59 protein-coding genes (2 of these 59 cut by a window edge) are annotated in these 55712 nt (G+C 68.5%); 33 read left to right on the top strand and 26 right to left on the bottom strand.

The window, feature by feature from the left end; all coding sequences use genetic code 11:
- Nucleotides 1-161, top strand: the 3' portion of a protein-coding gene (locus ACZ6YV_RS34620) for a fatty acyl-CoA synthetase (protein ID WP_465513612.1). 1348 nt of this gene lie to the left of the window's left edge; only the last 161 of its 1509 coding nucleotides appear in the window; its start codon lies off the left edge, out of view; its stop codon occupies nucleotides 159-161.
- Between the two features lie 159 nt (nucleotides 162-320).
- Here ACZ6YV_RS34620 and ACZ6YV_RS34615 read toward each other — a convergent pair whose 3' ends face one another.
- Entirely contained in the window at nucleotides 321-1028 is a 708-nt protein-coding gene (locus ACZ6YV_RS34615; protein WP_465513611.1) for a helix-turn-helix domain-containing protein, read from the bottom strand.
- Nucleotides 1029-1151: 123 nt separating this feature from the next.
- On the opposite strand from ACZ6YV_RS34615, the gene ACZ6YV_RS34610 reads away from it, so the two are divergent.
- The 3 genes from ACZ6YV_RS34610 to ACZ6YV_RS34600 are packed head-to-tail and all read left to right on the top strand — an operon-like array spanning nucleotide 1152 to nucleotide 3384.
- Nucleotides 1152-1730, top strand: a complete 579-nt coding sequence (locus tag ACZ6YV_RS34610; RefSeq protein WP_465513610.1) for a TetR/AcrR family transcriptional regulator — start codon at nucleotides 1152-1154, stop codon at nucleotides 1728-1730.
- A complete protein-coding gene (locus ACZ6YV_RS34605; protein ID WP_465513609.1) occupies nucleotides 1730-2560 on the top strand; it encodes an MBL fold metallo-hydrolase in 831 nt (276 codons plus the stop codon). Before ACZ6YV_RS34610 ends, ACZ6YV_RS34605 begins: the two co-directional genes overlap by 1 nt.
- Complete coding sequence (locus ACZ6YV_RS34600; protein WP_465513608.1) at nucleotides 2557-3384, top strand: MBL fold metallo-hydrolase; 828 nt, start codon at nucleotides 2557-2559, stop codon at nucleotides 3382-3384. Before ACZ6YV_RS34605 ends, ACZ6YV_RS34600 begins: the two co-directional genes overlap by 4 nt.
- Before the next feature lie 5 nt (nucleotides 3385-3389).
- On the opposite strand, the gene ACZ6YV_RS34595 is transcribed toward ACZ6YV_RS34600, so the two are convergent.
- The 5 genes from ACZ6YV_RS34595 to ACZ6YV_RS34575 all read right to left on the bottom strand — a co-directional run bounded on the left by ACZ6YV_RS34595 (nucleotide 3390) and on the right by ACZ6YV_RS34575 (nucleotide 8654).
- The gene (locus ACZ6YV_RS34595) at nucleotides 3390-4775 is read right to left on the bottom strand and encodes an APC family permease (RefSeq protein WP_465513607.1); all 1386 of its coding nucleotides are present in this window, start codon (nucleotides 4773-4775) and stop codon (nucleotides 3390-3392) included.
- A 95-nt stretch (nucleotides 4776-4870) separates the two neighbouring features.
- Complete coding sequence (locus tag ACZ6YV_RS34590) at nucleotides 4871-5455, bottom strand: DUF3558 domain-containing protein (RefSeq protein ID WP_465513606.1); 585 nt, start codon at nucleotides 5453-5455, stop codon at nucleotides 4871-4873.
- Between the two features lie 24 nt (nucleotides 5456-5479).
- Nucleotides 5480-6763, bottom strand: coding sequence for an MFS transporter (locus ACZ6YV_RS34585; protein ID WP_465513605.1), 1284 nt, complete (start codon nucleotides 6761-6763; stop codon nucleotides 5480-5482).
- 238 nt (nucleotides 6764-7001) lie between these two features.
- On the bottom strand, nucleotides 7002-7688 hold the full coding sequence (pdxH, locus tag ACZ6YV_RS34580) for a pyridoxamine 5'-phosphate oxidase (protein ID WP_378241039.1): 687 nt from the start codon (nucleotides 7686-7688) through the stop codon (nucleotides 7002-7004).
- 594 nt (nucleotides 7689-8282) lie between these two features.
- Nucleotides 8283-8654, bottom strand: coding sequence for a hypothetical protein (locus tag ACZ6YV_RS34575; protein WP_465513604.1), 372 nt, complete (start codon nucleotides 8652-8654; stop codon nucleotides 8283-8285).
- A gap of 390 nt (nucleotides 8655-9044) precedes the next feature.
- Between ACZ6YV_RS34575 and ACZ6YV_RS34570 the strand changes: the two genes are divergently transcribed.
- The 7 genes from ACZ6YV_RS34570 to ACZ6YV_RS34540 are packed head-to-tail and all read left to right on the top strand — an operon-like array spanning nucleotide 9045 to nucleotide 15913.
- Entirely contained in the window at nucleotides 9045-10049 is a 1005-nt protein-coding gene (locus tag ACZ6YV_RS34570) for an ABC transporter substrate-binding protein (protein WP_465513603.1), read from the top strand.
- Nucleotides 10046-11005: an ABC transporter permease gene (locus ACZ6YV_RS34565; RefSeq protein WP_378241036.1), complete on the top strand. Its 960-nt coding sequence runs from the start codon at nucleotides 10046-10048 to the stop codon at nucleotides 11003-11005. Before ACZ6YV_RS34570 ends, ACZ6YV_RS34565 begins: the two co-directional genes overlap by 4 nt.
- Entirely contained in the window at nucleotides 11002-11790 is a 789-nt protein-coding gene (locus ACZ6YV_RS34560) for an ABC transporter ATP-binding protein (protein WP_465513602.1), read from the top strand. Before ACZ6YV_RS34565 ends, ACZ6YV_RS34560 begins: the two co-directional genes overlap by 4 nt.
- Nucleotides 11791-11792: 2 nt before the next feature.
- Complete coding sequence (locus ACZ6YV_RS34555; RefSeq protein ID WP_465513601.1) at nucleotides 11793-14519, top strand: sensor histidine kinase; 2727 nt, start codon at nucleotides 11793-11795, stop codon at nucleotides 14517-14519.
- A complete protein-coding gene (locus tag ACZ6YV_RS34550; protein WP_005156032.1) occupies nucleotides 14516-14941 on the top strand; it encodes a roadblock/LC7 domain-containing protein in 426 nt (141 codons plus the stop codon). Before ACZ6YV_RS34555 ends, ACZ6YV_RS34550 begins: the two co-directional genes overlap by 4 nt.
- A 20-nt stretch (nucleotides 14942-14961) precedes the next feature.
- The gene (locus ACZ6YV_RS34545; protein ID WP_005156033.1) at nucleotides 14962-15342 is read left to right on the top strand and encodes a DUF742 domain-containing protein; all 381 of its coding nucleotides are present in this window, start codon (nucleotides 14962-14964) and stop codon (nucleotides 15340-15342) included.
- Nucleotides 15320-15913, top strand: coding sequence for a GTP-binding protein (locus ACZ6YV_RS34540; RefSeq protein ID WP_465513600.1), 594 nt, complete (start codon nucleotides 15320-15322; stop codon nucleotides 15911-15913). Before ACZ6YV_RS34545 ends, ACZ6YV_RS34540 begins: the two co-directional genes overlap by 23 nt.
- A gap of 305 nt (nucleotides 15914-16218) precedes the next feature.
- On the opposite strand, the gene ACZ6YV_RS34535 is transcribed toward ACZ6YV_RS34540, so the two are convergent.
- Nucleotides 16219-16839 (bottom strand): TetR/AcrR family transcriptional regulator, encoded by a 621-nt coding sequence (locus tag ACZ6YV_RS34535; RefSeq protein WP_465513599.1) that lies wholly within the window; start codon nucleotides 16837-16839, stop codon nucleotides 16219-16221.
- A gap of 91 nt (nucleotides 16840-16930) precedes the next feature.
- Here ACZ6YV_RS34535 and ACZ6YV_RS34530 point away from each other — a divergent pair, with 91 nt between their 5' ends.
- A complete protein-coding gene (locus tag ACZ6YV_RS34530; protein WP_465513598.1) occupies nucleotides 16931-18022 on the top strand; it encodes a lipase family protein in 1092 nt (363 codons plus the stop codon).
- A gap of 54 nt (nucleotides 18023-18076) precedes the next feature.
- On the opposite strand, the gene ACZ6YV_RS34525 is transcribed toward ACZ6YV_RS34530, so the two are convergent.
- The 6 genes from ACZ6YV_RS34525 to ACZ6YV_RS34500 are packed head-to-tail and all read right to left on the bottom strand — an operon-like array spanning nucleotide 18077 to nucleotide 22493.
- Nucleotides 18077-18781, bottom strand: coding sequence for an urease accessory protein UreD (locus tag ACZ6YV_RS34525; protein WP_465513597.1), 705 nt, complete (start codon nucleotides 18779-18781; stop codon nucleotides 18077-18079).
- Nucleotides 18778-19500: an urease accessory protein UreG gene (gene ureG, locus ACZ6YV_RS34520; RefSeq protein WP_465513596.1), complete on the bottom strand. Its 723-nt coding sequence runs from the start codon at nucleotides 19498-19500 to the stop codon at nucleotides 18778-18780. The genes ACZ6YV_RS34525 and ureG overlap by 4 nt, the downstream gene beginning before the upstream one ends.
- Entirely contained in the window at nucleotides 19490-20164 is a 675-nt protein-coding gene (locus tag ACZ6YV_RS34515) for an urease accessory protein UreF (protein ID WP_465513595.1), read from the bottom strand. The genes ureG and ACZ6YV_RS34515 overlap by 11 nt, the downstream gene beginning before the upstream one ends.
- Nucleotides 20164-21885 (bottom strand): urease subunit alpha, encoded by a 1722-nt coding sequence (locus ACZ6YV_RS34510; RefSeq protein ID WP_465513594.1) that lies wholly within the window; start codon nucleotides 21883-21885, stop codon nucleotides 20164-20166. Before ACZ6YV_RS34510 ends, ACZ6YV_RS34515 begins: the two co-directional genes overlap by 1 nt.
- A complete protein-coding gene (locus ACZ6YV_RS34505) occupies nucleotides 21885-22178 on the bottom strand; it encodes an urease subunit beta (RefSeq protein ID WP_364210366.1) in 294 nt (97 codons plus the stop codon). Before ACZ6YV_RS34505 ends, ACZ6YV_RS34510 begins: the two co-directional genes overlap by 1 nt.
- Before the next feature lie 12 nt (nucleotides 22179-22190).
- A complete protein-coding gene (locus ACZ6YV_RS34500) occupies nucleotides 22191-22493 on the bottom strand; it encodes an urease subunit gamma (RefSeq protein WP_378241026.1) in 303 nt (100 codons plus the stop codon).
- A gap of 291 nt (nucleotides 22494-22784) precedes the next feature.
- On the opposite strand from ACZ6YV_RS34500, the gene ACZ6YV_RS34495 reads away from it, so the two are divergent.
- Nucleotides 22785-23936: a citrate synthase 2 gene (locus ACZ6YV_RS34495; RefSeq protein ID WP_465513593.1), complete on the top strand. Its 1152-nt coding sequence runs from the start codon at nucleotides 22785-22787 to the stop codon at nucleotides 23934-23936.
- Nucleotides 23937-23991: 55 nt separating this feature from the next.
- Here the strand turns inward: ACZ6YV_RS34495 and ACZ6YV_RS34490 are convergent, their stop codons facing one another.
- The 3 genes from ACZ6YV_RS34490 to ACZ6YV_RS34480 are packed head-to-tail and all read right to left on the bottom strand — an operon-like array spanning nucleotide 23992 to nucleotide 27821.
- Nucleotides 23992-24582 carry a TetR/AcrR family transcriptional regulator gene (locus ACZ6YV_RS34490; protein ID WP_465513592.1) on the bottom strand — a complete coding sequence of 197 codons (591 nt, stop codon included), beginning with the start codon at nucleotides 24580-24582 and terminating at the stop codon, nucleotides 23992-23994.
- A gap of 23 nt (nucleotides 24583-24605) precedes the next feature.
- A complete protein-coding gene (locus ACZ6YV_RS34485) occupies nucleotides 24606-26297 on the bottom strand; it encodes an SDR family oxidoreductase (protein WP_465513655.1) in 1692 nt (563 codons plus the stop codon).
- A gap of 36 nt (nucleotides 26298-26333) precedes the next feature.
- Nucleotides 26334-27821 (bottom strand): MFS transporter, encoded by a 1488-nt coding sequence (locus tag ACZ6YV_RS34480; protein ID WP_465513591.1) that lies wholly within the window; start codon nucleotides 27819-27821, stop codon nucleotides 26334-26336.
- Nucleotides 27822-28150: 329 nt separating this feature from the next.
- On the opposite strand from ACZ6YV_RS34480, the gene ACZ6YV_RS34475 reads away from it, so the two are divergent.
- From ACZ6YV_RS34475 to ACZ6YV_RS34440, 8 genes are all read left to right on the top strand, one after another.
- Nucleotides 28151-28738, top strand: coding sequence for a TetR/AcrR family transcriptional regulator (locus ACZ6YV_RS34475; protein ID WP_465513590.1), 588 nt, complete (start codon nucleotides 28151-28153; stop codon nucleotides 28736-28738).
- A gap of 122 nt (nucleotides 28739-28860) precedes the next feature.
- The gene (locus tag ACZ6YV_RS34470; protein ID WP_465513589.1) at nucleotides 28861-29421 is read left to right on the top strand and encodes a type IV toxin-antitoxin system AbiEi family antitoxin domain-containing protein; all 561 of its coding nucleotides are present in this window, start codon (nucleotides 28861-28863) and stop codon (nucleotides 29419-29421) included.
- A complete protein-coding gene (locus tag ACZ6YV_RS34465) occupies nucleotides 29418-29912 on the top strand; it encodes a nucleotidyl transferase AbiEii/AbiGii toxin family protein (RefSeq protein ID WP_465513588.1) in 495 nt (164 codons plus the stop codon). The genes ACZ6YV_RS34470 and ACZ6YV_RS34465 overlap by 4 nt, the downstream gene beginning before the upstream one ends.
- Before the next feature lie 234 nt (nucleotides 29913-30146).
- Nucleotides 30147-30986, top strand: a complete 840-nt coding sequence (locus ACZ6YV_RS34460; RefSeq protein ID WP_465513587.1) for an ABC transporter ATP-binding protein — start codon at nucleotides 30147-30149, stop codon at nucleotides 30984-30986.
- A complete protein-coding gene (locus ACZ6YV_RS34455) occupies nucleotides 30983-31807 on the top strand; it encodes an ABC transporter permease (protein WP_465513586.1) in 825 nt (274 codons plus the stop codon). Before ACZ6YV_RS34460 ends, ACZ6YV_RS34455 begins: the two co-directional genes overlap by 4 nt.
- Complete coding sequence (locus ACZ6YV_RS34450) at nucleotides 31804-32964, top strand: sensor histidine kinase (RefSeq protein WP_465513585.1); 1161 nt, start codon at nucleotides 31804-31806, stop codon at nucleotides 32962-32964. Before ACZ6YV_RS34455 ends, ACZ6YV_RS34450 begins: the two co-directional genes overlap by 4 nt.
- A complete protein-coding gene (locus tag ACZ6YV_RS34445) occupies nucleotides 32964-33584 on the top strand; it encodes a response regulator (RefSeq protein ID WP_191259714.1) in 621 nt (206 codons plus the stop codon). Before ACZ6YV_RS34450 ends, ACZ6YV_RS34445 begins: the two co-directional genes overlap by 1 nt.
- Before the next feature lie 14 nt (nucleotides 33585-33598).
- Nucleotides 33599-34945 carry a serine hydrolase domain-containing protein gene (locus ACZ6YV_RS34440; RefSeq protein ID WP_465513584.1) on the top strand — a complete coding sequence of 449 codons (1347 nt, stop codon included), beginning with the start codon at nucleotides 33599-33601 and terminating at the stop codon, nucleotides 34943-34945.
- Here the strand turns inward: ACZ6YV_RS34440 and ACZ6YV_RS34435 are convergent.
- Entirely contained in the window at nucleotides 34942-35451 is a 510-nt protein-coding gene (locus ACZ6YV_RS34435) for a hypothetical protein (RefSeq protein WP_465513583.1), read from the bottom strand. The genes ACZ6YV_RS34440 and ACZ6YV_RS34435 overlap by 4 nt on opposite strands.
- Nucleotides 35451-35768 (bottom strand): hypothetical protein, encoded by a 318-nt coding sequence (locus ACZ6YV_RS34430; RefSeq protein WP_465513582.1) that lies wholly within the window; start codon nucleotides 35766-35768, stop codon nucleotides 35451-35453. The genes ACZ6YV_RS34435 and ACZ6YV_RS34430 overlap by 1 nt, the downstream gene beginning before the upstream one ends.
- A 115-nt stretch (nucleotides 35769-35883) precedes the next feature.
- On the opposite strand from ACZ6YV_RS34430, the gene serC reads away from it, so the two are divergent.
- On the top strand, nucleotides 35884-37020 hold the full coding sequence (serC, locus tag ACZ6YV_RS34425) for a phosphoserine transaminase (RefSeq protein WP_465513581.1): 1137 nt from the start codon (nucleotides 35884-35886) through the stop codon (nucleotides 37018-37020).
- A gap of 1 nt (nucleotide 37021) precedes the next feature.
- Here serC and ACZ6YV_RS34420 read toward each other — a convergent pair whose 3' ends face one another.
- The 5 genes from ACZ6YV_RS34420 to ACZ6YV_RS34400 all read right to left on the bottom strand — a co-directional run bounded on the left by ACZ6YV_RS34420 (nucleotide 37022) and on the right by ACZ6YV_RS34400 (nucleotide 41859).
- Nucleotides 37022-38221, bottom strand: coding sequence for a glycosyltransferase 87 family protein (locus tag ACZ6YV_RS34420; RefSeq protein WP_465513580.1), 1200 nt, complete (start codon nucleotides 38219-38221; stop codon nucleotides 37022-37024).
- Between the two features lie 92 nt (nucleotides 38222-38313).
- Nucleotides 38314-39528, bottom strand: coding sequence for an ABC transporter permease (locus ACZ6YV_RS34415; protein ID WP_465513579.1), 1215 nt, complete (start codon nucleotides 39526-39528; stop codon nucleotides 38314-38316).
- Nucleotides 39525-40211, bottom strand: coding sequence for an ABC transporter ATP-binding protein (locus ACZ6YV_RS34410; protein ID WP_465513578.1), 687 nt, complete (start codon nucleotides 40209-40211; stop codon nucleotides 39525-39527). The genes ACZ6YV_RS34415 and ACZ6YV_RS34410 overlap by 4 nt, the downstream gene beginning before the upstream one ends.
- Nucleotides 40208-41308: a peptidoglycan-binding protein gene (locus ACZ6YV_RS34405; protein WP_465513577.1), complete on the bottom strand. Its 1101-nt coding sequence runs from the start codon at nucleotides 41306-41308 to the stop codon at nucleotides 40208-40210. Before ACZ6YV_RS34405 ends, ACZ6YV_RS34410 begins: the two co-directional genes overlap by 4 nt.
- Nucleotides 41305-41859, bottom strand: coding sequence for a hypothetical protein (locus ACZ6YV_RS34400; RefSeq protein WP_465513576.1), 555 nt, complete (start codon nucleotides 41857-41859; stop codon nucleotides 41305-41307). Before ACZ6YV_RS34400 ends, ACZ6YV_RS34405 begins: the two co-directional genes overlap by 4 nt.
- 230 nt (nucleotides 41860-42089) lie before the next feature.
- Here ACZ6YV_RS34400 and ACZ6YV_RS34395 point away from each other — a divergent pair, with 230 nt between their 5' ends.
- The 4 genes from ACZ6YV_RS34395 to sepH all read left to right on the top strand — a co-directional run bounded on the left by ACZ6YV_RS34395 (nucleotide 42090) and on the right by sepH (nucleotide 46940).
- Entirely contained in the window at nucleotides 42090-43895 is a 1806-nt protein-coding gene (locus ACZ6YV_RS34395; RefSeq protein WP_465513575.1) for an alpha-L-fucosidase, read from the top strand.
- 190 nt (nucleotides 43896-44085) lie between these two features.
- Entirely contained in the window at nucleotides 44086-44745 is a 660-nt protein-coding gene (locus ACZ6YV_RS34390) for a response regulator transcription factor (protein ID WP_465513574.1), read from the top strand.
- Nucleotides 44742-45905 carry an ATP-binding protein gene (locus ACZ6YV_RS34385; protein ID WP_465513573.1) on the top strand — a complete coding sequence of 388 codons (1164 nt, stop codon included), beginning with the start codon at nucleotides 44742-44744 and terminating at the stop codon, nucleotides 45903-45905. Before ACZ6YV_RS34390 ends, ACZ6YV_RS34385 begins: the two co-directional genes overlap by 4 nt.
- A gap of 189 nt (nucleotides 45906-46094) precedes the next feature.
- Complete coding sequence (gene sepH, locus ACZ6YV_RS34380) at nucleotides 46095-46940, top strand: septation protein SepH (RefSeq protein ID WP_378244452.1); 846 nt, start codon at nucleotides 46095-46097, stop codon at nucleotides 46938-46940.
- 36 nt (nucleotides 46941-46976) lie between these two features.
- On the opposite strand, the gene ACZ6YV_RS34375 is transcribed toward sepH, so the two are convergent.
- Nucleotides 46977-47342 carry an MmcQ/YjbR family DNA-binding protein gene (locus tag ACZ6YV_RS34375; RefSeq protein WP_465513572.1) on the bottom strand — a complete coding sequence of 122 codons (366 nt, stop codon included), beginning with the start codon at nucleotides 47340-47342 and terminating at the stop codon, nucleotides 46977-46979.
- A gap of 33 nt (nucleotides 47343-47375) precedes the next feature.
- Here ACZ6YV_RS34375 and ACZ6YV_RS34370 point away from each other — a divergent pair, with 33 nt between their 5' ends.
- Nucleotides 47376-48194, top strand: a complete 819-nt coding sequence (locus ACZ6YV_RS34370) for a hypothetical protein (protein WP_465513571.1) — start codon at nucleotides 47376-47378, stop codon at nucleotides 48192-48194.
- Here ACZ6YV_RS34370 and ACZ6YV_RS34365 read toward each other — a convergent pair whose 3' ends face one another.
- On the bottom strand, nucleotides 48195-48812 hold the full coding sequence (locus ACZ6YV_RS34365) for a DUF2537 domain-containing protein (RefSeq protein WP_465513570.1): 618 nt from the start codon (nucleotides 48810-48812) through the stop codon (nucleotides 48195-48197).
- 27 nt (nucleotides 48813-48839) lie between these two features.
- Nucleotides 48840-49655: a TrmH family RNA methyltransferase gene (locus ACZ6YV_RS34360; RefSeq protein WP_465513569.1), complete on the bottom strand. Its 816-nt coding sequence runs from the start codon at nucleotides 49653-49655 to the stop codon at nucleotides 48840-48842.
- Nucleotides 49656-49871: 216 nt separating this feature from the next.
- Here ACZ6YV_RS34360 and ACZ6YV_RS34355 point away from each other — a divergent pair, with 216 nt between their 5' ends.
- The 6 genes from ACZ6YV_RS34355 to ACZ6YV_RS34330 all read left to right on the top strand — a co-directional run.
- Nucleotides 49872-51371 carry a glutamate-cysteine ligase family protein gene (locus ACZ6YV_RS34355; RefSeq protein ID WP_465513568.1) on the top strand — a complete coding sequence of 500 codons (1500 nt, stop codon included), beginning with the start codon at nucleotides 49872-49874 and terminating at the stop codon, nucleotides 51369-51371.
- A 24-nt stretch (nucleotides 51372-51395) separates the two neighbouring features.
- Entirely contained in the window at nucleotides 51396-51989 is a 594-nt protein-coding gene (locus ACZ6YV_RS34350) for a TetR/AcrR family transcriptional regulator (protein ID WP_465513567.1), read from the top strand.
- Nucleotides 51990-52062: 73 nt separating this feature from the next.
- Nucleotides 52063-52731 (top strand): biliverdin-producing heme oxygenase, encoded by a 669-nt coding sequence (locus ACZ6YV_RS34345; protein ID WP_465513566.1) that lies wholly within the window; start codon nucleotides 52063-52065, stop codon nucleotides 52729-52731.
- Between the two features lie 169 nt (nucleotides 52732-52900).
- A complete protein-coding gene (locus tag ACZ6YV_RS34340; RefSeq protein WP_465513565.1) occupies nucleotides 52901-54769 on the top strand; it encodes a serine hydrolase domain-containing protein in 1869 nt (622 codons plus the stop codon).
- 198 nt (nucleotides 54770-54967) lie between these two features.
- A complete protein-coding gene (locus tag ACZ6YV_RS34335) occupies nucleotides 54968-55591 on the top strand; it encodes a superoxide dismutase (RefSeq protein ID WP_020631814.1) in 624 nt (207 codons plus the stop codon).
- Nucleotides 55592-55681: 90 nt separating this feature from the next.
- Nucleotides 55682-55712 carry the beginning of an arylamine N-acetyltransferase family protein gene (locus tag ACZ6YV_RS34330; RefSeq protein WP_465513564.1) on the top strand. It continues 728 nt past the right edge of the window, so only the first 31 of its 759 coding nucleotides appear in the window; the start codon lies at nucleotides 55682-55684; its stop codon lies off the right edge, out of view.

The following is a 55712-nucleotide window of genomic DNA, read 5'->3' as shown; positions in this document are numbered from 1 at the left end:
AAGCGGAGTTGATCGCGTTCGCCAAGAAGTCGCTGGCGGCGCACAAGGTGCCGAAGTCGGTGCACTTCGTCGGCGAACTGCCGAAGAACGCGTCCGGGAAACTGCTCAAACGCGAACTGCGGCACCGGTTCGGCGGTTCCGCGTCGGCGATCGGCGTCTAGCGACCCGCTTCGACTCGACCGGCCGTGCGCAGGGTTGTATTGAGGGGTAAGGCAAAGGTGTCGGGTCGACGAGGGCGCGAGTTGTCACTCAGGGTGAGGAGTGTGTGGAAATAGGGACACTCAAACGTCCCTATTTCCACACACCCCCACCTTCGCCACTCACGAGACCACCTCGCCCAAACGGGTGAGAAGTTGTTGTGCCGCAACAGCAGAACGCTCATCTCCGGCATCGAGCAGGTCTGCCGCGACGGCGGCCGGGATCGCATAGCCACCTGACCCCGCCGGACGCAGAACATCGGGAAGAGCCGGAACACGAATCACCGCGTTGGGCTCCGCGCTGTCCAGCCGAAGCCGCCGTGACCGCGCGAGTTCGTCGAACCGGGCGACGTCCACATAGAACTCCTCGTCCGCTCCGCCCGCCATCAGATCGGCACCGTAGTGCCCAGCGGCGGCGGGACCGCTGACGACAGCGTTCGGGTCTTCCCGCAATCGCGCGAGCGGCCCTGCAAGCATCCGCACTCGGTACACGCGCGCGCGACCGGAGAGCAGGCGCGGCCATTGGGCGGGCTCGCGTTCCCGTGCGTAGCGGTTGAGCCGGACCCGTTCGGACGGCGAGATCCACGACGGGCGATGACCACTCAACGACCACAGGAACCCCCAGGCCATCCGCGCGGAAAGCGGCCGGCCCGCGGCGGGCTTCACCACACTCTTCCGATGCTCGACCGACCTGGCGTCGACCAGCAGGTCACGGCCGATCCGGATCGCCTCAAGTCTTCCACCGTGCACGAGTTCGCGGACGCGCTCTCGCGAAACGTCCAGCACCTGCGCTGCCCGCGCGACCGGGAGCAGATGGGCCGAGTCGACCATGTCCACTCCCTTCGACCGCCGATCGGTTCGCCGCTCAGTTTACATAAACATTCGTGAAACAGAGGTTTTGTGTAAACCAGTCTTACTAGACCGGTCGTCATAGTTTGGGCTACAGTCGGCCGCATGGTCCGCCGCACCGACACCCGGCAGCGCATGCTCGACTCCGCCGCCGAGCTCTTCCACCAGCAGGGTTACCACGCCACCGGTCTCAACCAGCTCGTCGCCGCCGTCGGCGCGCCCAAGGGATCGCTCTACTTCCACTTCCCCGGCGGCAAGGAGCAGCTGGCCGCCGAGGCCATCCGCCAGTCCGCCGATCGGCTCTGCGATCAGCTGCGCGCGATCGTCGCGAACTCGCCCGACGTCATCACCGGTATCGAGAACGTCGTCGACGCGCTGGCGACCTCGCTGGAGGAGTCGGGGTTCCAGCGCGGCTGCCCGCTCGCGACGGTCGCGCTGGACGCCTCGGGTGACAGCGAGGTGATCCGCCAGGCCTGCGCCGACGGCTACACCTCCTGGCACACCCTCATCACCGGCGCGCTGGACACCGAAAAGCTGAACACCGAGAAAGCCGGTCAGCTGGCGACCGTCGTCCTAGCCGCCGTCGAGGGCGGCTTGCTGCTGGCCAAGACGTTGCACGACACCGCGCCGCTGCGCGCGATCGCCCCTCACCTTCGCACCACACTCGAACGGGAGCTGTCCTGATGCGCGTCCACCATCTCAACTGCGGAACCATGCGGCCGCTCGGCGGCAAACTCATCGACGGCAAGCCCGGCCTGTTCCGCCGCGCGGAGCTGATCTGCCACTGCCTTCTGCTGGAGACCGACACCGGGCTCGTGCTCATCGAGACCGGCGTCGGCACGCCGACAGTCACCCGTCCGACGGAATGGCTCGGCGCCGGTTTCGTCCGGCTGGTCCATCCCGACAGCGACGACGACCTCAGCGCCACCACGCAGATCCGCAAGCTCGGCTTGGACCCCGCCGACGTGCGCGACATCGTGCTCACCCACCTCGACCTCGACCACGCGGGCGGGCTCGTCGACTTCCCCCAGGCGCGGGTCCACGTCCACGCCCGCGAGCTCCAGGCGCTCGAAAACCCGATCGACCGCAAGGAGGCGAGCCGCTACCGGAAGGTCCAGTTCAGCCACGGCCCGAACTGGAAGTCCTACCGCGCCGACGGCGAGCCGTGGTTCGGTTTCGACGCCGTCCGCGAGCTCGAAGGGGTCCCGGACGTCCTGATCATTCCCCTCGCCGGGCACACCCGCGGGCACGCCGGCATCGCGGTCGACACGGGTGACGGCTGGCTCCTCAACGCCGGTGACGCCGTCTTCCACGGCGGCGAGCTGGAGCAAAAGCCGCACATCCCCTTCGCGCTCGGCTTCTTCGAGTCGTACATGCAGACGGAGAAAACGGCACGACTGGACAACCAGCGCCGGCTGCGCGAACTTGTCAGTAACAACGGTGACGAGGTGACGGTCTTCGCCGCGCACGACGCCACCGCATTCGAACGGCTCAGCCAGAGGAGCAGGCTATGAAGGTCCACCATCTGAACTGCGGCACGATGCGGGCGCCGGGAGGCAAGTTCCTCGACGGCCAGCCGGGTCTGCTGCGCCGCTCGGAGCTGGTGGCGCACTGCCTGCTGATCGAGACCGGGGACGGGCTCGTGCTGGTGGACACCGGTTTCGGCCGCCAGGGCGTCGCGAATCCCGGCACGTGGCTCGGCACGCCGTTCACGATCATGGTCGGCGCGAAGCCGGTCGAGGTGGAGACAGCGGCCCACCAGATCGAGGCGCTCGGCCACAAGCTGGAGGACGTGCGGCACATCGTCTGCACCCACCTCGACGTCGACCACGCGGGCGGGCTCGCGGACTTCCCGAACGCCGTCGTGCACGTCCGCACGGCGGAGCACGACGCGGCGACGTCACCTTCGAACGCGAGCGAGAAGTTCCGGTTCCGCGCCAACCAGTTCGCTCACCGTCCACTGTGGAGCACCTACGACGAGGCCGGGGACGAGTGGTTCGGCTTCCAGGCCGTGCGCGAGCTCAAGGGCCTGCCGCCGGAGATCCTGCTGGTGCCGCTCGCGGGACACACCAAGGGCCACACCGGGGTGGCTGTCGACACCGGTGACGGCTGGCTGCTGCACGCGGGCGACGCGTACTTCTTCCACGGTCAGATGGATCCGGTGAAGCCGCACTGCCCGCCGGGGATGACCGTGTTCCAGAACATGGTGCAGACGCTGCGCAAACCGCGACTGGAGAACGTCGAGCGGCTGCGTGAGCTGAGCCGAGAACACGCCGACGACGTCACCGTGTTCTCGGCCCACAGCCCGGTGGAGTACCAGGCGCTCAAGAGGGACTGAAGAGGTCAGCCGACCGGCGGCTCGACGGGCTGCCGGTCCTCCTCGCTGTGCGTGGCCCGCATGACGAGCCAGTTGACACACCACAGCACGACACCGACGCCGAGCAGGACCGCGGCGACCTTGTAGTCGCGGGCGGGCCGCCCGGACAACGGGGTCACCAGGTAGACGCAGAAGATCGCGGCCAGCACCGGGATGATCGTCGGTGCGCGGAAATGCTTGTGCGCCGACTTGTCCTTACGCAGCACCAAGACAGCGACGTTGACGATGGCGAAGACCGCCAGCAGCAGCAACGCCGTCGTACCGCCGAGCACACTGATGTCCACAAAGGACACAAGGCCGATGGCGATGATGCTGGTGAACACGATGGCCACCCACGGGCTGCGACGGAACGGGTGCACCGTGCCCAGCTGTTTCGGGATGATCCGCTGGTTCGCCAAGCCGTAGAGCAGGCGGCTGGCCATCAGCATGTTGATCAGCGCCGAGTTGATGACCGCGAAGAGACCGATCGCGGAGAAGACCTCGCGCGGGAATCCGGGCGCCCCGACGTCGAGCACCTTCAGCAGCGCGCTGCTCTTGGCGGCCTCCAGGTCGTCAGCGGGCACCAGCAGCGAAGAGGTCACGGAGACCAGGATGTAGATGGTCGCGGCGATGACCATGCCCCACAGCATCGCCTTCGGGAAGATCCGGATCGGGTCCTTGCACTCCTCGGCCATGTTCACCGAGTCCTCGAAACCGACCATCGCGAAGAACGCCAGCGACGTCGCCGAGGTGATCGCCACCAGCATCGTCTGGTTCTCGGTGTCGAACTCGACCAGCCGCGAGGCGTCCCCGTTGCCGTTGAGCACCGCCCACACACCGACCCCGATGATGATCAGCAGGCCGCCGATCTCGATGCAGGTCAGCACCACGTTGGTCTTCACCGATTCGGAGACCCCGCGGAAGTTGATCAGCGCGAGCCCGATCACGAACAGGATCGCCACCAGCGGCATCGGCGCGGTGATGAACTCGGCGAGATAGGTGTCCCCGAAGGCCTTCGCCGCGGACGAGGCCGACGTGATCCCCGAGCACATCACCGCGAACGCCACCATGAAGGTGAGGAAGCGGATCTTGAACGCCTTGTGCGTGTACAGCGCGGCCCCCGCTGCCTGCGGGTACTTGCCGACCAGTTCGAGGTAGCTGAACGCGGTCATGATCGCGACCACGAACGCGATCAGGAACGGCAGCCACAGCGCGCCGCCGACCCGGCCCGCCACCTGCCCGGTGAGCGCGTAGACGCCCGTCCCGATGATGTCCCCCACCACGAAGAACAGCAGGAGCTTGGAACCCATGACCCGTTTGAGGCTCGGCTGACCGGCCGGACCGGTCTGTTCTGTTGTCGTCGTGTCCGCCATGCGGCAAGAGTGTGCCGCATCACGTCTGTGACCGACAGTCCGTTTTGGTCAGTTCTTCGTCACGGGTTGACGGGACGCGAATCTGGGTATTTCGGTCAGTTCGCGTCGACCGCGGTCTTCACCAGCGGGACCATCATCTCCTGCGTCATCGCGGCAGGCCCGGTGTAGTTGACCAGCACCGGCACGCCGCCGACGAGTTCGGCGGTGGCCAAGGTCGCGGTCTTGTTCTCGCCGGTGGCGTAGTAAATGGCGCCTTCACCGATGCCGGCGACGTCCTTCGCACCCGCCTTCGCCTTCTTCAGCGCGGCGACCATCTCGGTGGGCTTGAGCTTGCTGCCCTCGAAGCGGGTCACCGCGAGTGCGCCGAGTTCCTTGCCGCCCGCGGAGTAGACGCAGCTCTTGGCCTTGCCACCGTTGGCCGCGTGGTCCTGCACCGGGCCCGGCGCCGACGTCATGCCCTGGATGTTGACCGCCTTCCCGACGGCCTCGGCGGGCAGCAGCGCGCACGGTTCCTTCCCGCCGGCGCCACCGGTGGGAGCGGCCGACGAGCTCGGCGCGGAGGACGGAGCGGGCGCCGGGCTCGACGGCTTGGCGGCGTTGTCCGTCTTCTCCCCGGACGAGCAGGCGGAAAGGGTCGCGATGACAGCGGCGAACAGGATGATCGCCCGTGAAATACGCATGGACCCGACGATAGTCCGAATGGCTCAGTCGACCGGGGCCCGGTACCGCCAGAACGACGGGATCAGCAGCGCCGCGCCGATGACCAGCACGATGACCAGGACCCCGCCGCCCGAGGCCGCGGCGGCGGTGCCGACACCGGCGGCCGCCCAGCCGTGGGTGAGGTCGGCGATCCGCGGGCCACCCGCGACGACGACGGTGAACACGCCTTGCAGCCGTCCGCGCATCTCGTCGGTGGTGGCGACCTGCAGGATCGACATCCGGTAGATCGCGCTGACCATGTCGGCGGCCCCGGCGAGCGCCATGAAGAAGACCGCGAGCCACAGCGAGTTCGCGAGCCCGAACCCGGCGACGGCGGCGCCCCAGACACAGACCGAGACGATCACGCCGACGCCCTGTTTTTTGATCCTGGTCAGCCAGCCGGAGAAGAGGCCGATGAGCATCGCGCCCGCCGGGAGCGCGGCGTACAGCCAGCCCAGTGCCGGGCCGCCGCCGGGCGGGTCGCCGAAGGTGCGCTCCGCCATCTCCGGGATCAACGCGCGCGGCATGCCCGCGACCATCGCGATGATGTCGACGAGGAAGGACGCCAGCAGGATCTTCTGCGTCGCCAGGTACTTGAAGCCGTCGATGATGTCGCGGATCCCGGCGCGGCGCGCGACCTCGCCGAGCGGCGGGATCGGGGGCAGCTTCCAGACCGCGATGAGGGTCAGCGTCAACGCGACGACGTCGATCAGGTAGAGCGTCGAAAGGCCGATGACCGGGATCAGCGAACCGGCGAGCAGCGGGCCGAAGACCGCACCGAAGGTGGACATCGTGCTGCTCAGCGCGGTCGCGGACGCGATCAGGCTGTCCGGCACCAGCCGGGCGACGACGGCGCTGCGGGTCGGCATGTTGACCGCGAAGAACGCCTGGTTGACCGCGAGCAGGGCCAGGACGAGCCAGACGGAGCCGATGTTCAGGAAGGCTTGGAGCCACAGGACCGCCGAGGTGACCGTGACGCCGACGTTGGTGACGAGCAGGAGCTTGCGGCGGTCGACGGCGTCCGCGATGGCGCCGCCCCAGAGACCGAAGACGAGCAGCGGGATCAGGGCGACCAGGCCGGTCAGGCCGACGTACGCCGACGAACCGGTGAGGTCGAAGACCTGTTTGGGGACCGCGACGGCGGTGAGCTGGCTGCCGACGGCGGTGACCGCGGTGGACAGCCAGAGGCGGCGGAACGCGGGGATCTTGAGTGGCCGGGTGTCCACGACGATCGAGCCGAACAGTTTGCGGACACCCTTGCGCTGCTCAACCCCCACGTCGTCACTCACAACCCGACAGCTTAGCCGCGCTAACTAACCACCCGCGCGCGATTTAAGTCACCCAGCACCCGGTCTCCCGGGAGCGCGTCAGCGCGACGAGTGACTTCACCTCGCGCGCCCTCTTTCGGGCCGAAGGCCCACGAAAACGCGATGAAGGGGCGCCCTCCGCACCCAACGCGAGTTGAGTACGGCCCAGGCGCCCCTTCGGCGCGCTTTTCGTCAGCGCTCGACAAAAACACAGCAAAAATTACGGCGCGACGCGTTCGATCTGCCAGCCGTCGTCGGTGCGGACGTAGCGGAGCCTGTCGTGCATGCGGTCCTCGCGGCCCTGCCAGAACTCGACGATGTCGGGCCGGATGCGCCAGCCGCCCCAGTGTGGCGGGAACGGGATGTTCTCGACATCGGCGAAGCGCCGCTCGATGCCGTGAAGCGCGGTCTCGAGGGCGCGGCGGCCGGCGACGACGCGGGACTGCGGCGAGGCCCAGGCCCCGAGCTGCGAACCTCGCGGCCGGGAGGCCCAGTACTCGGCGGTCTCGGTGACGTTGACCTTCTCCACCTCGCCGCGCACGTGGACCTGACGTTGCAGGGCGTACCAGGGGAAGGTGATCGACGCGTAGCGCGTCGCGGTGAGGTCGTGGCTCTTGGTCGAGGTGTAGTTCGTGTAGAACACGACGCCGCGTTCGTCGAGGCCCTTGCACAGGACGGTCCGGGAGGACGGCCTGCCCTCCGGGTCCGCCGTGGCGAGCACCATCGCGTTCGGTTCGGCGACCCCGGCGGAGACGGCCTGGTTCAGCCAGTCCTGTAGCTGGGTGGTCCAGGTCTCCGCCAGCGCGGACTCGTCGAAGGCGGCCCCTTCGTAGGCCACCCGCATTCCGGGCAGGCGTACGACGGCGTCGTCACCACCGACAGCGCCATCCTTGATCTCCGGCATCATCCGCCAAACCTCCGTACCCGGTCGGGGCATCTGTGACTTCGGCTTTGCCGCCGACGGTATTGCCTAGAAGGCGGCGGCGAAACCCACTGAACGGTGACACCCGCCACCCCTGCCCGATCATCTGTGTGTAACCGCTGGACCGCAAGCCGTTACCTCCCGGTTACCTTCCGGTCCCTGATCGATACAGGCCGGACCTCCGCGATCCGACGCCGGACCGCGCTTTGTTCCGGATCGTCCCGGTGGCCCGCGGAATCGCACTCACCGTCGAAATGCCGGACCCGCTCGCCTTTGCCCGGCACGGGAATTGCCTGGACAGACCCTGTCGGCACAGATCGACAAGGAATCGTCAGCCGAGGATCCGGACTTCGCATTCCCTTTTCTTTACCGTCCATTCCCGCGCTCGCGGACAATTCTTTCGACCATTCACGCCCGGCGCGGCGAGGCACCCGGCGCCGCCCCCGGCTAATTCTGTCGTTTGACAGAAATTACCGGACGGGGAAACCTCCGCGACACATCTCCGCAAGATGTGCCAGAAGGCCGGCTCCGGGACGGCAATTCGTCCCGAAACCGGCCTTCGCTTCTCCTGTTTCGCTGTCAGTTCGTGACAGTGAACTCCGCGCGGACAATCCAGCCCCAGCAGTCGTACGACGCCGTGTACCGACCCGGCACCGTCCCGACAGGACCGTCGCCCCGCAGCGCGACACCGATGCCGCCGGTGCCCCCGTCTCCCACCACCCGCAAGGGAATCGGCGCGGCGAGACCGTCCGCGGCGAGGGTCGTCGCGAGCTCGCCCGCCCCGGACGGGCGCAGGCAGTAGATGTCCGCGGTGACCGTCCCACCTGCGACGACGGTGTTCGGGTTCAAGACCAGACTGGACGGTCTGGTCGCGTTCGCCTGTCCCGCTCCGGCCAAGGTGGACACGAGCGCCGCCCCCGCGACGCACAACGCGGCCGAACGAAATTTCATCCTCTGCTCCCTCCCCGAAGACGGGCGAAGTTTTCACCCGCCACCCGATGGACGTACACCCGTCCGCCCGGGGTTGCCCACCAGGCGAGAGTCCACCCCTTGGGGCGAACGGCCGGATTTAGCAGAATGTGACAGCAAATCAGGCAAGAGCTGACGATCACACTAGGTAGACCTTGCGCCACTCGATAGGATCGCCGCCGAGAGCAACGGGGTGATCACCTCTATCCAGTGTGTTCAGAGGTTTGGATGGGACGGCCGGGTGTGCGGCTGATCCGTCCGCTATTGCCGGCCGGGCTTCCGTGAGGGAGTTCGACACCGGTCGATCACTCCTGCGCTCGAACCGCCGGAACTTTCCACGCCCGAGTTACTCCCCTTCCCCAGGAGTGCGTTGTGATTTCCCGTTCCCGCCGTCTCATGACGGCGTTGTTGTGCGCCCTTTCGCTCGCCGGCGTGACCGCCCTTTCGGCATGTTCCGACAGCACGGCCGCCTCCGGCACCAAGGTCACCATCGGTTACAGCGCTTGGCCGGGCTGGTTCCCGTGGGCGGTGGCGCAGGAGAAGGGGCTCTTCGAGAAGAACGGCGTGACCGTCGACCTGAAGTGGTTCGACAGCTACACCGAGAGCATCAACGCACTCTCTTCGGGCGCGATCGACGCGAACAGCCAGACCCTCAACGACACCCTCGCCTCCGTCAGCGGTGGCGCGAAGCTGTCGGTGGTCCTGGTCAACGACAACTCGACCGGCAACGACAAGATCATCGCCCGTGAGGGGATCACCGGCATCGCCGACCTCAAGGGCAAGAAGGTCGCCGTCGAGCAGGGCACCGTCGACCACTACCTCCTCCTGCTGGCGCTGCAGGAAGCGAAGCTGACCGAGAAGGACATCCAGCTGGTCCCGCTGCTGACCGACGCCGCCGCCGCCGCGTTCGTCGGCGGGCAGGTCGACGCCGTCGCCGCGTTCGCCCCGTTCACCACGACGGCGCTGCAGCGCCCCGGCAGCCGCGCGATCGGGACGTCCGCCGAGTTCCCCGGCGCCATCCCCGACCACCTCGTCGTCTCCGAGCAGATGTCGAAGGAGCGCAAGAAGGAGGTCCAGGCGCTGGTGGACACCTGGTTCCAGACGATCGACTGGATCAAGCAGAACCGGGACGAGGCCGTGCGGATCATGGCCAAACGCGGCGCCGTGACGATCGACGAGTACAAGACCTACGACGCGGGCACCACGATCTTCACCAAGCAGCAGAACCTCGACGCGTTCACCCCCGGCGTCACCCCCGCCCACCTGAACTTCCAGGCGGGCAAGATCGCCGACTTCATCATCTCCAACGGACTCGCCCAGAACCGTCCCAACTTCGACGCGCTCTTCGACGACCAGTACGTCAAGGCGGTGAAGTGAGCACCACGGACGCGGCGAAGCAGGCCTCTCAGCGGACGGACGCCGCTGACGAGGCCGAAGCGCGGCGTCTCGACGACGAGCAGCGGCTCGCCGAAGCGCAGGAAGACCGTCGCCGGGGCGGCGCACGACCGGACTGGTCGCCGCTGCCCCGCCGGGCGGGCCTCAAACCGAACGCCTCCCCGCTGTTCTCGCTCCGGACACCGATCTCCGCGCGCTGGCGGTGGACGCTGGCGGTGGCCTCGTTCGCGATCCCGCTGCTGATCTGGGTGACGCTGAACGCGCTGGGCACCATCAAGCCCACGTTCCTGCCGACGCCGGTCGCGGTGTTCGACGCGCTGCTGAAGATGATCGAGTCGGGTGAACTGTTCAGCGACCTCTGGGCCACGACCCAGCGCGTGCTGCTCGGCTTCGGGCTGGCGGTGATCGTCTCGGTCCCGCTCGGCATCGTGATGGGGACGTTCAACGCGGGGCTGGCGCTGTTCGAACCGGTCATCGCGATGCTGCGCTACCTGCCGGCGAGCGCGTTCATCCCGCTGCTGATGATCTGGCTCGGCCTCGGCGAACCGTCGAAAGTCGCTGTCCTGTTCCTCGGCACGGTCTTCTTCAACACGCTGATGACCGCCGACGCCGTCCGCGGGGTGCCGCGTTCCCTGATCGACGTGTCCTACACGCTCGGCGCGCGGCGCGGTGAGGTCCTGCGCAAGGTGATCGTCCCGCACGCGCTGCCCGGCATGATCGACGCGACCCGCGTCAACGCCGCGGCCGCGTGGAACTTCGTGGTGGTCGCCGAACTGATCAACGCCACCGCCGGGCTCGGCCTGCGGATCATGCGGGCGCAGCGGTTCACCCAGACCGACCGGATCTTCGCGCTGCTGATCGTGATCGGCCTGCTCGGACTGGTCATCGACATCGCGCTGCGGCTCCTGCGGGCCAGGGTCGGGAAGTGGGCCGCATGACGCTCCAGCTGAAGGCCGTCGCCAAGGACTACACCGTCCGCGGCAAGACCACCCGGGCACTCGACGGGATCGACCTCGACATCGCGCGCGGCGACTTCGTCTGCGTGGTCGGCGCGAGCGGGTCCGGCAAGTCGACCCTGCTCTCGCTGATCGCCGGGCTGGCCGAACCGTCCGAAGGGCTCATCACCCTCGACGGCGACGCCGTGACCGGCCCCGGCCCGGATCGCGGGCTGGTGTTCCAGCACGGCGCGCTGTACCCGTGGCGCACGGTCGAGAGCAATGTCGCGTTCGGACTCGAACTGCTGAGCATCGACAAGGCCGAACGCGCGCGCCGGGTCGAGTGGTATCTCGACGAGACCGGGCTCGCCCACCTGCGGAAGTCGTTGCCCAAGCAGCTTTCCGGCGGGCAGAAGCAGCGGGTCGCGATCGCGCGGGCACTGGCGGGCGAACCCGACGTCCTGCTGCTGGACGAACCTTTCGGCGCGCTGGACGTCCAGACCAAAGAGGACATGCAGGTCCTGATCCGCCGGATCTGGACCGACACCGGCACCACCGTGCTGATGGTGACCCACGACGTCGAAGAGGCCGTGTTCCTCGCAAGGCGCGTCGTGGTGCTGGCCTCTGATCCGGGCCGGGTGGCCGCGGACATCGTGGTCGACCTGCCCGAAGACCGCGAGCTCGCGGTCAAACGCGCGCCGGAGTTCGTCGCGCTGCGCGCGTCCATCGAAGATCTCGTCCGGGAACAGCACCGCGGACATCTCGGGCGGAGCCGAGAAGAAAGGTGATCATGAGGCACGGGAAGACCCGGCCGGAACGCACCTCGCGTTCCGGACTGCTCGGCAGACTCGGCATCCGGGGCAAGCTCAACCTGCTCCTGATGCTGCCGCTGACCGCCGTGGTCCTGGTGTCGGTGCCTTACGTCGCCGGTGAAGTCGACGACGCCCGGTCCGCCCGCACCACCGCCGACGTCGCGTCGCAGGCCCGTGCCCTCGGCACGCTGGCCTGGGAACTGCAGCGGGAAAGGCTGCTGACGGCGCACTACATCGCGTCTTCGTCGGCGGGCAGTTCGGCGATGCTGAAGCAGCAGGGTGTCGTCGCGGACACGGTGAACCGGGTACGCGCACAACTGCCCGCGGACGCGCCGGAAGAGCTCGCCGCGGCGCTGGTGCGGATCGGGTCGCTGAGCGAGATCCGGGAGAACGCGCTCCGGCGCGGCGCCTCGCTGGACAGCGTGGCGCGGACGTACCACGCGGTGATCGACTCGGTCATCAACTCGCTTCGCCTCGTCCCGCAGCAGACCAGTGACGCGGAAGGCACCCGGCAGCTGACCGCGCTCGACGCGCTGCTGCGCGCGAACGAGGAGAACTCGTTGCGCGGTATGGCGTTGATCATCGTGCTGGTCACCCCCGAGTCCGGTCAGCCGGTGCTGGACGACGCGAAACAGCAGTCTTCGCTGTTCCTCGAACGATTCGTGCAGCAGGCCGACGTCACCCAGGCCACGCAGGTCGTCGCGGTCGAACAGGGCGAGACGGGCCGCCGGGTCGACGCGCTGGAAGGCAGGATCTCGGAAGCCCGCGGCCGCCAGGCCGTGCAGAACCTGCTGCCGGACATCCTCGGCGCCGTCGACGCCCAGTCGAATCAGCGGCGGCTCGCCCAGGACGCGGTCACCACCGGCATCACCGACACCGCGACCGCACGTGCGGACGCCGCGCAGAACCTGGCGTGGACGATCGGTGTCGGCGCCGGTGTGCTGTTCCTGCTGGTCGGTGGTCTCGCGATCGCGGTCAGCCGGTCGATCGCGGATCCGCTGCGGAAGCTGACCACGGCGGCGACGTCGGTCGCGGACCTCGCGAGTACCGAACTGGTCCGGGTCACCGACACCGAGCAGGCCGAAGAACTCGCGCCGCGGCTCGCCACCATCGACGTGTCCTCACAGGACGAACTCGGCAAGCTGGCCGAGGCGTTCAACCGGGTGCAGGCCACCGCGGCCGAACTGGTGGAACGGCAGGCCGTCACGCGGCGCAACGTCGGCCTCATGTTCGCCAACGTCGCGAAGCGGACGCAGAACCTGGTGGGCAGGCAGCTGGCGCTGGTCGACGAACTGGAGCGCAACGAGCAGGACGTCGCGCTGCTGGCGAGCCTCTACCGGCTCGACCACCTCTCCACCCGTCTGCGCCGGAACGCGGACAACCTCCTCGTCGTTTCGGGAAACCGCGACGAGGCAAGGATTTCCGGGCCGATCGAGCTTTCGACGGCGCTGCGCTCGGCGCTCGCGGAGATCGAGGACTACCAGCGGGTCCGGCTCGGTTCGATGGGCGACGTCCTGCTGTCGTCGCCGTTCGGTTCGGATCTGGTGCTGATCTTCGCCGAGCTGCTGGAGAACGCGACGTCGTTCTCTCCGCCGGAGTCCTTTGTGGACGTCGGCACGAAGATCCTGCCCGACGGCTCCTGCCTGATCGTGATCAGGGACCAGGGCATCGGCATGACCGGCGAACGGCTCGCCGAGGAGAACCGGCGGCTGGTCGAACGCGAACGGCTCGAACTGGCGCCGACCAGTGTGCTCGGGCTGTTCGTGGTCGGGCGGCTCGCGCGGCGGTACGGGCTCAAGGTCGAGCTGACCGAGACCGAGCCGGGAGCGGGTATCACCGCGCGGATCGCCGTCCCGCCGAATCTGCTGACCTACCGGGCGCCCGCGCCGAAGTCCGTCCCGGCGCCGCCGGCGTGGCCGACGGTGGAACCGGGCGACGAGCCCGATCCGCCTCAGCCGCAGCTCCAGTCCCGGCCCCAGCCGCGGGAAAAAGCGCCCGCGGGCGAGCCGCCGATGCTGGCCATCGCCGGGATGATGCCGCGCGACGGCAGGCCTCCCAAGGACTTCCGATGGTTCCGCAAGACCGACCGGGCGATTCCGGAGCCGATGCCGATGCCGATGCCGGAACCCACACCGCTTCCCGCGCCCGTTCCCGTCTCCCAGCCCGAGCCGGTGACCGCGTTCGAAGCTCCCAAGCCGACCCTGACCGCCGATTCCGGGGAGACCCGCGGCGGGCTGCGGCGGCGGGTCAAGGGCGCGCAGCTTCCAGGCGCCCCCGACGCACCGTCGCGGCAGAAGTCCAGGCATGATCCAGAAGCGGCCAAAGCGGCCTTCGACGGGTTCGAGGCCGGACTCGCGAAGGCCACTACCGGACCTGGAGAAGATCCGGTACCGCCGCAAGCACCACCGCCCCCGGTGAGCCCGCCGGCGGGCAACCCGATTCCGATGCCCATGCCGACCCCGACGCCGGTGCCCGCCGCCTCCCGCGGCGGTCTCACCCGGCGGGTCCCCGGTGCCCAGCTGGCGCCGGGGCTGTCGAAAGGACCGGCCGCGCGACACCAGACCGCGCGGGCGGCACTGAACACCACCAAGCCCAAGGGCATGCGTGACCCCGAGGCCGAGCGTGCCGCGTTCGATGCCTTCAGTGACGGGTTGGAGAAAGCCGTCAACCCGGAGATGGAACAGAGAGAGAAGAGCAAGAGATGACGACCGGAGTCAGCGTCGAAGCCCGGAATTTCAACTGGTTGGTGACGCGCTTCGCACAGAACACGGCGAGCGCGATGGGCGCGATCGCCGTCTCGGCCGACGGTCTGCTGATCGCGATGTCGTCCGAGCTGGAACGAGCCAACGCCGACCGGCTGGCCGCGATCTGCTCGGCGATGCTCGGCCTGGCGCACGGTGTCTCCGAGAGCCACCCGCTCGGGTCACCCGACAAGATCATCATCGAGCTGGAACAGGGCTACCTGCTGGTCTGCACGATCAGCATCGGCTGTTCGCTCGGTGTGCTCGCCACCAAGCAGGCCAGCCTCGGCACGATCGCCTACGAGATGGCGATGTTCGCCAACCGCGCCACCGAAGTACTCACCCCTGCGCTGATCGAGGAACTGAAGAAGAGCGTCGGCAGCTGAACTGACGAGGGGACAAGGGAATGAGCGATGATCAGGTACCTCAGCCGAGAGGCGCCGAACAGGGCATCTCACCGCTGCGCCCGTATCTGCTCACCGCCGGCCGCGCACAGCCGGTGGACGGCACGCTCGAAATCGAGGCACAGGTGCTCACGAGCAGACTCGGCGCGGCGTCGCAGGCGAGGCTGACCTTCGAACGACGGGAGATCGTTTCCCTTTGCCGGGAAACGAAATCCGTCGCCGAAGTAGCGGCGATGCTCGGTCTGCACATCGGCGTGGCCAGGGTGCTCGTGGCGGATCTCGCCGCACTCGGCTACGTCGTGCTGCGCCGCCCGGCCGGAGCCTTCACCCAGGACCTCGGCATGATCGAAAGGGTCATTCGTGGACTCGAAGCAATTCGCTGAACCGGTGTCGGCCAAGCCGCCGACACCGGTCAAGATCGTCATCGCCGGCGGGTTCGGGGTCGGCAAGACGACCACCGTCGGCGCGATCTCGGAGATCAAACCGCTGACCACCGAGGCCGCCATGACCTCGACCGGCGCGGCCGTCGACGGGACGGGCGTGGAGGTGCCGTCGAAGACCACCACCACGGTGGCGCTGGACTTCGGCTGCATCACCATCGACGAAGAGGTGAAGCTGTACCTCTTCGGCACGCCGGGACAGGACCGGTTCGGGTTCATGTGGCACGACCTGGTCCTCGGCGCACTGGGCGCGCTCGTCATCGTCGACACCCGGCGGCTCGACGACTGCTACCCGGCCGTCGACTACTTCGAGAAGGCCGGGCTGCCGTTCGTGGTCGGGGTGAACGTCTTCGACGGTTCCCTCAAGCACGATCTGGAGGACGTGCGCTGGGCACTCGCGGTGAGCGAGGACGTCCCGCTGATCACGTTCGACGCGCGGCAGCGGCTTTCGGTCCGGGACGCGCTGCTGGCGGTGCTGCACAACACCTTCCGGCGGGCTTCCGCCGCTTCCTGACGCGACCTTATTGAGGGGTAAGGCAAACCTGGCGTGTTTGTGGACGGTGTCGGTGACTCTGCGCGACACCGGGCCTGCGGCGCCGACTGTGTGGATTTTGGTGCGTTGGATGACCGGAAATCCACACAGTCCCGTCGTGATCGGACCGGTCACGACGGCCGGACAGGGAGGGTGTGTGACACCACACGCCCTCGCCGGACACGTCGACCCCGATACCTTTTGCCCTACCCCTCAATAAGTGTCATGAAAGGGTCGTTCCTGACGTTTTTCGTCAGGAACGACCCTTTCATGACATCCGGCGGAGGTCAGGCGGGCCGGGTGATCGCGGCCAGCATCAGCGCGCGGAGTTCGGCGGCGACGTCGGCCACCGGCAACGGCGGGGTGTGCGCCTGCCACTCGCGCAGGAGTCCGGTCGCCGCGCCGACGAGCGCGATCGCCGTCAGGTGGTAGTCGCGCTCCGGCGCCACGCCGTGCGCGGCGGCGTGCCGGGCCTCGGCTTCGATGAACGCGGCCCACCGGTCGACCCATTCCTGGTGCTGCGTCTCCAAAGCGGCGCTGACACCGACCGCCTCGACGTAATTCAGCCGTGGCATCCGCGGATCCGACGTCACCGTGCCGACGAAGACGTCCAGCAGCGTCCCGATCCGGGTGACCGCGTCGGCGTCCTCCAGCCGTTCGAGGACGCCGGTGACGTGCTCCAGCGCGAGGGCGTTGATGCGCTCGTGCAGGGTCAGCAGCACCTTCTCCTTGCTCTCGAACTCTTCGTAGAAGTTCCGTGTCGAGACGCCGGCGCGGGTGCACAACTCGGTGATCTTCGCCTGCCGGTAGCCCGTCGAGGTGAACAGCTCCAGGGCCGCCAGAAGCAGGCGTTCACGCCGTTCGGCGCGCCGCTGCTCGGGTGCGACCCCGCCGTACGTGCGGGCCACTCGACCTCCCCCGATCCGGTACTAGGGATTGCCAGATGCTACCAACACCGCCTACATTGCGAAAATCTCAATTACCAAACTGGAGGCAACGGTGCTTCGGACAGTTCTGGTCTCAGCCCTCGCAGCCACCCTGATCGGCGCACCCGCAGCGCAAGCCGCGCCGAGCGCGCCCGGGGACCTGGTCGACTACAAGCCGGTCGTCGCCACCGCCCCGGCGAAGGCCTGGAAACTCAACTACCGCTCCACCTCGGCCACCGGAAAGCCGAACACGGTGTCGGGCATCCTGCTGGTCCCGCCCACGCCGTGGACGAAGGGACCGCGACCGCTGGTCAGCTACGCCGTCGGCACCCACGGCCTCGGCGACCGCTGCGCGCCGTCGACCCGGCTGACGAACGGGTCCGAGAACGAAGTCCTCCTGATGAGCCAGGCGCTTTCGCGCGGCTGGGCGGTCGTCGTCACCGACTACGAAGGCCTCGGCACTCCGGGCACGCACACCTACGCCGTCGGCCAGTCCGAAGGCCGGGCCGTCCTCGACGCCGCCCGCGCCGCCTCCCGTGTTCCCGAAGCCGGGCTGTCGAAGACCGGGCCGGTCGGCGTTTTCGGCTACTCACAAGGAGGTCAGGCCGCGGCGTTCGCCGGCGAACTGCAGCCCTCCTACGCGCCCGACGTCAACCTGGTCGGTGTCGCGGAAGGCGGAGTCCCGGCGGATCTGAACGCTGTCCTGAAGTTCAACGACGGCGGACCGGCGTTCGGCCTGGTGCTCGGCGCCGCTGTCGGCTACGCGACCGCGTACCCGGAACTGCCGTTCAACGACGTGCTCAACGCGAGGGGTGAGAAGACCGTCGCGAAGGTCAAGGAAGCGTGCGTCGTCGAGCTCGGCGCGGCAGCGCCTTTCGCGCGGCTCAACGACTTCACGACCGTGCCGAACGTTTCGTCCGACCCGCGCTGGCAGGCCCGCCTCGGCGAGAACCTGGCGGGCAAGACCAAACCGGGCGCGCCGGTCTACCTGTACCACGCGTCACTGGACGAGCTGATCCCGCTGTCGGTCGGCAAGGGCCTGCGCGACCGCTACCGCGCCCTCGGCGCTGACGTCACCTGGCAGGAGTTCCCGCTGCTGGAGCACATAGGCGGCGTCTCGGCGGGCGGCCCGGTCGCGATGACCTGGCTGGGCACCAAGTTCTGAGCCTGAAGTACATGAAGGCCCCCTTCCTTGCGCCTAGGTACCGGAAGGGGGCCTTCATGTACTTTCGAGCGGCTTGAGCGCGGTCACGGCGTCGGGCGCCAGTGAAGTCGTGAGCGTTCCGCCGGCGGCCAGCGGAGTTCGGGACCACCACTCGCCGGAAGCTTCAGGAACCGAAGGGCCGCCGACGACCAGATCGGTCGCCAGCACCCGCCGTCCCGCCAGATGAGCGAGACTTGAGTCCAAAGTGGAGTCGCCGATCTCCAGCGTCTGCCGCAGCACCGGGACTTCGCCCCGCGTCACGTGCTGCGTGGTCACCAAAGACCCAGGCCGCTCGCCCGCCCGTCCGAGGACGAGCACCTCGCGCGCATGCAGGTAAGCGTCCTCCGCCAAGGAAGCTCGCAACAGGGCGGAATGCCGAGCCCGAGCGGTCACGATGGTCGGCTCCGGCAGGTACTCCAGCGAGCCACCCTCCTCCACGACAACGTCCACTTCGGACACGCTGCTCTCGCCGTGCAGGCCGGGGAGCGCGATGGTCGCCGCGACCCCGGAAAGCCGCAGCGAAGCACCGGCGCCGACGCGGATGGTCAGCTTCAGCTCGTCGCCGCCGAGGGGCGAGGTCGCCGAGTTGACCAGGTGCACGACCGCCGTCACACCGGTGCCCCGTTTGGGAAGGAGTGTGAGCGGCGCCATCGAGCGCAGCTCACGCAGTACGGTCCGGCCGCCCTCGAAGCGGGCGGTCAGCCGCGCGTGCGCCTTCACCCCGCGTTGACCGGAAGCAGCGAGCGGACCCAGTCCGCGACCGCGGGCGCGTTCGGAGTGTCCACAAGGGACTGCGTGATCACCGGCAGCTCGCCCCGCATCCGGTGCGCGTCCGAGGTCATCACGTCCATGTCCGCGCCGACCAGGTGCGCGATGTCGATCTTGTTGATCACCAGCAGATCCGCCGTCGTCACCCCCGGCCCGCCCTTGCGCGGCACCTTGTCGCCACCGGCGACGTCGACCACGAAGACCTGGCTGTCGGCGAGCCCCCGGCTGAACACCGCGGTGAGGTTGTCGCCGCCGCTTTCGATGATCACCAGGTCCAGCCCCGGGAAACGCTCCTCCAGCCGCTCGACGGCGTCGAGGTTCGCGGTGATGTCGTCGCGGATCGCGGTGTGCGGGCACGCGCCTGTCTGCACGGCCTCGATCCGCTCCGGGTCGAGCACCCCGGCCTTGCGCAGGAAGTCCGCGTCCTCGGTGGTGTAGATGTCGTTGGTGACGACGGCGAGGTTCACCTCGTCGCCGAGCGCCCGGCACAGCGCCGCGGTGAGCGCGGTCTTCCCGCTGCCCACCGGGCCGCCGATGCCGATCCGGTACGCGCGGCCCGCGGTCGGCGCCGGGTCGTAGTGATCGGGTTCGGCGGCCGTCGGGTCGAAGTTGACCGGGTGGACGTGCCCGTGGCCATGTCCTTTGCTGTCACTGCCGTGCTCAACTGGCAAAGAGACGCACCTCTTCCTTGTGGTGCCGGGCGTGTGCCTCGGCGAACAGATCGAGCGCCGGAGAACCCGGCGCCGGGAGTTCCGCCGGGTCGTCCCCCGCGACCTCGGCCGCGCGCAGGGAAACCTCCCGGACCTCGTGCGAAAGCCGTGCCACGACGGCGTTGACGGCGAACGGGTCGAGCCCGAGCAGCCGCACCGCCGCGCTAGCCGGACCGCTGATCGCCAAGTACGCGACAGCCATCGCCGCGTCGAAGGGCACCCCGATCAGCGCACCGACGATCACCGGATGGTGCGGCCGCGGAGTTTCCTTCAGCAGTTGGGAAAGCACAGGCGACGGCCACGCCGCCTTGCCCGCCCTTGCCGTCCCGCGCCCTTGCGCGCGGGACGCCTCCCGCTGCGCGAGCGACGGTGTCCTGGCGTCGAGTTCGAGGTCGAGCCGCCGCCAGTGTCCACTTCGGACTCCCCGCGCGGCCGCGTGTGCCGACGCCGCGGCGAACACGGCGGCCAGCGAACCCGCCGTGCGCAGGCGTCCGGAGAGGAACCCCGGCAGGTCGCGTTCGTGCGCGATCAGCTTGCGGGTGACGGCCTCTTCGAGCCCGCCGGAATGGACGTGCCCACCCCCGGGAAACCGGGAGTCGGCGAGGATGAGCGCTGCGAGATCCATCAGAACAAGAAGTACCTTTGCGCCATGGGCAGTTCCGTCACCGGCTGCGGTTCGATCAGCTCGCCGTCGACGTGTACGGCGAAACTGTCCGGCTCCACGCGGATGTCCGGCGTGGCGTCGTTGAGCACCATGTCGGCCTTGCCGCGGGAGCGGGTGTTCGAGATCGGCACGAGCTTCCGCGCGATGCCGAACCGTTCCGCCACCCCGTTCTCCAGGGCTTCCGGTGCCACGAAATGGAAGCTGCTCGCGGCGGCGACCGCCGGGGTGGCGCCGAACATCGGCCGCGCCAGCACCGGTTGCGGCGTCGGGATGGACGCGTTCGCGTCGCCCATCGCCGCCCAGGCCGGGAATCCGCCCTTGAGCACGACATGCGGCCGGACCCCGAAGAACTTCGGTTCCCACAGCACGAGATCCGCGAGTTTCCCGATCTCCACCGAGCCGATCTCACGCTCCATCCCGTGCGCGATCGCGGGGTTGATGGTGTATTTGGCGACATAGCGACGAGCCCGCAGATTGTCGGCCGCGCCGTCGCCGGGCAACGCGCCGCGCCGCCGCTTCATCACGTGCGCGGTCTGCCAGGTCCGGATGATGACCTCGCCGATCCGGCCCATCGCCTGCGAATCCGAGCTCATCATGGAGATCGCGCCAAGGTCGTGCAGGACGTCCTCGGCGGCGATGGTCGTCGGCCGGATCCGGCTTTCGGCGAAGGCCAGGTCTTCGGGCACGGACGGATTCAGATGGTGGCAGACGACGAGCATGTCGAGATGCTCGTCGAGGGTGTTCGCGGTGTGCGGCCGCGTCGGGTTGGTCGACGACGGCAGGATGTTGGGCAGCCCGGCGACCTGGATGATGTCCGGCGCGTGCCCGCCGCCCGCGCCTTCGGTGTGGTACGCGTTGATCGAGCGGCCTCGGATAGCGTCCACAGTGGACTCCAGGAAGCCCGCCTCGTTCAGCGTGTCGGTGTGGATCGCCACCTGGACACCGGATTCGTCGGCCACGGTGAGGCAGGCGTCGATAGCGGCCGGGGTGCTGCCCCAGTCCTCGTGCAGTTTGAACCCGCCCGCGCCGGCCGCGAGCTGCTCGCGCAGCGCCTCGTGGCGGACGGTGTTCCCCTTGCCCAGCAACAGCACGTTGACCGGCTGGCCGTCCATCGCCTGCAGCATCCGGCCGAGATTCCACGCGCCGGGCGTGACGGTGGTGGCCTTGCTGCCCTCGACCGGGCCGGTGCCACCACCCACGAGGGTGGTGAGCCCGGACGCCAGGGCGGTGTCGGTCAGCTGCGGGCAGATGAAGTGGACGTGACAGTCGATCCCGCCCGCGGTCAGGATCTTTCCGTTGCCGGACAGTACTTCCGTCGACGGGCCGACGACCAGCGCCGGATCGACCCCGTCCATCGTGTCCGGGTTGCCCGCCTTGCCGATGCCGACGATCCGGCCGTCGCGGACGCCGACGTCGGCCTTGACGATCCCCCAATGGTCCAGGATCACCGCTCCGGTGATGATCAGGTCCGGCGCGCCTTCGGCCCGGGTCGCCATCCCCTGGCCCATGGATTCGCGGATCACCTTGCCGCCGCCGAACAGCACCTCGTCACCGCTGCCGGACGGCCCCATGCTGCGGTCCTCGGTGACCTCGATGAGCAGATCGGTGTCCGCGAGACGGATTTTGTCGCCGGTCGTCGGGCCGAACAGTTCGGCGTAGCGTTCGCGATCGATCGACGGCATCAGGACTCCTTGCGCAATCCGGGGACAGCGCGGTTCCCGGCCAGCGGGACGAGGTCGACTTCGCGTTCGACTCCCGGTTCGAAACGCACCGAAGTTCCCGCGGGCACGTCGAGCCGATGCCCTCGCGCGGCCTCGCGGTCGAATTCGAGCCCGGGATTGACGGCCGCGAAATGGTAGTGCGAGCCGACCTGGACAGGACGGTCGCCGAGGTTCCGCACGAGCAGCCGGACGCGCGGCCTGCCGGGGTTCAGTTCGACCGGTCCGTCGCCGGTGATGATCTCTCCTGGTCGCACTCGCGGCCCTTTCTAGACGATCGGGTCGTGCACGGTGACAAGCTTCGTGCCGTCCGGGAAAGTGGCTTCGACCTGCACGGAATCGACCATCTCCGGGATGCCGTCCAGCACCTGCGCCCGCGAGAGGACCGTGCGCCCGCTCGCGACGAGTTCGCTCACCGTGCGGCCGTCGCGCGCGCCTTCGAGGACGTGGTCGGTGATCAGCGCGACCGACTCGGGGTAGTTCAGCAGGACCCCGCGGTCCAGGCGTTTGCGAGCTACGTCCGCCGCGACGTGGATGAGCAGTTTGTCCCGCTCCTGGGGGCTCAAGTGCATGAGAAAGGTCTATCACCGGAAACCGTGCGGCGCCGGTTCCCGAAACACAGGATTTACCTCGGCGACCGGTACACGCAAAGTGAACGTCGCCGTAACTCTTCGCGTCCGAAGGCCGTTTTTACTGAATCGTTCTCGTAATCGTGACCGAAAGCACCACATCTTTCGATTGCCCCTGGCCCCGACGTGGAGCAAAGTTTGTCCATCCGTGCGATGAGGCGCGCCTTCGCCGCGTATGTCCCGTCCACGCATGAACACAAAGCCGGGGAATGCGCATCGAAAGGTTTCACCACAGTGAGTGCCTCCACGATCAGCACCAATCAGCCGTCCGACCAGGTCGACGACGGTTTTCGACCGGGACTGGAAGGCGTCGTCGCCTTCCGGACCGAAATCGCCGAGCCCGACCGTGACGGTGGCGCGCTGCGCTATCGCGGTGTCGACATCGAGGACCTCGCCGGCAAGGTGACCTTCGGTGACGTCTGGGGTCTTCTCGTCGACAGCCGGTTCGGCCACGGGCTACCGCCCGCCGAACCGTTCCCGCTGCCGGTGCACACCGGCGATGTCCGGGTCGACGTCCAGGCCGCGCTGGCCATGCTGGCCCCCATCTGGGGTTACCGGCCGCTGCTCGACATCAGCGACGAAGAGGCCCGCGACCAGCTGGCCCGCGCCTCGGTGATGGCGCTTTCCTACGTCGCGCAGTCCGCGCGCGGCATCGGGCAGCCCGCCGTCCCCCAGACCCGGGTCGACGAGGCGCGGTCGATCACCGAGCGGTTCATGGTCCGCTGGCGCGGCGAGCCCGACCCGGCCCACGTCAAGGCCATCGACGCCTACTGGGTCTCGGCCGCCGAGCACGGTCTCAACGCTTCGACCTTCACCGCCCGTGTCATCGCCTCGACCGGCGCCGACGTCGCCGCGGCGATGTCCGGTGCGATCGGCGCCATGTCCGGCCCGCTGCACGGCGGCGCGCCGGCGCGTGTGCTGCCGATGATCGAAGAGGTCGAGAAGACCGGCGACGCGGTGAGCCTGGTCAAGGGCATCCTGGACCGCAAGGAACGGATGATGGGCTTCGGGCACCGCGTGTACCGCGCGGAGGACCCGCGGGCGCGCGTGCTGCGCCGCACCTGCCAGGAGCTCGGCGCGGCCCGCTACGAGGCGGCCGCCGAGCTGGAGCAGGTGGCGCTGAAGGAGCTGCGCGAGCGGCGTCCGGACCACCCGATCGAGACCAACGTCGAGTTCTGGGCGGCCGTGATCCTGGACTTCGCCCAGGTGCCGCCGCACATGATGCCCGCGATGTTCAGCTCGGCGCGCACCGCCGGCTGGGCCGCGCACATCCTGGAGCAGAAGAAGACCGGGCGTCTCGTGCGTCCCTCGGCCAAGTACGTCGGGCCGGAGCCGCGTAAGCCGGAAGACGTCGAAGGCTGGGACCTGGTCGCCAAGCAGGCCTAGTCGAACGCGTGTCATGAAAGGGTCGTTCAGGACATTTTTGTCTTGAACGACCCTTTCATGACATCTGCGGGACCGAAGAATCGTGCCGCGCGGTCGCCGAGAGCATGGCCGTCAGCTGGTCGACCAGCCAGCTGTCGAGCACCTCGCGCGGCACCGAGCGTTCCTGCAGCCAGCTCAGCAGGGCGCCCTCGACCACGGCGGTCCAGCAGCGCAAGGTCAGCAGCAGCATCGGCGAGGGTTCCGGCACGACCAGCGCGCCGAGGATGAGCTCGACGGCACGGTTGCGGACCTCGTCGATCGCCGCGTCCGTCTCCGAGGTCGCGATCACCGAACCGCTGCGCAACAGCGCGACGTACCCCGCGCGATAGTGGTCGGCGACGTCGATCAGCCCGCGGACGGCGGCCCGCAGCCGCGTTTCGGGCGGGCCTTCCTCGAGTCCGGCCAGGCCGTCGATGAGCCCTTCGGTGACCGTCTTCAACGCCTCGACCTGCAGTTCCCGCAGGCTCGAGAAGTACCGGTAGAACAGCGGCCGCGAGACCTCGGCGCGGGCGATGATGTCGTCGACCGTGACGAGTTCGGGCGCGCGCGAGCCGAACAGGTCCAGCGCGGCGCGGATCAGGTCCTCGCGGCGCGCCTGGGGCGACATCCGGCGAGGCCGTCTGGCGGAGGTCACGGGGTGAGGTCCAGTTTCGCCGCGGCCCGCAGCAGTCCGGGGGTGAGCCGGGAGAGGACGAGCGCGGCCTTGGCCTCCGGTGTGGACGGCTGGATCGCCTTGTCCTTCTCGACCGCGCGCAGGATGTCGCGGGCGACCCCCTCCGGGCCGAAGCCGCGTTTCGCGTACAGCTTGCTGCTCGACTTCTGGCGCCGCTTCTGCTCGACGTCGTCGACGCCGACGAACCGGGTGGTGCTGGTGATGTTGGTGTTCACGATGCCGGGGCAGATCGCGGTCACGCCGATGTTCTCGGCGGCGAGTTCCGCGCGCAGGCACACACTCAGGGTCAGCACGGCGGATTTCGTGGTGGCGTAGGCGGACAGGATCTTCGACGGCAGGTAGGCGGCGGCCGAGGCGACGTTGACGATCTGGCCGCCTTCGGCCCGCTCGCGCATCTGCTCGGCGAAGACGCGGCAGCCGTGGATGACGCCCCACAGGTTCACGTCGATGAGCCGTTCCCAGTCCTTGACCGTCGTGTCGAGGAACGGGCCGGACAGGCCGATCCCCGCGTTGTTGATGACGATGTCCGGGACGCCGAACTCTTCCTTGACCTGCTGGGCGAACTTCTCGACAGCTTCGGCGTCGGAGGAGTCCACTGTGTACTCGCCGACGGTGACACCCTTGTCCCGCAGGAGTTTCGCGGTGTCCGCGGCGGCCGAGCCGTTGATGTCGGTGATGACGAGGTCGGCGCCCCTGTCCGCGAACGCGAGCGCCGTCGCGCGGCCGATCCCGCTGCCGGCACCGGTGATCAAGACGAGCTTGTGCGCGAAACCGCCCTCGCGGGCTTGCTTCAGCGCACGGCTCTCGTCACCGCCTTCGACGTGGTCGATCAGCTCGGCGGTGGCGCGGGCGATCACCTGGGGCTTCTCGCGGACCACCCAGTGCGTGCCGACGATCCGGCGGACGCGGAGATCCGGCGCCCAGCGCTCGACCTCGGTCTGCAGCGGTGTCGTGACGAACTTGTCGCCGGTGGGCGCGAGCACCTGCACCGGGATCTCGGCGCTGCGCGGCTTCGGCCGGGACAGGCGGGTGAACACGTTGGCGCGGTACAGGTTGAGCCCGAACAGACCGTCCGAAGTGGACGGCGCCGCAGCGGCCGGGTCCATCCGGCCGATCAGCGCGCCCATCGCCCCGGTGCGCCACAGCAGCTGCGGGATCAGGGGAAGCTGGAAGCCGAGGATGTAGGTCGAGTGCGCCCACTGGACGAGCGCGTTCTTGAGCCGTTTCGGGCTCGGGCGCACCTGCGCGCGGAACCAGGCTCCCGCGTGGTCGAGGCTCGGCCCGGAGATCGACGTGAACGACGCGAGCCGTCCGCGCAGCCTGTCCCCGGTGACCGAATGCCAGGTCTGGATGGAGCCCCAGTCGTGCGCGAGGAGGTGGACCTTGCCCTCGGGCTGGACCTCGTCGACGACCGCGGCGAGGTCATCGGACAGCTGGTCCAGCTTGTAGGACGCACGTCCCGAAGGCTTGTCCGAGCGGCCCGCGCCACGGACGTCGTAGACGACGACCCGGTAGCGGCTTTCCAGCAGGGCGGCGACGCCGTCCCACATGGAGCCGTTGTCCGGGTAGCCGTGGACGAGCACCACCGTGGGCGCGTCGTCGACACCGGTCACCCGGACCGAGAGGCGGACACCGTCGCTGGCCGTCACCCACGTATGAGACATAGTGTCATGTTAGACAACCTGTCAATAAGGCCGCTTTTTCAGCAGTGCGCGGCCGACCGTCCATCCGGTGTCGATCACGAGGACGAAGGTCCAGATCCGGCCGAGGTTCACCAGCCAGTGACCACTCGAGTTCCAGTACCAGTCGGCGTCGTGCGGTCCGCCGAACAGAGCTTCGACGGGCCAGCTGTACCCGGCCATCGCCAGAGCCCCCTGCGCGAGGACGTACACCGCGACATGGATCGCCCAGTTCCGGAGCGGGTTCGCGCGCTTGTTCGCCTCCGTCGTCACCGATTCGGCCTCTTGTGGACTCTCCTCGATCATGCAGGAAGCCCGGTTTTCCTTCTGTGACGGCGTTTTCGCTTGTTCCACGGGAAACTCCGCAACTCCGACACGCCGTACGGCGCCACGAACCACGAACGATCCGAAGATCAAGAGCGCCGCCGCGCCGAAGCAGGCGACGCGCCAACCGGCGTCCGAACCGTAGAGCTGCCCCGCCAGGAACGCCCCGATCGTCGCTCCGAGTAACGCCGCACTCTCGTAGATCCCCATCGCCCGGCCGAGGCTCAGCCCGGCCGCCTCCGCGACCACCGCCTGCTCCACCGGGATGGCCGCCGCGAACGCCGCCGCGGACAGGACCCACATGACCGCGAGCACCACCGGACTCGGCGCGAAGGACAGGCCGGCGGCGAAGGCCGCGCTCGCCACCATCGCCAGCGAAAGCACTCGCGTCCGGCCGACCCTGCGGACGAAGCCATGGAGGTAGTCCGGCAGCAGGCTGTACACGATGAACCCGGGGATGAAGACGGCGGCGATCTCACCCAGTTGCAGCTGATACCCGCGCTGGAGATGCATCAGGAGCAACAAGGCGACCCCGGCCTCGGCCATCGCGGTCAACGCGACGAGCGCGAGCATCGGGCGCATCCGTTTGCCCAGCTGAAGAAGCCGTGGCGCGCCCTCCTCGCGTACCGGCACGGACCTCGCGCTCAGCAAGACCACCGCGGCCACCGCGCAGGCCGCCGCGCCGAGCCAGAACACGCCCCGGTAGTCGATCCAGGCGATCGCGGTCAGCGCGACCACGAACGCGATCCACGTGCCGCCACCCTCGGCCGCGAACAGCTTGCTGAACGCGCCGTCGTCGCTCGCGAGCCCCTCCCCCACCCGGGCCCGCAACGCGACCCAGAAGAGCGCGCCGCCCGCGCCGCCGAGAACCGCGGCCAGATACGCGAGCCCGATTCCCGGCGTCACCGCGTAGACCACAAAGGACAGTCCATAGAGGACCGCACCGGCGGCCGCGATCCGGCCCCGGTCGAACCGGTCCGCGAGCGAGCCCGCGATCGGCCGGACCACGAACGACACCAACGTCTCCAGCGCGGTCAGCGCCCCGACCTCGGCGGCCGACGCGCCGAGCTGGCTCCCCACCCACAGCGGCAGGAGGAAATCGAGGACCTCCGCCGGTCCCTTGGTCAGCGCGGCGGCGAGCCGGTTCTCCTCCGCACGTCGGCTTTGCACGACTTCGTCCACCCCAGTACCCCCTTTTCGGATACGAATGTATTCTAAAGACGCCAGGTGGACAAGGAGCCGGCTGGCGACAGGTGGCGCTGAGTGAGGGTCGTGAGTGTTTTGTGTCGTTCTAACGGCACTTACCACTCACGAGGCCTAGGTACGTGAAGGACTCCTTCATTGCGTCTAGCGCTGTGAAGGGGTCCTTCACGTACTTGGGAAGGCGCCCTTCACGCGCGACTGGTGTGACTGCTGGTGCGTGTGGGGTTCATGCGGCGAAAGTCCCCTTCAGCCCCGCCCATCAAGCCGACCCGACCAGCGGAGAGGAGGATGCGGCCGTGCCGAAGATCGTGGACCGCGCCGAACGCCGCCGGGAGATCGCCGGCGCCCTCTTGCGCATCGTCGCGCGCGAAGGCGTCGAGGCCGTGAGCGTGCGTTCGGTCGCCGCGGAGGCGGGCGTCTCCGGTGGCGCGGTGCAGAAGTACTTCTCCACCAAGGAGGACCTGTTCCGCTTCGCCCTCGACATGACGAGCGAGTTCCTGGAGCAGCGCTGGAACACCCTCGATCAGTCCGGGAACCTCCTGGACCTGCTGCTGCGACTGCTCGTCGAGGCGATGCCGCTCGACGAACAGCGTCGCGCGGAGGTGATCGTCATCAACGCCTTCACCGCCCGCGCCGCCGTCCGGCCGTCGTGGGCCGAGTTCATCCGCACCGGCTACGACGAGCTGGCGGAGATCACGACGCAGTACATCTCGAAAGCGCAGTCGGCGGGCCACGTCCGCGACGACCTCGCGGCCTCCGACCTGGCCGACGCCGTCCTCGCCCTGAGCGACGGCTTCGCGAACCGGATGCTCACTTCGACAGACCCGGCCGCCCTCCTGCCCTCCCTCGAAACCGCCATCCGCACTTTGCTCAACCTCACCTGAAGCAGCGTTAGTTACATTTAGATGTAACTAACGCTGCTCAGTGTGTTCACCAGCGCCCAGTGGGGCATGGTCACGTCCCGGCAAGCCAAGGGGCCGGAGTTGACGGCGTCACGCTGTATCGCTTGGAGGAAGCCGGCCACCTCGACCGTGTTCGCCACGGCGTCTACGCGGCGACGATCGCCGTCGTGACCGAGGCACGGGAGGAGCAAGCGGCCTGGCTGGTGCTGAACGCCGCCGAGCCCGCGGGGAAGCGACCCCCTCTCGATCCGGCCGGAGGGGTGCTCTCCCACGAGTCGGCCGCCCGGCTGCACGGGCTCGGCGAACTCGTCAACGATCGGATCGTCTTGACCACTCCACGCCGTCGCACCAGCCGGGATCCCGACGTACGCTTCAGGATCGCCGGACTGCTCGAAGACGACGTGACGACGATCGACGGACTTCCCGTCACCACCGTGCTGCGCACTGTCCTCGACCTGATGGCCCCTATGCCTTGCGTTATGGCGTCCGCAGCACCTTCTCCAATGAGGACGTCCCGGCACACGACCATGGCGGGATGCCCTCTCAACGCCCGAGAACGCCGCGCGGTTATCTCGACTCCCAGAAGAGCAGAGCGAAGAACGGTGCCGAAAGGACCGGCGTCTCGACCGGCGAACTGCTGCAGCCGCATTTTCATCGACGGTTGATCGCCCGGGTCTTCCACGGCGACGACGCCTCGGACTGGGTTCTGAAAGGCGGCCAAGCCTTGCTGGTCCGTTGGCCTTCCGCGCGCTGCGCCTCGACGATGTTCGAGAACGCGCCTCTCGACCACCGGGTCCACGTGGACGTCGTCACGTCCGGGCATCCGCCGCGCGGGCTCATCACCACCGAGCCGCTGAAACCCCCGTTCGCGAGTGATTGCGCCCCTTGGCCGGAAGCGGGGATGTTCCCGATCGAAGACCATGTCGCGGAAAAGATCTGTGCGATGTACGAGCGCCACCAGGTCGGCGGTCATCCGTCCACTCGCTACAAGGATCTCGTCGACCTCGCCCTGTTCGCGTTGAAGTCACCTTTACCGGGAAAAGAGACGCACGGGACCCTGTACGACGAGATCGCTCGCCGCCGGAAACGCGGGATGGTGGTGCATCCGCCCGCCAGGTTCGAGGCCACCGATCCCCGGTCATGGAAGGGCGGCTAACGCAAGGTCGCCCAAGACGTCCGCGCCCTGCCTTCCGAATTCCGGACGCTCGAGGGCGTGCACGCCCTCGCGGATGCCTTCGTCACTCCGCTTCTGCAGGCGACGCCTCCGAAAGGGCGGTGGAGCCCCGGCGAACGCACCTGGGGGTGACACCGGTGTCCATCGATCGGTTGACAGCCGGGTTCAGTCCTGCGGACGTCCCGCGCACCCCCTCCCACCCAGCACGATCGACGTATGAACACAGCGGTGAAAGTGCGCGGCCTGCGTAAGGAGTACCCGGGCCACACGGCCGTCGAGGGCATCGACCTCGACATCGAGCAGGGCGAGGTGTTCGCGCTGCTCGGCCCCAACGGCGCGGGCAAGACGACGACGGTCGAGATCCTGGAGGGCCACCGCAAGCGGACGTCGGGCGAGGTCGACGTCCTCGGCGAGGACCCCGGGACCGCCGGCCGGGCCTGGCGGGCGCGGCTGGGGATCGTGCTGCAGACGGCCAACGACGCCGCCGAGCTCACAGTCGCCGAGACAGTCCGGCACTACGCCCGTTACTACCCGAATCCCCGTGACCCCGAACAAGTGATCGAGAAGGTCGGCCTGGCCGAGAAGGCCCGTGCCCGCGTCAAAAGCCTTTCCGGCGGGCAACGGCGCCGAGTGGACGTCGCGCTCGGGATCATCGGGCGGCCCGAGCTGGTCTTCCTCGACGAGCCCACGACCGGGTTCGACCCGGCGGCCCGGCGCCAGTTCTGGGACCTGATCAGGAGTCTCGCGCAGGAAGGCACCACGATCCTGCTCACCACGCACTACCTCGACGAGGCCGAGGCGCTGGCCGATCGCGTCGCGGTCATCACGCGTGGCGCGATCGTCGCCGAGGGGACCCCGCAGACGCTGGGCGGCCGGGCGACGGCGGAGGCCACCGTCCGCTGGGCCGACGCCCGCGGCAGCCACCAGGAACGCACCCACTTCCCGGCGAAGCTCATCCGCGCGCTCTCCGCCGACGGCCACGAGCCGTCAGAGCTGACCGTCCACCGGCCCACTCTCGAAGAGACTTACCTCGACCTGATCGGAGAAGCCCGATGACGACGCTGACCCACCCGGGCAGCCTCCCCGGCACCCTGTCGCTCGGCCTCATCCGGGGCTCCGCCGAACTCAAGCAGTTCTTCCGCATCAGGGAACAGGTGATCTTCACCTTCGCCTTCCCGTCCCTGCTCATGGTCCTGCTCGGCTCGATGCTGAACTCCTCGATGCCCGGCATGGCGATCACCACCGGCCAGGTGCTCGCGGCGGGCATGATCGGGTCCGGCATCGTGTCGACGTCGTTCACCAGCATCGGCATCGGCCTCGCGTCGGACCGTGAGGCCGGGGCGCTCAAACGCCTGCGCGGCACGCCGATGCCCGCCGCGTCCTACTTCATCGGCAAGATCATCCTGGTCGGTTTCACCAGCATCGCCCAGGTGGCGCTGATGTCGATCGTCGGCAGCCTGCTGTTCGACCTGGAGCTGCCGACCGACCCGGCGAAGCTGCTGACAGCGCTGTGGGTCTTCCTGCTCGGCATCACCAGTTGCACGCTCCTGGGCATCACGCTCAGTTCGATGACGAAGACGGTCAGCGGCGCGGTCGCGGTGACCAACCTGATCTACATCGCGCTGCAGTTCATCTCCGGGGTGTTCGTCACGCCGATCAGCAACCTGCCGAAGGTTATGGTCACCATCGCTTCGTTCTTCCCGGTGAAGTGGATCTGCCAGGGCTTCCGCTCGGTGTTCCTGCCGGCCGAAGCCGCGACACAGGAGATGGCGGGGACATGGGAACTTCCGATGGTGGCACTGGTGCTGGGGGCGTGGTGCGTGGCGGGTCTGCTGCTGGCGAAGCTGACGTTCCGCTGGTCGAACGAAGGCAAGTGAACGCCTGGGAGCGGTTCTTCTGGCTCGGGGAGGTCCTCTTCGGGATCACCTTCGTCGCGACGACGGCGCTGATCCTCACCGGGGACGACACCGCCGCCGACAAGACGGTCGCGATCCTGTGCCTGGCCGGTGTCGGCGTCGCTTACCTGGTCCGGGGGCGCGGCCTCATCAAAGGCCCGGACTACGAGGACACCCCCTGGTTGTTCACCGGGATCCTGATGATCCTGCTGACGGCCGCCACGTTCGCCACCACCACCTCGAGTTTCATCCTGTTCTTCGCCTGCCCGGTGCTCTACATGACGCTGAGCACGAAGATGGCGTCGATCCTCACCACGATCGCGATCCTGCTGGGCCCGTTGTCGTCGATCGTCCGGGGCGGACTCGATCAGCCCACGCTGCGCATCCTGGTGCCGATGACGGCGATCCTGATCATCTTCAGTCTCCTGGCCGGCCGCTACACCACGCAGATCATCGAACAGAGCAAGGGCCGGGCCGCGCTGATCGAACAGCTCGAGGCCAGTCAGGCGGAGGTCGCCCGGCTCTCCCGTGAGGCGGGCACGGCCGCCGAACGCGAGCGGATGGCCCGCGAGATCCACGACACGCTCGCGCAGGGCTTCACCAGCATCGTCACGCTCACCCAGGCCATCGAGTCCGAAATGGACGCCGACCCGAAGGCCGCCCGGCGGCACCTGGAACTGGCAGCGCGGACGGCACGGGAGAACCTGACAGAGGCGCGGGCGATGGTCGCGGCGCAGGGGCCGTCGGCACTCGCCTCCGGCTCACTGGAGGACGCCTTGCGGCGGCAGGTCGAACGGCTGACCGAGGAGGCCGGGATCGAGACGTCGATCGAGATCGACGGCCCGCTGCCCGCGCTGCCGATGGCCGCCGAGGTCGTCCTGCTGCGCGGGGCACAGGAGGCGCTGAGCAACATCCGCAAACACTCCCGCGCCACCAGGGTCTCGCTCCGGCTGTCCGTTGTGGACGGACGCGTCCGGCTCGGCGTGACCGACGACGGCGCCGGATTCGACCCCGCCGCGCCCACCGGGGGCTTCGGCTTGGCGGGGATGCGAACGCGGGCGGATCAGGTCGGTGGCATCGTGACACTGAAGAGCGAACCCGGCACGGGGACGACGCTGGAACTGGAGGTGCCCGCGTGATGATCACGATCATGCTGGTCGACGATCACCCCGTGGTGCGGGAAGGCCTGCGCGGCATGCTGGAGGCCGAGCCGGATCTGAGCGTCATCGGGGAAGCGGGGTCCGGCGACGAAGCCGTGGCGCTGAGCCGGGTCAAGCAGCCGGACGTGATCCTGATGGATCTGCGGATGCCCGGTCTCGACGGCGTCGGCGCGACCCGGAAGATCCTCGCGGACCGTCCGGGCCAGCGGGTCGTCGTCCTCACCACCTACGAGACGGACGCGGACATCCTGCGCGCTGTCGAGGCGGGAGCCAGCGGCTACCTGCTGAAGGACGCTTCGCGCACGGAGCTGGCCGGCGCGATCAGGGCGGCGTCACGCGGCGAGACGGTCTTGGCGCCTTCGGTCGCCGGAAAACTGGTGAACCGGGTGCGCAATCCGACGGCGTCGCCGTTGTCGGCGCGCGAGATCGAGGTACTCCGGCTGGTGGCGCGGGGAAGCACGAACGCCGACATCGGGCGGACGCTCCACATCAGCGAAGCGACGGTCAAGACCCACCTGCTCCGGACGTTCGGCAAACTGGACGTTTCGGACCGCACGGCCGCTGTGACCACCGCTATGCGACTGGGCCTGCTCGGGTAGGCAGAATGCTGGTCATGCTTGCCACGACCGAATTGGCGCTGCTTCGCCGCCTCGCGCACGAGCAATCCTCGTGCCGCGCCCCGTCCATCGTCGCCGCCGTCGTCCGCGACGGAGAACTCGTCTGGTCCGGAGGACGCGGACGCGTCGACGGCGAGACACCGGGCGCAGACACCCAGTACCGGCTCGGATCGATCACCAAGACACTCGTCGCGACGGCCGTCATGCGCTTGCGCGACGAGGGCAAGCTCGACCTCAACGACCCGCTCGAAAAGCACCTGCCGGGCACCTCCTTCGGCTCGGCCACCATCGCGCAGCTGCTCTCGCACACGTCGGGCCTGACCGCGGAATCGCCCGGATCCTGGTGGGAGCGCACGGTGGGCGCCGACTGGGACGCGCTCGTCGAAAGCCTCAAGGACGGCGCGACGCGGCTGCGGCCGGGCGCCAAGTTCCACTACAGCAACGTCGGCTACGGCGTGCTCGGCGAACTGGTCGCCCGGCACCGCGGTCAGTCGTGGCTCGACGTCGTCCGCGCCGAGATCCTCGGCCCGCTCGGCATGACCCGGACCTCGCCGCATCCGGAGGGCGCGCACGCGAGCGGGTTCGCCGTGCACCCGTTCGCCGACCTCCTCATGCCGGAGCCGTCGCCGGACGCGGGCGCGATGGCGCCCGCCGGGCAGCTGTGGTCGACGATCACCGACCTCGCCCGCTGGACGGCGTTCCTCGGCGGCCACACCGGCGGCGTGCTGAGCGAGCAGACCGTCGCGGAGATGCGCGAAATGGTCACCGTGGACGACGGCGACGCCTGGACCACCGGATTCGGTCTCGGCGTCATGCTGGTCCGCACGGAAGGCAGGCGGCTGGCCGGGCACACCGGGTCGATGCCGGGCTTCCTCGCCTGCTCCCTGGTCGACGCGAACGCCGGCATCGGCGCGCTCGTGCTGACGAACTCGACGGCGGGCGTCGGCATCACGCAGCTCTGCCTCGACCTGATGAACCTGACCGAACAGCACGAGCCGTCGATGCCCACCGAGTGGCTTCCGTCCACTGTGGACCCGAAGCTGCTGGAGCTGACCGGGTTGTGGCACTGGGGCCCGACGCCGTACCACCTGCGGCTGCTCCCGGACGGCCTGTTCTCGCTCGCGCCGTCCGACGGCCCCGGCCGCGCGTCGAGGTTCGCTCCTGTCGGCGAAGACACCTGGGTCGGTCTCGACGCCTACTACGCGGGCGAAACGCTCCGGGTCGGACGGGACGCGGCCGGGAAGCCGAACCACCTCGACCTCGCGACGTTCATCTTCTCGCGGACGCCGTTCGACCCGGCCGCGCCCATCCCCGGCGGTGTCGACCCCGAGGGCTGGCGCTAGCGGAAGCGGAAGGCTGCGGTCGTGAACTCGCGGCCGCCGTCGGCGCACACCAGGACATCGCCGTAGTGGGCGTCGCCGACGACCCACATCCGGCGCGGTCCGCACAGCGACTCGGCGAGTTCGCCAGGGCAGTGCTCGATGGCGAACTTCGCCGGGTCGCCGCCGAGGACGGCCCAGCCGCGCGCGGTGTCCGCGTCCGGGTCCAACGTGGCGGTGGCCAGCGTCCACGGTCCGAACACGACGTCGAGAACGCCTCGACGACGCCGGATCGTGAACCGCAGCGCGGTCCACCACTGGCGGATCCCCGGCGAGGAGATCTCGCCGGGGAGGTCGCCGTGCACCCAGCGCGGCAGGCCGGGGACGAAGACGAGCACGAGTGTCGCCACGAAACCGACGATCGCGCCGATGGTGGCCGTGTCGCCCCAGTCGCCGAAGATCCAGTGCACGACGAACACGAGGAAGTACAGGAACAGGAAGCCCCAGCGCGGGCCCCACGGATCGGGCATCAAGCAGCCGGGGTGTGCCCGACGGCCGCGCCGACGCCCTCGATGAACTTCTTCGCGATGCGCTTGCCCTCGCCCCAGTCGACGAAGCCGAACTTGAGGCTCGTCTGGATCGCCAGCCCTGCGCCGTCCGGTGTCCGCTCGACCTTCACGGTGACCGTCTGTCCGTAGCTGAAGAAGCCCATGCTGGTCGAGAAGGTGACATAGCCCGCGGCCGCGTCGTAGAAGGGGTTCTTCCCCTTGGCCGCGGTGACCCCGTTCGGGAGGGCTTGCCACAACGCCTCGGGGGGCAGGGGGAATCGTTCGTGCACTGTCGCCATGAGGCGAGAAGCTACCCGGCGGTCGGCATCGACGGGAGGGAGATCGCCGATCCCACATATCGGACACGCGGCACCGACTGTCAGCAGGCCCGTCTCGACCTGAGAGACTGGGCGCATGACCGACGCACCTGAGTTGACCCTCCCCGCGGACCTGAAGCCTGCCGATGGCCGCTTCGGCTGCGGACCGTCCAAGGTCCGTGACGAACAGCTCGCCAACCTGGCGAAATCCGGTGCCACCTACCTCGGCACCTCGCACCGGCAGAAGCCGGTGAAGTCCCTCGTCGGCCGCGTGCGTGCCGGTCTGTCCGAATTGTTCTCCCTGCCCGAAGGCTACGAAGTGGTCCTCGGCAATGGCGGGACGACCGCATTCTGGGACGCCGCCGCGTTCGGGCTCGTGCGGGAACGCTCGCAGCACTTCACCTACGGCGAGTTCTCCTCGAAGTTCGCCACGGTGACCAAGGGCGCCCCGTTCCTCGCCGACCCGATCGTCGTCAAGGCCGACCCGGGCAGCGCGCCCGAGATCGCCTACGAAGCCGGTGCCGACCTGGTCGGCTGGGCGCACAACGAGACCTCGACCGGTGTCGCGGTTCCGGTCCGCCGCCCCGAAAACCTCACAGCCGGCGATGACGCGTTGATCGCCATCGACGCCACCTCCGGCGCGGGCGGTCTGCCGGTCAAGGCCGAGGACTTCGACGTCTACTACTTCGCGCCCCAGAAGTCCTTCGCCTCCGACGGTGGCCTCTGGATCGCGCTGGCCTCGCCCGCCGCGGTCGAGCGCATCGGCGAGATCGGCGCGAGCGACCGCTGGATCCCCGAGTTCCTGTCGCTGACCACCGCGCTCGACAACTCCCGCAAGGACCAGACGTACAACACCCCGGCGGTGTCGACGCTGTTCCTGCTGGCCGACCAGATCGAGTGGATGAACTCGAACGGCGGTCTGGAGTGGACCACCGGGCGCACGCGCGACTCGTCGACCCGGCTGTACGAATGGGCCGAGAAGACCTCGTATACGACGCCGTTCGTCAGTGACCCGTCGCTGCGCTCGCAGGTCGTCGGCACCGTCGACTTCGCCGACGAGGTGGACGCCGCCGCGGTGGCGAAGGTGCTGCGCGCCAACGGGATCGTCGACACCGAGCCGTACCGGAAGCTCGGCCGCAACCAGCTGCGCGTCGGCCTGTTCCCGGCGATCGACCCGGACGACATCACGAAGCTGACCCAGAGCATCGAGTACGTCGTCGAGCGCCTGGGCTGAGCTAGCTTTCCGTGAAGGACCCCTTCATTGCGCTAGACGCAATGAAGGGGTCCTTCACGTATTTAGGAAAGATCGCGGCCAGCACCAGCAGCAGAAGGCCGTACAGCACAAAGGATTCCGTCGCCAGCCACCAGCCGAAGCTCCCGGCGGGCCGCGGCGCGAGCCACATCGGCGCGACGACGAACAACGCCGCCGTCACCACCGCGAGCGCGTACGAAACGACCGTTCGCAGCCAGACCAGCAACACCAGCAGAGGCACGCACCAGATCCAGTGGTGCGTCCAGGTCACCGGCGAGACCAGCAGGCCACCGATCGCGCACGCGGTCAGCGCGAACACCGGCTCCGCGACGCGCACGATCACGAACGCGGTCAGCGCGACCACCGCGACCGCGGCCAGCATCCAGACGATCTCCTCCGCCGAGCCGAGGCCGAACCGCGCCAGCATCCCGCGCAGCGACTGGTTGCCGACGTAGCCGCGGTCACCGATGCGGCTGGTGTCGAAGAGGACGTTCGTCCAGAACTTCGCCGACGCGCCTGGCGCGAACGCGAACATCAGCAGGCCCGCACCGAGGAACCCGGCCACGACCCGGGCCGAGGAGCGGAAGTCCTTGCGGAACAAGAAGAACAGGATGAAGAACGCCGGGGTCAGCTTGATCGCCGCGGCGACGCCGATCAGCAGGCCCTTCGTGCGGGCGCGTCCCGGCAGGAGGGCGTCGAGTACGACCATCAGCATCAGCAGGGTGTTGATCTGGCCGAAGCCGAGCGTCGACCGGACCGGTTCCATGAGCCCGCCGGCGGCCTGCGCCCCGATCGCCGCCAGTACGGCGACGGCGCGGCCTCGGACAGCGGAACGGTCGGTGAGCGAGCCGTTCAGCGTCGCGACGAAGAGGTACACGACGACGCCGCCCGCGATGATCGACGCGAGCCCGACCAGCCTCGTCGCCAGCGCCGTGGACAGCAGCGTGCCGGGCAGGAACACCGCCGCCGCGAACGGCGTGTAGGTGAACGGCAGCCAGCCGCCGTGCGTCTGCACCCACGTGCCGTACAGGTCGCCCGAGTCGAGGAGCAGCCGGGAGCCGCCGACGTAGACCTCGAGGTCCTGGCCGTCGAACACCTTCATCGTGAACAGCACGCCGACCACGACGACTTCGAGCGCGATCAGCGCCCCCGCGAGTTTCCGCCCCGACAATCCCACCAGCACCCGGCGAGGCTACCCACCGCTACTCCGCGAGCAGTCCTCTGGATGCGGTAGTCGGCAGCACGAACCACCGCATCCAGAGGACGAAACGCGAGCTAGGCGAGGGCCTGGGTCGGCGGGAGCCGGGCCGCGCGCATCGCCGGATAGGCACCGGCGACGGCACCGACCAGCGCCGAGACCCCGACCCCGCCGAGCAGGGCGCCGACGGGAAGCACCGCCGGCCAGCCCTGGCTCAGCGCGTACCCGGACGTCACGAGGACGCCGACCAGCACCCCGGCGATCCCGCCGAGCCCGGACAACAGCACCGACTCGGCCAAGAACTGGCCTCTCACCTGCCGTTTCGTCGCCCCGAGCGCGCGGCGGAGGCCGATCTCCCGGCGCCGCTCCAGCACCGAGATCACCATCGTGTTGGCCACCCCGACGCCGCCGACCAGCAACGCCACACCGCCGAGCCCGAGGAACAGCGCGCTGTAGGTGTTCTCCGTCAGCTTCTGCGCCTCCAGCGCCTCCGACGGACGCCGCACCTCGACCTCGTTCGGTGCCTGCGGGTTCATCGTCTGCGCGAGCACCGAGCGGACGTTCTCGACCTGCGCGTCCTTCGCCCGCACGTACACGTTGGTCGGATGCCCCTTGAAGCCGAGCAGCCGTACAGCCGCGTCCCAGCCGACCAGCGCCGAGCGCTCGATCTCGGGCGCCAGCGGCGTCGGCCCGAGGATCCCGCCCACGGTGAACCACTTGCCGCCGATGAACACCTGCGGCGGTTTCGCCTGGTCGATGTGGTCGATCCCGAGCCGTGCGGCCGCGACCGAACCCAGCACGACGACCGGGTAGTCACGGGTCGCGCCCCGCAGGAACTGGCCGTCGCGAACGGCGCCACCGATGACGTCGAGCAGCTCCGGCGTCGCCGCGAAGACCGACAGGCCGGACGTCTCGTCCTTGCCGATCTTGTCCGTCCGGCGGACGGACGCCCCGGTGGCGCCGGTCGCGGACGCCGCCGTCACCGGGGCGATCCGCTTCGCCATCGGCACCGCGCTGTCGGGCAAGGTCGCGTCGCCGCCGAACATCGTCTTGCCCGGCCCCGCCGAAAGCAGGTTGGTGCCGAGCGCGGCCAGCTGGTCTTGCAGCGCCTTCGCGCCCGACGCCGGGATCGCGAGCACCGCCACCATCGCGGCGATCCCGATCCCGATGCCGAGCGCGGACAGCACCGCGCGCATCGGCCGCGTCCGCATCCCGTGCGCGCCGAGGTTCAGCACGTCACGCGGGCCGAGCCGGGCCGGATCCGGCGTCTTGTCGAGCACGGGCGCGCTCACACCAGCACCCCCGTCCCGGTATCGAGCCGGATCCGGCCGTCCCGCAGCTCGATCCGCCGCGGGATGCCCGCCGCGATCTCCCGGTCGTGCGTGATGATCACGACCGTCGTCCCCTGCGAACTCAACGTGGCGAGCAGGTTGAGGATCGCCGCGCCGTTGCCCGTGTCGAGGTTCCCCGTCGGCTCGTCGGCCAGCAGGATCGACGGCGAGTTGACGACCGCCCTCGCGATCGCCACCCGCTGCCGTTCACCGCCGGAGAGCTCGTTCGGGAAATGACTCGCCCGGTGCGCGAGGCCGACCCTGTCGAGCGCGGCCAGCGCCTGCTCGTGCCGTTTCCGCCGCGGCACCCCCGCGTACAGCAGCCCCGTCGCGACGTTGTCGACCGCGCTCACCCCCTCACTGAGGAAGAACTGCTGGAACACGAAGCCGATCCACCGTGACCGCAACGCGGAAAGCTTGCGGTCCGGCAGCTTCGCGACGTCGTGCCCGCGCAGTTCGATGACACCGTTGGTCGGCCGGTCCAGCGTGCCCATCAGCTGCAGGAGCGTGGACTTGCCGGAACCGGACGGCCCGAGGATGGCGACCATTTCTCTGTCCTCAATGGACAGTGTCACCTCGTGCAGGGCGCGCACGCCGCCGGGATAGGTGCGCGAGGCGTTGCGCACGGCCAGCACCGGGGTCATGACGTCGTCACCACCCGAATCCCGGCGGCGAGGCCGGTTCCGGTGACTTCGACGCGACCGTTGCTGAACAGGCCGGTCTTCACAGCGATGAGACGCCGTTTGCCGCCTTCGTCGACCTCGACGGCGTAGCCGCCCTCGGCGAGCGCGAGCAGCGCCCCGACCGGCACCGCCAACACTCCACTGTGGACTTCCTTGGTGAACCGCACCGAGACCGGCGTCGAATCGAGCGACCCCGCCGCGGCCGGATCGTCCAGCTTGATCTTCACCTTGATCTTCGGCTTGCCGTCGTCCTGCCCGGCGGCGTCCTTGCCGGTCTCCGCGACCTTGCCGACCTCGGTGATCACGCCGTTGGTGGACTTGCCACCGGTGATGTCGACCCCGACCTTGTCCCCCTGTTTGGCGATGGACTGCTTGGCGGCGTCGAGCTTGACTTCGACGAGACGCTCGGTGCCGGTGTACTTCAGCAGGTCGCCGCCGCCGGGACCGCCGAGCTGCGCGGCGAGCTGCGAAACCCGGATCTCGCCCGGCGCGAGGACGACGTCGCCTTGGCCGAAGGCACCGGTCTGCTCGACCCCCAGCGACTTCTGCCACTTCTTGATCGCGGCGGCGGTGGCCGAGGTGAACTTCTTGTCGGGCGTGCCGAACCCGCCGAAACCGAGCGCCTTCAGGTTCTCTTCCAGCTGCTTGACGTCCGGTCCGTCCGTGGCCCCGTCCGCGAGGTCACGGAAGAACGGCAGCGCGCCGTAGAACAACGGGACCGGTTTGGCGTCGACGCCGTAGACCGCCTTGCCGCGCGTGAGCACGGCGCCCGGGTCCGGCAGGGACGTGATGGTGCCCTGCTTCCGGCCGGCGAGGGCGCTTTCCGCGCCGTAGCCGAGCGTTCCGTTCGCCTCTTCTTCCTCCTGCAGGTCGGTCTTCTCGACCTTCGCGGTCTCGACCGGCGGCGGTGCCTGCCCGACCTGCTGCGCCTCCGACGTGACCCTGGTCAGCACGACCACCGACATCGTCCCGACCAGGACGACGAGGACCGCCGCGATGATGAACCAGCGCGCCCGGCGCGAACGCCGGGCGCCGCCGGGTCCTTCGTGTTCGCTCATTTCGCCGGGGCCGCCCTCATGCTCATGCCGAGACCGCAGGCCTTCGCCGCTTCTTCGAACTTCTTCGGGTCACCGCTCGCGTCGCCCAGCGCGATGGCCGCGCCGCCCTTGCCCGCGGGCTCGGGGTCCGGGAAGTCGATGCCGTGGTCGCGCATGCACTTGGCTTCCTTGCGCATCTTGTCGAGCTCTTCCGGCGTGGGCGGCTTGATCTCGCCGCCGTTCGGCAGCAGCTTGCGGCACGCCTCGTCCGCCGCCTTCATCTTTTTCTCGTCGATCCCGCCGCCCTCGACCGCCTCGAAGGTGACCGTGTCCTGGCCGTTGGCGTCCCTCTTGGGGTCGGGCATGTTGACCCCGTGCTCGCGCATGCACTTCGCGAAGTTGCGCCTCTTGTCCTCATCGGACACGTTGTCGGCCTGCTGCCCGTCGGCGGCGCCCGCGCTCGGCGGCGACGAGATCGAGGCGACCTTGTCGCCGCCGTCCCCGCCGCCGCAACCGGCCACCAGCGCGAAGACCGCTCCGGCGATCAGTACCGCCATCGGTCGTTTCCGCATCGCTGCTCCTTCGGTCGTCTTGACGACCCGATTTCTACGGAGACGGCGATTCCGGCGCGGTAAGCGAAGTCGCTTATACGGCGCTTACAGTCCCAACCAGCGGAACAGAGATCGGATGTATCTAGCCTCTTTACGGGTGAACTAGCACCCTGGCGAGCCTTTCGGAGGTTCACATCGGATCTCTGGCTTCTTAGAGTCCTCGACGTCCACACCTCAGCGAGGAGGAGTGCATGAATCGCCGCAAGCCACTCCGGGCCCTGGCGGCCCTCGTCATCGCGACCACCGCACTGGGCGTCCTGCCCGCCGTCACGGAGGCCGCGCCACTCCCGTCGGATCACGCCTACGACGACCCGTTCACCGCCGACCGGACGCGCTGGTGGCGCGACGACCGGTTCGGCCAGTTCATCCATTTCGGCGCGTACTCCCAGCTGCAAGGGAAGTACACCCGCCCTGATGGAAGCGTTTGCCAGGACGCCGAATGGATCCAGCGGAACTGTCAGATCCCGCGCGCCGAATACGAGCAGATGGCCGCGAAGTTCAACCCCTCCGGCTTCGACGCGAACGCCATCGCGCAGACGGCCAAGGACGCCGGGCAGAAGTACGTGGTGATCACCTCGAAACACCACGAGGGTTACGCGATGTGGCCGACGAAGGTCAACAAGTTCAACCTTCGCGACCATTCGTCGTTCGACAAGAACCGCGACATCCTCGCCGAACTGAAACGCGCGACGGCCGCGCGGGACGTCAAACTCGGCTTCTACTACTCGATCTGGGATTGGCACGATCCCGACTTCCCGGATCCGGCGACGTTCCCGAAGTACAAGGAGCGGATGTACGCCCAGCTCAAGGAACTCGTCGACAACTACCACCCGGCCGTACTGTGGTTCGACGGCGAATGGAGCACCGACCGGCCCAACAATCCTTGGTCCGAAAAGGACGGTGAGGAGCTGGAGGCCTACGTCCGAAGCCTCGATCCGTCCATTGTGGTCAACAACCGCGTCGGCAAACGCCGGGTGGTCGACGGCGACACGGGAACGCCCGAACAGGAGATCCCGGACAAACCTGTCGACGGGCAGCTGTGGGAATCGTGCATGACCCTCAACGGCAGCTGGGGCTACACCGAATGGGACCACAACTGGAAGTCCGCGGCGGATCTGACCAGGAAACTGCTCTCGATCGCCGGCCGCAGCGGCAATTTCCTGCTCAACGTCGGCCCCGATCGCAACGGCCGGGTGCCGCAGGAATCCGTCGACAGGCTGAAGCAGATGGGACAGTGGCTGCGGACGGCCAAGCAGTCCTCCGCGGTCTACGGAGCAGGCGCGCCAGGACTCGTCGCGGAACCGGGCTGGGGTGTCGTCAGCCGCCGCGACAACAAGCTTTACGCGTCGGTGTTCGATTGGCCCGCTTCGGGCGGCTCACTGACACTCGACGCGTTGGCGCCATTCCGAGTCCGCGACGCGCGGGTGCTCGGCAGCGGACAACGGGTGAAGGTCGAGCAGACGTCCGGAAGCGTGAAACTCACGCCGTCGGGCGGCCGGACGAACGACGTCGCGACCGTCATCGAGCTGAGCGTCGACCCCCTGCCGCAGGCACCCGCCGGACGCGGCACCGGGCTGACCGCCGAGTACTGGCCGAACGCGGACTTCACCGGGACACCGTCGGTGCGCCGTGTCGAGCCGGGCGTGAACCACAACTGGAAGTTCACCGGCTCCCCCGACGCGAAGATCCCGGCGGAGAGCTTCTCGTCGCGCTGGAGCGGCCGGGTCACCGCGCGGGATACCGGGAAGTACACGTTCACCACGGTTTCGGACGACACCGTGCGGCTGTGGGTCGACGGGAAACTCCTGATCGACAACACCACCCCACACGGGCCGAGTGTCGACAAAGCGACTCTGGACCTGGTCGCCGGGAGGTCGTACGCGATCCGGCTCGAACAGACCGAACGCGGCGGTGAGGCGTCGATGAAGCTGCTGTGGTCCAGCCCGAACACTCCCCAGCAGGTGATCCCCGCACGGCAGTTGCAGCCAGCCGGATGACGCGTGCTTGAAGCCGTAACTCGCGTGCTCAAGGCCGTAACTCGCGTGCTTGAAGCCGGATCACGCGAGTTCCGGCTTCAAACACGCGAGTTCCGGCTTCAAGCACGCGAGTTACGGCTTCAAACACGTCACCCGGTCGGCTGATCCACGCTTATCCCGCGCTTACCCCCCTCCGGGGCAGACTGACCTGGTGAGAGTGCTGGTAGTGGAAGATGAGCGGCTCCTGGCGGACACGATCGCCGAGGGCCTGCGACGGTTCTCCATGGCCGTCGACGTCTGCTACGACGGCGCGCAGGCCCTGGACCGGGTGGGGGTGCACGGCTACGACGTCGTCGTGCTCGACAGGGATCTTCCCGTCGTGCACGGCGACGAGGTCTGCGCCGCGGTACTGAGGACGGGCGGCGAGGCGCGGGTCCTCATGTTGACGGCCGCCGCCGACGTCAACGACCGGGTCGCCGGGCTCGGCCTCGGCGCCGACGACTACCTGACGAAGCCGTTCGCTTTCGCCGAACTCGTCGCGCGGGTGCAGGCGCTGTCGCGTCGGGCACGGCCGGCGCTGCCGCCGGTGCTGGAGCGCGGCGGTGTCGTCCTCGACCTGCCCCGGCATCAGGCGTCGCGTGACGGCCGGTTCCTTCCCTTGTCCCCCAAGGAATTCGCGGTACTGGAGGTGCTGATGCGCGCCGAAGGGACCGTGGTCAGCGCGGAGGAACTGCTGGAGAAGGCGTGGGACGAGCACGCCGACCCGTTCACGAACGCCGTCCGGGTGGCGATGATGACGTTGCGGCGCAAACTCGGCGAACCGCCGCTGATCGAGACCGTGCCCGGCGCCGGTTACCGGTTCGGGTCGTGAAACCGCTCCGGATCTCCGTCCGCACCAAGCTGACGGCGCTCTACGGCGGGGCGTTCCTGATCGTCGGGCTCGCGTTGCTGATCGTCAACTACCTGCTGGTGAGTTCGAAGCTGCCGGACACGGCCGCCTTCGCCGACACCGCCGCGGGCATCTCGGTCCAGCGCACCCAGGCGTATCCGCTGGACACGGCGACCATCCTGCCCGTCGAGCGCGCCCAGGCGTCGCAGCTGGTCGCGACTTCGATCACCGAATACCGCTCGGACGTCCTGTCGACGCTGCTGTGGCAATCGCTGGTGGCGCTGACGATCGCGGGCGCGCTCGCGGTGCTGCTCGGCTGGCTGATGGCGAGCCGGGTGCTGCGGCCGCTGCACGCGATCACCTCGACCGCGCGGAAACTCGAAGTGGAGAACCTCGACCGGCGGATCGACCTCGACGGCCCCGACGACGAACTCAAGGAACTCGCGGACACCTTCGACGGCATGCTCGACAGGCTCGCCGTGTCGTTCGACAGCCAGAAACGCTTCGTCGCCAACGCCTCCCACGAGCTCCGGACCCCGCTCGCCGTGCAGCGCACCCTGGTCGAGGTGGCGATGGCCGATCCCGACGTCAGCCCGGAGGTCCGGAAACTCGGCGAACACCTGATCTACACCAACGAACGCAGCGAACGGATGATCGAGGGCCTGCTCGTGCTCGCCCGCAGCGATCGCGGCCTGGCCGCGCGCAGCCCCGTGCGGCTGGACGAGATCGCGGCGACGGTGATCCGGTCGGCGTCGGCCATGGCCGAGGAAGCGGGCGTCACGGTCGAATCGCGGTTGCGGCCGCGGACGGTGTCCGGCGACCCCGTGCTGCTGGAACGGCTGGTCACGAACCTCGTGCACAACGCCATCACCTACAACCGCAAGGGCGGCTGGATCCACATCGACGTCGGCGGCGATCCGGCGCTGGTGGTGCGCAACACCGGTCCGCAGGTGCCGTTGGACGCGGTGCCCGCGCTGTTCGAGCCGTTCCGGCGGCTCTCGGGCGACCGGACCGGGGACTCGCGCAACGCCGGGCTCGGGCTGTCGATCGTCCGGTCCATCGCGACGGCGCACGCCGGGACAGCGGGCGCGGAACCCGGCGGCCGGGGCGGCGGACTGGTCGTCCGGGTGCGGCTGCCTTAGATTCCCCCGATCGTGACGGTGTGTGTCCGGCGAGTCACTCTGCGAGCCGCAGATTGCTCCAGCAGAATGCACTTGCGGTCATGAACAAAATAGTGAGCAGGACACATGACATCGGCGCGCCTCACACGTCAAGGCGACGCGCCGTTTTAACGTGGACACCCACAAAGGTGAAGAATCGGGGAGGCGAGAATGCGAGCGCTACGGGTGGTCGGGCTGCACGAGGACGGTAAGTCCGTCGTGTGCGAAGACCCGGCGAGCCGCACGCGCTTCCTGCTCCCCGCGGACGAGAGGTTGCGAGCGGCGGCGAGGGGTGACATCACCCGCCTCGGCCAGATCGAGATCGAGTTGGAGAGCCAAATGCGGCCACGCGAGATCCAGGCACGAATCCGGGCCGGTGAGTCCGTGGAGCAGGTCGCGAGCAGCGCCGGCGTCACGGTGCAGCGCGTCGAGCGGTTCGCGTACCCGGTCCTGCTCGAGCGTTCGCGCACCGCCGAACTGGCCCAGCGCGCGCACCCGATCCGCGAAGACGGCCCCGACGTGCAGACGCTCGGCGAGGTCATGGCGCACTCGTTCGGTCTCCGCGGCCACGACTACAGCCAAGCGACCTGGGACTCCTGGCGCGGCGACGACGGCAAGTGGGTCGTCGTGCTGAGCTGGAAGGCGGGCCGTTCGGACAACCGCGCGCACTGGTCGTTCGCGCCCGGCGCGCACGGCGGCACCGTGCAGGCGCTCGACGAAAACGCCGAAGTCCTGCTCAACCCCAACGCCTACCGCGCCCCGCGCACGGTCCGGGCGCTGGACCCGGCCAAGGAGCCGGCCGTCCAGCCCACCCTCGACAGTGCTCCGGACGAGCCGATCGCGAAGGTGATCGACGCGCCGATCGCGGAGCCCGGAAAAGATGTCGAACCACCGCTTCCGGCTGACGAGCCGGAGGAAGTGGCCGAGCCCGCTCCACGGGCGAAGGGGAAGAAGAACCACCCCATCGTTCCATCCTGGGAAGACGTCCTCTTGGGCGTCCGATCGCAACGAGGTTGAATTCGCACGTAATGGCCCCTTCCGGTGGAGGGGCCATTACGTGCGTCCGGGGACCTGCGCGATCAAGGATTTCGGCGCGACGAGGCAATACGCGTCGGTGACTATCCGTTCGATCTCGACCCAGTCGACATCGACGTCCAGCCGCACCCCGAGCCAGCCGCTGGGCCCGACGTACGGCGGCCGGAAGAACCGCTCCGGCTCCGCGCCCACCAGTTCTTCCTGCGCACCGGGCGGCGCCGGGCACCAGAACGCGACCTTGTCGTCGTGATGACGGTCGGCGTACTTGACGAACGTCTTCTTGCCGCGGACGAACCACGCCGGCTCGCCGTGACTGAGGCGCTCGGTGGCCTCCGGCAACGCGAGGCACAGCCGTCTGAGTGAAATGAGCGGATCACCGGCCATGGATCTCAGTATCCTCGTGCCGGGGGGATACGCATGCACGATTGGTACACCCGCGCCGTCCGGTTGCGTTTCGAGGTGTTCACCGGGGCGCCGTACGCCCACGTGTCGCCGATGCAATGGCAGATCGACCCGGCGAGTATGCGCGGGATCGCCCGGGATCGCGGTTACCTGGAGATCCCGCCGATGCACCAGGGCTGCCTCAGTTTCCGGCACGCGCCGCACCAGATCCCTTCGGCACTCCTCTTCGACGGCCCCGACAGGCCGGACAAGGACCGGGAACGCTGGCTGCTCAACCATCTCGGCGGCGCGGACCGGCTCTGGGTCAGCCTCAAGCACGCGAACCTCTCCGCCCGACGTGTCGTGGAAGTCGCCGAAACGGAGGGGTTCCGGGTCGCCGCGCAGTTCGTCGATCGGAACGACCGGGTCCTCCTGCTCAGCCGTGATCCGTCCCCGCCGCGGCTTCCCTTGCCCGCGCCGGCGGGGCCCGGGTTCCGCTACGCCTGGCTGAACTACATCGCGCCGGTGCTGGTCTTCGTCCTGCTCGCCACCGCGGCGATCTTCGTGGGAGTGCCGAACGAATTCGAAGACCCGCTTTCCTCCCTGCTGTTCCTGGCGTCGGTCGTCGGCGCCATCCCGGCCGCCTTCACCACCAGCCTGTTCCCGCGCACCAGCCGTATCGGCTGGCTCGCGCGGGAATTCGACGGCAGGCCCCGGGTGGAATTCGCGCTGCGGTCCTATCAGATCTCCGCGGACCTGGTCATGCAGATAGCCGGGTATCACGGCTATCTGTTTTACGGGCAAAGGGCGACGCAGGCGGGCGGGCCGATCCTCAAGTTCTCCCAACGCGTCTGACTAGAAGACGACGATCAGCACGCCGATCCAAGCGATCACGATCCCCGCGGCCGCGCCGAAGGACGCCCACCGCACGATCGGCACCCGCCGCGCGAGCCACAGCGACGGCGCGATCCCGGCTGTCACGACGGCGGACGCGAGCAGCGCGAGCCAGCCGTTGGTCTCGCGCGCGAGGGTGTTCGCGAGCGCCAGCATCGCCACGACGACCACGGCCGCGACGAACGCGGAGATGGTCAGCCCGGTCAGCCACGGGGTCGGTTCCCCGGCGGGATCCGGCGCGCCGAAAAGCCGCCGCGCGAGTTCGCTGCGGGGCGTGGGGGCGGGCGGGTCGATGATGACGCCGTCGCCGGAGACGGGGTCGACGAACCGGACCGAGGTGCCCATCGTGGCCGCGACCCGCTGGGCGAGCTGGCGGCCTCGCTGGGAAACCACGGACACGGCCTCGGTGCCGGGTTCGCCGGGGTGGGCGGCGCCGACGGCGGACGCGACGCGCGCCCACTCGTGCAGCGCCTGGGCGAGGTCCGAACCGATCGCGAGTGAGTGCGGGTCCACCTCGCGCGCGCTTTCGCCGCCCGGCCCGGCCAGCACCGCGCGTCCCTCACGGATCCGCAATTCCATGGGTTCTCCTCGTGATCGCTCGGGTGCTCACGATAGCGGTGGACGCGTCTCGTAGAACGCGATCGCGCCCGCCGTGGCGACATTCAGCGAATCGACGCCCTCCGGCATCGGGATCCGCACCGCGATGTCGGCGGCGGCGATGGCCTCGCCGGTCAGGCCGGGGCCTTCGGCACCCAGCATCAGCGCGACCTTCTCCGGTGTTTGATCCCGTAACTGGCGCAACGAAACGGAATCCGCACGAGGAGTGAGGGCCGCGATACGAAAACCGCGTTCCCGCAGCAGTTCCAGGTCGCCGGGCCAGGAGCCGAACGTGGCGAACGGGACGCGCAGCACGTGCCCCATCGAAACGCGGACGCTGCGCCGGTACAGCGGATCCGAGCATCCGGCGCCGAGCAGGACCCCGTCGACGCCGAGCGCGGCCGCGTTGCGGAACAGCGAGCCGAGATTCTCGTGGTCACCGACGCCTTCGAGCACCGCGAGCACCCGGGCGCCGTCGATGACGTCTTCGACCGTCGGCGGCGGGACGGGCCGGTCGGCGACGGCCAGGATGCCGCGATTCAGGTGGAATCCGACCACGTCGGCCATCGTCGAGGCCGAGGTCACATAGCCGGGGACGTCGGCGCGGTCCAGGTCGTCGCCCAATTCGTGGAACCGCCGTTCCACGCCGAGGAGGGCACGCACCGGATACCGGGATTTGAGAAGACGTTCGACCACGACGGTGCCTTCGGCGATTACAAAGCCACGCCCGCCCGGCCTATCGGGCCGCCGATCGGCTGTGGACAAGTCGCGGAAGTCGTCGAGCCGCGGGTCGCCGGAGTCGTCGATGGTGATCAATTCAGCCACCAGGAGAGTGTGTCATCCACCCACTGCGGGCCGTTTGCGTCCGAACGTCCCCGGGTAAGTGGTACGAACGGGCGTATTTTGCTGTAAGTTAACCCCTAGTGACAGAGAGCACCAGTTTGGCCGCTAGCCGGGCGACAGCGATGCGTGAAACCGTTGGGCCGCCTGGCAGTCCCGCCTGGATCCCGCGGAGCATGGCCAATGAGGAGCTCGACGAACATGGGTAAGAATCTTTCGGCGGACCCCTGTGAACTGCAAGATCGCGGACGTTATCGCCGAAAGGTCCAGCGTTGTCTCGACACGTTGGCCCGCATGCTCACCGACGGGAGCTTTTCCTTCCCCCGCAAGAACATCGGGCTCGAAGTCGAGCTCAATCTCGTGGACGCCGAGCTGCGCCCGTCGATGACGAACACGACGGTGCTGGAGGCGCTGAACGATCCGTCGTTCACCACCGAACTCGGCCAGCACAACCTGGAACTCAACGTGCCGCCACGGCCGCTGGCCGGCGAGTCCGCGCTGCAACTGGAGGACGACCTCCGCGCGTATCTGGGCGCCGCCGCGCGCAAGGCCGAGGAATCCGGCGCCTCGCTGGCGATGATCGGAATCCTCCCGACGCTGCGGCACGAGCACTTCGACCAGAAGTGGCTCACCAACAACGCCCGGTATTCGCTGCTCAACGACCGGATCTTCGCCGCGCGCGGCGAGCGCACGGTGCTCTCGATGGAGGGCGCTCCCCTGCCCGGCAGACAACCCGAGCGCCTGCGCAGCTACTCCGAATCGATCCTCCCCGAGGCCGCCTGCACCTCGGTCCAGCTGCATCTCCAGGTCGCGCCGGAGGAGTTCGCGGCGCATTGGAACGCGGCGCAGGCGCTGGCCGGGGTCCAGATCGCGGTCGGCGCGAATTCGCCGTTCCTGCTCGGCAAGACCCTCTGGCACGAGACGCGGATCCCGCTGTTCCTGCAGGCCACGGACACCCGGCCGGAGGAGTTGAAGAACCAGGGCGTGCGGCCGAGGGTGTGGTTCGGCGAGCGCTGGATCACGTCGATCTTCGATCTGTTCGAAGAGAACGTCCGGTACTTCCCCGGTCTGCTGCCGGAGACCGACCGGGAAGACCCGATCGAAGCGCTCGACTCCGGGCAGGCCCCGAAACTCACCGAACTGCGGATGCACAACGGCACCGTCTGGCGCTGGAACCGGCCGGTCTACGACGTCGTCGACGGAATGCCGCATCTCCGGGTGGAGAACCGGGTGCTGCCCTCGGGCCCGACAGTCATCGACATGGTCGCGAACGCGGCCTTCTTCTACGGCGCACAAAGGGCTCTCGCCGAAGCCGACCGTCCAGTGTGGACACAGATGTCGTTCCAGGCGGCCGAGGAGAACATGTACGCGGGCGCGCGCCGGGGTTTCGACGCGCAGCTGTACTGGCCGGGGATCGGCTGGATCCCGCCGGACGAGCTGGTGCTGCGGGTCCTGCTGCCGCTGGCACACGAGGGGTTACGCCGATCGGATGTTTCGGACGAGGCGAGAGAGCGCTATCTGGGCGTCATCGAGCAGCGGTGTCTCACCAGGCGGACCGGCTCGGCGTGGCAGCGGGAGTTCGTCCTGCGCGCGGAGGAGCGCGGCGCCGAGCGGGAAACCGCGCTGAACCGGATGCTGGGCCGCTACCTGGAGCTGTCGGCGACCGACACGCCGGTGCACACCTGGCCACTGGAGGCCTAAGGTTCCCTTCCAGGGAGGTGGCTCGTGCCCAAGATCATCGGCCGGTCGCTGGAGGAGCACCGGCGCGAGGTCCGCAGCAGGGTGTTCGACGTCCTGCGCGGGCAGCTGTACGAGCGCGGGTTCGACGCGGTCACGCTCGCGGGTGTCGCCGCCGAAGCGGGCCTCGGCCGGACGGCGATGTACAACCACTTCCCCGACAAGGAAAGCCTGCTGGTCGCCTTCGTCGAGGACGAGGCGACGCGGTACGTCGAACGGCTGACCGCGGCCGTCGCGACCGCCGACACCCCGGTCGCGAAGCTCTCGACGTTCGTCCGGCTGCAACTGCGGGTGCTGGCCGAGTACCACCTGCCGCCGGGGACCGCGCTCGCGTCGGCGCTGGCGCCCGCGGCGTACCGGCGGATCAGCGCGCACGCCGACCCCATCACCGGCCAGCTTCGCGAGATCCTCGCCGAGGGGGTGCCGGAAGAGGACCCTGACGTGCTGATCCCGATGATCACCGCCGCGCTGGGCAGCCGTCAGGTGGTCGACGTACCACCCGAACGGCTGGACGACGCGATCGAAGGAGCCGTCCGTTTCGTGCTCAGAGCGGTCGGAATGACGGAAAACCTCGAAGATTAGGGTAGCCTAACCCGCAGTTGTGCCTTACGATCTTTCTGACAGCATGTCAGATCGATGCTTGGAGGCTCTGTCCATGCCGGTGACCACCGACGTCGAATCCGGGCCGTTCTCCGCGAACCTGCGCGCCTCCACGATGGCCGCCCACGAGCGCGCCAACCACTCCGAGTACATGAACGCGCTGCTCGGCGGCGAGCTCTCGCTCGAGGGGTACACCCGGCTGGCCGTCCAGTACTACTTCATCTACCAGGCCATCGAGCGCGCCGCCGACAAGCTGGCGAAGGACCCGGTGGCGGGCAAGTTCGTCTTCGAGGAGCTGCGGCGGCTGCCGAGCCTCGAACGCGACCTCGAACACCTCATCGGCCCGGACTGGCGCGAGACCGTCCGCCCGCTGCCCTCGACAGAGCGCTACGCGCGGCGCGTGACCGAGGCCTCGGACTGGTCCGGCGGGTTCGTCGCCCACCACTACACCCGCTACCTCGGCGACATCGCCGGCGGCCAGGTCATCCGGCGGCTGCTGGAGCGCAAGTACGCGGTGAGCGAGGCGGGATCGCTGTTCTACCACTTCGACCAGCTGAGCAGCGCGCCCAAGTTCCGGGACAACTACCGCGAACAGCTGAACTCGGCGCCGTGGAGCGAGGACGAACGCGCGCGGCTGATCGAGGAGGCGATCACGGCCTTCGAGTGCAACATCGCGGTGTTCGACGAGCTGGCGAGCGAACTGGACTCGTACCGGGTCGCCTGATCTCGTTCGGCGCACCGTCCGGCAAGTGTCATGAAAGGGTCGTTCAGGACGTTTTTCGTCCTGAACGACCCTTTCATGACATCCCGGTGGCGGGGTAGGGCAGGCCCCACCCCGCGATCGGCGGCCCACCGGATCCCTTCACCCCGGGGAAATCCCTAGTTTTCAAGGCATGTTCCGGATCGCGGCCACCGCCGCACTGTTAGCCCTCACGACGGTCTTGACGGCTCCCACGGCCCAGGCGGCGACACCGGCCTCCGCCGCCGAAGTCTTCGACGAGATCATTCCGCGAAGCCTCGCCGAGCATCACATCCCCGGCGCGGCCGTGGTCGTCGTCGAAGGCGGCAAGACGGTGTTCTCAGCGGGCTACGGAATGTCCTCAGTGGACACTCAGGCCAAGGTGGATCCCGAGCGCACCGGGTTCCTGATCAACTCCGTCGGCAAGTCGATCGCCGCGACCGCCGCGATGCAGCTCGTCGAACAGGGCAAGCTGGCACTGGACGCCGACGTCAACACGTACCTGAAGTCGTTCAAGATCCCCGAAACCTACCCCGGCCGTCCGGTCACCCTGTTCTCCCTGCTGACCCACACCGCGGGCTTCGAAGACCACGTGTACCGGATGTTCACGCCGCGGGACGAGAAACTGCCGACGCTCGCGGAGCACCTCGCGAACGAGATGCCGAACCGCGTCCGCCCACCCGGCGAGGTCACCCTCTACTCGAACTACGGCTTCGCGCTGGCCGGGTATCTCGTGGAGCTCGCGTCGGGACAGTCCTATGCGGACTATGTCCGTCAGCACGTCTTCGAACCGTTGGGAATGAAGGACAGCAGCGTCGCCCAGCCCACTCCCGACGTTCCGCTGGCGACCGGCTATCGCTGGGACGGCTCGGCGCAGGTCGTCCCGCCGGCGAATTTCGGCCCCGAACCGCCCGCCGGTGACGGGAACGTCGCCACCCCGGCCGACATGGGCCGTTATCTGTCGGCGAATCTCGTCGCCGGCACGTTCAGCCGTCCCCTGCTCGACCAGCTGCACGGCGCGCGGTTCCGCAACGACCCGCGGCTGACGGGGATGGGGTTCGGCTTCTCCGAGCGCGAGATGAACGGCCTGCGGCTGGTGGAGAAGACCGGCGACTCGCCGGGATTCCTCAGCGTGCTGGAGCTGATCCCGGAGAAGAACACCGGCGTGTACCTGGCGTTCAACGGCGGCGCGTTCTCCGGCGACGCCGCCGCTGTCACCTTCGAAGCCTTGAAAGCGTTCCTCGATCGCCTGAATCCCGCCGCACCCGCCTCCACGCCTGCCGCACTCGCCGGTGATGTCTCGAAGTTCGAAGGCAGCTACAACAACACCAGGCTGGACTACGACAGCTTCACGAAGGTCCGCGCGCTCGCGGGCGGTGTTTCGGTGACGGCGGACGGCGACGGCGTGCTGACGACGTCCGGGCTCGGCGAAGGCACCCGGCGATGGACGCAGACCGAACCCGGGCTGTTCACCGACGGAACCGGTGAGCGGATCGCGTTCCGCGAATCCGGCGGGCAGGTCCTGCTCTTCGACGGCGGCGACCCGAACACTTCCTACGAACGCGTGTCGTGGCTCGAATCACCCTCGACTCACCTGCTGATCCTCGGGATCGCGCTGCTGCTCCTGCTGGGCGCGCTGCTGTGGTGGCCGATCCGCGCGATCGTCCGGCGCGGCCGCGAGCGCGCCCCGTCAGGCGCCCGTTTCGCGATCGTCGCCGCCTGGTCCGCCGCGCTGGCCGTCGTGCTGTTCACGGCCGGCTTCGCCCTGCTCATGAGCGACTTGAGCGCCGCCGCCGTCGCGCTGACGTCCGGACACTCACCGTTGCTGAGCGTCACCTTGCTCCTGCCGGACGTCGTCCTGCTCCTGACCGGCGCCACCGTCGTCTGCGCGGTGCTCGCGTGGCTCCGCGGCTGGTGGAACACCTCCGCGCGGATCACCTACACGGTGGTTTCCGTGTCCTTGCCGGCTTTCCTCGGAGTGATCGCCTCCTACCACCTGGTGGGATTGCCCTATCTGGCTTGATGACCGCCGTCACATCGCCTTGACCTCCAGCTAACTGGAGCTAGCAGGGTGGGTTTCAGGCGGTGGCCTCAACGGGTACAGCCGCTACGAACGGGTCGTTCCACCTGGGGAGAAACGCGGCGCCCCCGGTCGCCGCAAACGGGTGAAGACGACTAAGTTCGTCCTTGGAAGCTTGTGTCGAAGACAGAAGGAGGGCCGATGGCCCGCTACGTGCTCCCCGATCTCGACTATGACTACAGCGCCCTGGCGCCGCACATCTCTGGCGAGATCAACGAGCTGCACCACAGCAAGCACCACGCGACCTACGTCAAGGGCGCGAACGACACGCTCGACAAGATCGCCGAAGCCCGCGACGCCGGCAACTTCGGTGACATCGTCGGCCTGCAGACCACGCTGGCGTTCCACCTGGCCGGGCACGCCAACCACGTCGTGTGGTGGAAGATCCTCTCCCCGGAAGGCGGCGACAAGCCCACCGGCGAGCTGGCCTCCGCGATCGACGAGGCGTTCGGCTCCTTCGACAAGTTCAAGGCGCAGTTCACCGCGGTCGCCACCACGATCCAGGGCAACGGCTGGGCCGCGCTCTCCTGGGACCCGATCGGCAAGACGCTGATCACCCAGCAGCTGCGCGACCACCACAACAACCTGGTCCTGCCGACCACGCCGATCCTGCTGGTCGACGTCTGGGAGCACGCGTTCTACCTGGACTACAAGAACGTGAAGCCGAAGTACGTCGAAGCCCTGTGGAACATCTTCAACTGGGCCGAGATCTCCAAGCGGTTCGACAACGCCGTCGCCGGTGGCAACGGCCTGCTGCTCGGCTGATTTCCCACCACGAATCGGGGCTCTCCTGCCGGGAGGGCCCCGTTTTTCGTTCCTTGACCTCCAGCGAAGTGGAGGTGACAAGGTGGTCGCATGGATGTCCCCGCATACCTCGACCGCCTCG

Source organism: Amycolatopsis sp. NPDC102522, assembly GCF_055584485.1.
This window is presented reverse-complemented; position numbering and strand designations above follow the sequence as displayed.

Bases quoted from the DNA above. Each gene is read 5' to 3' on its own strand.
- ACZ6YV_RS34560 (WP_465513602.1), top strand. From the start codon at position 11,002: ATGACGCTCCAGCTGAAGGCCGTCGCCAAGGACTACACCGTCCGCGGC.
- ACZ6YV_RS34460 (WP_465513587.1), top strand. From the start codon at position 30,147: ATGAACACAGCGGTGAAAGTGCGCGGCCTGCGTAAGGAGTACCCGGGC.
- ACZ6YV_RS34545 (WP_005156033.1), top strand. From the start codon at position 14,962: ATGAGCGATGATCAGGTACCTCAGCCGAGAGGCGCCGAACAGGGCATC.
- ACZ6YV_RS34455 (WP_465513586.1), top strand. From the start codon at position 30,983: ATGACGACGCTGACCCACCCGGGCAGCCTCCCCGGCACCCTGTCGCTC.
- ACZ6YV_RS34600 (WP_465513608.1), top strand. From the start codon at position 2,557: ATGAAGGTCCACCATCTGAACTGCGGCACGATGCGGGCGCCGGGAGGC.
- ACZ6YV_RS34335 (WP_020631814.1), top strand. From the start codon at position 54,968: ATGGCCCGCTACGTGCTCCCCGATCTCGACTATGACTACAGCGCCCTG.
- ACZ6YV_RS34440 (WP_465513584.1), top strand. From the start codon at position 33,599: ATGCTTGCCACGACCGAATTGGCGCTGCTTCGCCGCCTCGCGCACGAG.
- ACZ6YV_RS34435 (WP_465513583.1), bottom strand. From the start codon at position 35,451: ATGCCCGATCCGTGGGGCCCGCGCTGGGGCTTCCTGTTCCTGTACTTC.
- ACZ6YV_RS34615 (WP_465513611.1), bottom strand. From the start codon at position 1,028: ATGGTCGACTCGGCCCATCTGCTCCCGGTCGCGCGGGCAGCGCAGGTG.
- ACZ6YV_RS34515 (WP_465513595.1), bottom strand. From the start codon at position 20,164: ATGGATCTCGCAGCGCTCATCCTCGCCGACTCCCGGTTTCCCGGGGGT.
- ACZ6YV_RS34365 (WP_465513570.1), bottom strand. From the start codon at position 48,812: ATGGAATTGCGGATCCGTGAGGGACGCGCGGTGCTGGCCGGGCCGGGC.
- ACZ6YV_RS34500 (WP_378241026.1), bottom strand. From the start codon at position 22,493: ATGCACTTGAGCCCCCAGGAGCGGGACAAACTGCTCATCCACGTCGCG.
- ACZ6YV_RS34550 (WP_005156032.1), top strand. From the start codon at position 14,516: ATGACGACCGGAGTCAGCGTCGAAGCCCGGAATTTCAACTGGTTGGTG.
- ACZ6YV_RS34555 (WP_465513601.1), top strand. From the start codon at position 11,793: ATGAGGCACGGGAAGACCCGGCCGGAACGCACCTCGCGTTCCGGACTG.
- ACZ6YV_RS34590 (WP_465513606.1), bottom strand. From the start codon at position 5,455: ATGCGTATTTCACGGGCGATCATCCTGTTCGCCGCTGTCATCGCGACC.
- serC (WP_465513581.1), top strand. From the start codon at position 35,884: ATGACCGACGCACCTGAGTTGACCCTCCCCGCGGACCTGAAGCCTGCC.
- ACZ6YV_RS34490 (WP_465513592.1), bottom strand. From the start codon at position 24,582: ATGTCGCCCCAGGCGCGCCGCGAGGACCTGATCCGCGCCGCGCTGGAC.
- pdxH (WP_378241039.1), bottom strand. From the start codon at position 7,688: ATGATGCCGGAGATCAAGGATGGCGCTGTCGGTGGTGACGACGCCGTC.
- ACZ6YV_RS34345 (WP_465513566.1), top strand. From the start codon at position 52,063: ATGCCGGTGACCACCGACGTCGAATCCGGGCCGTTCTCCGCGAACCTG.
- ACZ6YV_RS34575 (WP_465513604.1), bottom strand. From the start codon at position 8,654: ATGAAATTTCGTTCGGCCGCGTTGTGCGTCGCGGGGGCGGCGCTCGTG.
- ACZ6YV_RS34510 (WP_465513594.1), bottom strand. From the start codon at position 21,885: ATGCCGTCGATCGATCGCGAACGCTACGCCGAACTGTTCGGCCCGACG.
- ACZ6YV_RS34445 (WP_191259714.1), top strand. From the start codon at position 32,964: ATGATCACGATCATGCTGGTCGACGATCACCCCGTGGTGCGGGAAGGC.
- ACZ6YV_RS34370 (WP_465513571.1), top strand. From the start codon at position 47,376: ATGCACGATTGGTACACCCGCGCCGTCCGGTTGCGTTTCGAGGTGTTC.
- sepH (WP_378244452.1), top strand. From the start codon at position 46,095: ATGCGAGCGCTACGGGTGGTCGGGCTGCACGAGGACGGTAAGTCCGTC.
- ACZ6YV_RS34405 (WP_465513577.1), bottom strand. From the start codon at position 41,308: ATGAGCGAACACGAAGGACCCGGCGGCGCCCGGCGTTCGCGCCGGGCG.
- ACZ6YV_RS34605 (WP_465513609.1), top strand. From the start codon at position 1,730: ATGCGCGTCCACCATCTCAACTGCGGAACCATGCGGCCGCTCGGCGGC.
- ACZ6YV_RS34610 (WP_465513610.1), top strand. From the start codon at position 1,152: ATGGTCCGCCGCACCGACACCCGGCAGCGCATGCTCGACTCCGCCGCC.
- ACZ6YV_RS34395 (WP_465513575.1), top strand. From the start codon at position 42,090: ATGAATCGCCGCAAGCCACTCCGGGCCCTGGCGGCCCTCGTCATCGCG.
- ACZ6YV_RS34430 (WP_465513582.1), bottom strand. From the start codon at position 35,768: ATGGCGACAGTGCACGAACGATTCCCCCTGCCCCCCGAGGCGTTGTGG.
- ACZ6YV_RS34340 (WP_465513565.1), top strand. From the start codon at position 52,901: ATGTTCCGGATCGCGGCCACCGCCGCACTGTTAGCCCTCACGACGGTC.
- ACZ6YV_RS34375 (WP_465513572.1), bottom strand. From the start codon at position 47,342: ATGGCCGGTGATCCGCTCATTTCACTCAGACGGCTGTGCCTCGCGTTG.
- ACZ6YV_RS34410 (WP_465513578.1), bottom strand. From the start codon at position 40,211: ATGACCCCGGTGCTGGCCGTGCGCAACGCCTCGCGCACCTATCCCGGC.
- ACZ6YV_RS34355 (WP_465513568.1), top strand. From the start codon at position 49,872: ATGGGTAAGAATCTTTCGGCGGACCCCTGTGAACTGCAAGATCGCGGA.
- ACZ6YV_RS34595 (WP_465513607.1), bottom strand. From the start codon at position 4,775: ATGGCGGACACGACGACAACAGAACAGACCGGTCCGGCCGGTCAGCCG.
- ACZ6YV_RS34400 (WP_465513576.1), bottom strand. From the start codon at position 41,859: ATGCGGAAACGACCGATGGCGGTACTGATCGCCGGAGCGGTCTTCGCG.